At 73.4% G+C, this 57671-nt stretch carries 42 protein-coding genes, 1 tRNA gene and 1 rRNA gene (1 of these 44 running past the window's edge); 35 read left to right on the top strand and 9 right to left on the bottom strand.

Features of this window, described 5'->3' with window-relative positions; genetic code table 11:
* The first annotated feature begins 215 nt into the window (after positions 1 to 215).
* Positions 216 to 332 (top strand): 5S ribosomal RNA (gene rrf / locus H5V45_RS00005).
* Between the two features lie 207 nt (positions 333 to 539).
* A complete protein-coding gene (locus H5V45_RS00010) occupies positions 540 to 905 on the top strand; it encodes a single-stranded DNA-binding protein (RefSeq protein WP_185251038.1) in 366 nt (121 codons plus the stop codon).
* Here the strand turns inward: H5V45_RS00010 and H5V45_RS00015 are convergent.
* Positions 865 to 2004, bottom strand: a complete 1140-nt coding sequence (locus H5V45_RS00015) for a DUF1015 family protein (protein ID WP_185251039.1) — start codon at positions 2002 to 2004, stop codon at positions 865 to 867. The genes H5V45_RS00010 and H5V45_RS00015 overlap by 41 nt on opposite strands.
* Positions 2005 to 2067: 63 nt before the next feature.
* On the opposite strand from H5V45_RS00015, the gene H5V45_RS00020 reads away from it, so the two are divergent.
* The 5 genes from H5V45_RS00020 to recN are packed head-to-tail and all read left to right on the top strand — an operon-like array spanning position 2068 to position 6900.
* A complete protein-coding gene (locus tag H5V45_RS00020) occupies positions 2068 to 3066 on the top strand; it encodes an HAD-IIA family hydrolase (RefSeq protein WP_185251040.1) in 999 nt (332 codons plus the stop codon).
* A 29-nt stretch (positions 3067 to 3095) separates the two neighbouring features.
* Positions 3096 to 3311 carry a hypothetical protein gene (locus tag H5V45_RS00025; protein ID WP_185251041.1) on the top strand — a complete coding sequence of 72 codons (216 nt, stop codon included), beginning with the start codon at positions 3096 to 3098 and terminating at the stop codon, positions 3309 to 3311.
* 7 nt (positions 3312 to 3318) lie between these two features.
* The gene (locus H5V45_RS00030) at positions 3319 to 4158 is read left to right on the top strand and encodes a TlyA family rRNA (cytidine-2'-O)-methyltransferase (protein ID WP_185251042.1); all 840 of its coding nucleotides are present in this window, start codon (positions 3319 to 3321) and stop codon (positions 4156 to 4158) included.
* 26 nt (positions 4159 to 4184) lie between these two features.
* Complete coding sequence (locus tag H5V45_RS00035) at positions 4185 to 5147, top strand: NAD kinase (protein WP_185254377.1); 963 nt, start codon at positions 4185 to 4187, stop codon at positions 5145 to 5147.
* On the top strand, positions 5140 to 6900 hold the full coding sequence (gene recN, locus H5V45_RS00040) for a DNA repair protein RecN (protein ID WP_185251043.1): 1761 nt from the start codon (positions 5140 to 5142) through the stop codon (positions 6898 to 6900). Before H5V45_RS00035 ends, recN begins: the two co-directional genes overlap by 8 nt.
* On the opposite strand, the gene H5V45_RS00045 is transcribed toward recN, so the two are convergent.
* Positions 6884 to 8581, bottom strand: coding sequence for an alpha,alpha-phosphotrehalase (locus tag H5V45_RS00045; protein WP_185251044.1), 1698 nt, complete (start codon positions 8579 to 8581; stop codon positions 6884 to 6886). The two genes, recN and H5V45_RS00045, sit on opposite strands and share 17 nt — an antisense overlap.
* Positions 8582 to 8674: 93 nt before the next feature.
* Here H5V45_RS00045 and steA point away from each other — a divergent pair, with 93 nt between their 5' ends.
* The 3 genes from steA to pyrG are packed head-to-tail and all read left to right on the top strand — an operon-like array spanning position 8675 to position 12427.
* Positions 8675 to 9850, top strand: coding sequence for a putative cytokinetic ring protein SteA (gene steA, locus H5V45_RS00050; protein WP_185251045.1), 1176 nt, complete (start codon positions 8675 to 8677; stop codon positions 9848 to 9850).
* A gap of 10 nt (positions 9851 to 9860) precedes the next feature.
* A complete protein-coding gene (locus tag H5V45_RS00055) occupies positions 9861 to 10724 on the top strand; it encodes a copper transporter (RefSeq protein ID WP_185251046.1) in 864 nt (287 codons plus the stop codon).
* 11 nt (positions 10725 to 10735) lie between these two features.
* Positions 10736 to 12427 (top strand): CTP synthase, encoded by a 1692-nt coding sequence (gene pyrG, locus H5V45_RS00060; protein WP_185251047.1) that lies wholly within the window; start codon positions 10736 to 10738, stop codon positions 12425 to 12427.
* A gap of 597 nt (positions 12428 to 13024) precedes the next feature.
* On the opposite strand, the gene pepN is transcribed toward pyrG, so the two are convergent.
* The gene (gene pepN / locus H5V45_RS00065) at positions 13025 to 15475 is read right to left on the bottom strand and encodes an aminopeptidase N (RefSeq protein ID WP_185251048.1); all 2451 of its coding nucleotides are present in this window, start codon (positions 15473 to 15475) and stop codon (positions 13025 to 13027) included.
* A gap of 73 nt (positions 15476 to 15548) precedes the next feature.
* On the opposite strand from pepN, the gene H5V45_RS00070 reads away from it, so the two are divergent.
* The 6 genes from H5V45_RS00070 to H5V45_RS00095 all read left to right on the top strand — a co-directional run bounded on the left by H5V45_RS00070 (position 15549) and on the right by H5V45_RS00095 (position 25440).
* Complete coding sequence (locus H5V45_RS00070) at positions 15549 to 16169, top strand: NUDIX domain-containing protein (RefSeq protein ID WP_185251049.1); 621 nt, start codon at positions 15549 to 15551, stop codon at positions 16167 to 16169.
* Positions 16170 to 16245: 76 nt separating this feature from the next.
* On the top strand, positions 16246 to 17148 hold the full coding sequence (locus H5V45_RS00075; RefSeq protein WP_185251050.1) for an MBL fold metallo-hydrolase: 903 nt from the start codon (positions 16246 to 16248) through the stop codon (positions 17146 to 17148).
* On the top strand, positions 17123 to 20656 hold the full coding sequence (locus tag H5V45_RS00080) for an adenylate/guanylate cyclase domain-containing protein (RefSeq protein WP_185251051.1): 3534 nt from the start codon (positions 17123 to 17125) through the stop codon (positions 20654 to 20656). The genes H5V45_RS00075 and H5V45_RS00080 overlap by 26 nt, the downstream gene beginning before the upstream one ends.
* A 78-nt stretch (positions 20657 to 20734) precedes the next feature.
* The gene (gene ald / locus H5V45_RS00085; protein WP_185251052.1) at positions 20735 to 21859 is read left to right on the top strand and encodes an alanine dehydrogenase; all 1125 of its coding nucleotides are present in this window, start codon (positions 20735 to 20737) and stop codon (positions 21857 to 21859) included.
* A gap of 6 nt (positions 21860 to 21865) precedes the next feature.
* Positions 21866 to 22807, top strand: a complete 942-nt coding sequence (gene xerD / locus H5V45_RS00090) for a site-specific tyrosine recombinase XerD (protein WP_425491416.1) — start codon at positions 21866 to 21868, stop codon at positions 22805 to 22807.
* Positions 22807 to 25440, top strand: a complete 2634-nt coding sequence (locus tag H5V45_RS00095; protein WP_185251054.1) for a DEAD/DEAH box helicase — start codon at positions 22807 to 22809, stop codon at positions 25438 to 25440. Before xerD ends, H5V45_RS00095 begins: the two co-directional genes overlap by 1 nt.
* A gap of 93 nt (positions 25441 to 25533) precedes the next feature.
* Here H5V45_RS00095 and H5V45_RS00100 read toward each other — a convergent pair whose 3' ends face one another.
* Positions 25534 to 26661: a glycosyl hydrolase gene (locus H5V45_RS00100; RefSeq protein ID WP_246415931.1), complete on the bottom strand. Its 1128-nt coding sequence runs from the start codon at positions 26659 to 26661 to the stop codon at positions 25534 to 25536.
* Between the two features lie 128 nt (positions 26662 to 26789).
* Here H5V45_RS00100 and H5V45_RS00105 point away from each other — a divergent pair, with 128 nt between their 5' ends.
* The 11 genes from H5V45_RS00105 (at position 26790) to der (ending at position 35361) form a co-directional block, all read left to right on the top strand.
* Positions 26790 to 27092 carry a GNAT family N-acetyltransferase gene (locus H5V45_RS00105; RefSeq protein ID WP_185251056.1) on the top strand — a complete coding sequence of 101 codons (303 nt, stop codon included), beginning with the start codon at positions 26790 to 26792 and terminating at the stop codon, positions 27090 to 27092.
* Between the two features lie 257 nt (positions 27093 to 27349).
* On the top strand, positions 27350 to 28336 hold the full coding sequence (locus H5V45_RS00110; protein WP_185254378.1) for a ParA family protein: 987 nt from the start codon (positions 27350 to 27352) through the stop codon (positions 28334 to 28336).
* Entirely contained in the window at positions 28321 to 28677 is a 357-nt protein-coding gene (locus H5V45_RS00115; protein ID WP_185251057.1) for a hypothetical protein, read from the top strand. The genes H5V45_RS00110 and H5V45_RS00115 overlap by 16 nt, the downstream gene beginning before the upstream one ends.
* A gap of 4 nt (positions 28678 to 28681) precedes the next feature.
* A complete protein-coding gene (locus H5V45_RS00120; protein ID WP_185251058.1) occupies positions 28682 to 29569 on the top strand; it encodes a segregation and condensation protein A in 888 nt (295 codons plus the stop codon).
* A complete protein-coding gene (gene scpB / locus H5V45_RS00125) occupies positions 29566 to 30228 on the top strand; it encodes an SMC-Scp complex subunit ScpB (protein WP_185251059.1) in 663 nt (220 codons plus the stop codon). The genes H5V45_RS00120 and scpB overlap by 4 nt, the downstream gene beginning before the upstream one ends.
* Positions 30225 to 30980 (top strand): pseudouridine synthase, encoded by a 756-nt coding sequence (locus H5V45_RS00130; protein WP_185251060.1) that lies wholly within the window; start codon positions 30225 to 30227, stop codon positions 30978 to 30980. Before scpB ends, H5V45_RS00130 begins: the two co-directional genes overlap by 4 nt.
* 55 nt (positions 30981 to 31035) lie before the next feature.
* On the top strand, positions 31036 to 31431 hold the full coding sequence (gene aroH, locus H5V45_RS00135) for a chorismate mutase (RefSeq protein WP_185251061.1): 396 nt from the start codon (positions 31036 to 31038) through the stop codon (positions 31429 to 31431).
* Positions 31424 to 32485: a prephenate dehydrogenase gene (locus tag H5V45_RS00140; protein WP_185251062.1), complete on the top strand. Its 1062-nt coding sequence runs from the start codon at positions 31424 to 31426 to the stop codon at positions 32483 to 32485. The genes aroH and H5V45_RS00140 overlap by 8 nt, the downstream gene beginning before the upstream one ends.
* 40 nt (positions 32486 to 32525) lie before the next feature.
* Positions 32526 to 33236 carry a (d)CMP kinase gene (gene cmk / locus H5V45_RS00145; RefSeq protein WP_185251063.1) on the top strand — a complete coding sequence of 237 codons (711 nt, stop codon included), beginning with the start codon at positions 32526 to 32528 and terminating at the stop codon, positions 33234 to 33236.
* Positions 33233 to 33994, top strand: coding sequence for a 1-acyl-sn-glycerol-3-phosphate acyltransferase (locus H5V45_RS00150; protein WP_185251064.1), 762 nt, complete (start codon positions 33233 to 33235; stop codon positions 33992 to 33994). The genes cmk and H5V45_RS00150 overlap by 4 nt, the downstream gene beginning before the upstream one ends.
* Positions 33991 to 35361 (top strand): ribosome biogenesis GTPase Der, encoded by a 1371-nt coding sequence (der, locus tag H5V45_RS00155; RefSeq protein ID WP_185251065.1) that lies wholly within the window; start codon positions 33991 to 33993, stop codon positions 35359 to 35361. The genes H5V45_RS00150 and der overlap by 4 nt, the downstream gene beginning before the upstream one ends.
* Here the strand turns inward: der and H5V45_RS00160 are convergent.
* A complete protein-coding gene (locus tag H5V45_RS00160) occupies positions 35358 to 35885 on the bottom strand; it encodes a sigma-70 family RNA polymerase sigma factor (RefSeq protein WP_185251066.1) in 528 nt (175 codons plus the stop codon). The two genes, der and H5V45_RS00160, sit on opposite strands and share 4 nt — an antisense overlap.
* 1 nt (position 35886) lies before the next feature.
* Positions 35887 to 36672 (bottom strand): hypothetical protein, encoded by a 786-nt coding sequence (locus H5V45_RS00165; RefSeq protein WP_185251067.1) that lies wholly within the window; start codon positions 36670 to 36672, stop codon positions 35887 to 35889.
* 168 nt (positions 36673 to 36840) lie between these two features.
* On the opposite strand from H5V45_RS00165, the gene H5V45_RS00170 reads away from it, so the two are divergent.
* The 3 genes from H5V45_RS00170 (at position 36841) to H5V45_RS00180 (ending at position 38371) form a co-directional block, all read left to right on the top strand.
* Positions 36841 to 37851, top strand: a complete 1011-nt coding sequence (locus tag H5V45_RS00170) for a hypothetical protein (RefSeq protein WP_185251068.1) — start codon at positions 36841 to 36843, stop codon at positions 37849 to 37851.
* A 39-nt stretch (positions 37852 to 37890) separates the two neighbouring features.
* Positions 37891 to 37964: transfer RNA gene (locus H5V45_RS00175), tRNA-Pro, on the top strand.
* A gap of 92 nt (positions 37965 to 38056) precedes the next feature.
* Positions 38057 to 38371, top strand: coding sequence for a hypothetical protein (locus H5V45_RS00180; protein WP_185251069.1), 315 nt, complete (start codon positions 38057 to 38059; stop codon positions 38369 to 38371).
* Between the two features lie 16 nt (positions 38372 to 38387).
* On the opposite strand, the gene H5V45_RS00185 is transcribed toward H5V45_RS00180, so the two are convergent.
* Positions 38388 to 39635 (bottom strand): LicD family protein, encoded by a 1248-nt coding sequence (locus H5V45_RS00185; RefSeq protein WP_185251070.1) that lies wholly within the window; start codon positions 39633 to 39635, stop codon positions 38388 to 38390.
* A 9-nt stretch (positions 39636 to 39644) separates the two neighbouring features.
* The gene (locus H5V45_RS00190) at positions 39645 to 50462 is read right to left on the bottom strand and encodes a hypothetical protein (RefSeq protein WP_185251071.1); all 10818 of its coding nucleotides are present in this window, start codon (positions 50460 to 50462) and stop codon (positions 39645 to 39647) included.
* Between the two features lie 282 nt (positions 50463 to 50744).
* On the opposite strand from H5V45_RS00190, the gene H5V45_RS00195 reads away from it, so the two are divergent.
* Positions 50745 to 53027 carry a glycoside hydrolase family 31 protein gene (locus H5V45_RS00195; protein ID WP_185251072.1) on the top strand — a complete coding sequence of 761 codons (2283 nt, stop codon included), beginning with the start codon at positions 50745 to 50747 and terminating at the stop codon, positions 53025 to 53027.
* 30 nt (positions 53028 to 53057) lie between these two features.
* Here the strand turns inward: H5V45_RS00195 and H5V45_RS00200 are convergent, their stop codons facing one another.
* Complete coding sequence (locus H5V45_RS00200; RefSeq protein WP_185251073.1) at positions 53058 to 53231, bottom strand: CsbD family protein; 174 nt, start codon at positions 53229 to 53231, stop codon at positions 53058 to 53060.
* Between the two features lie 178 nt (positions 53232 to 53409).
* Here H5V45_RS00200 and H5V45_RS00205 point away from each other — a divergent pair, with 178 nt between their 5' ends.
* The 4 genes from H5V45_RS00205 to H5V45_RS00220 form a co-directional block, all read left to right on the top strand.
* Positions 53410 to 54027 (top strand): hypothetical protein, encoded by a 618-nt coding sequence (locus H5V45_RS00205; protein ID WP_185251074.1) that lies wholly within the window; start codon positions 53410 to 53412, stop codon positions 54025 to 54027.
* Positions 54028 to 54030: 3 nt separating this feature from the next.
* Positions 54031 to 54792 carry a TetR/AcrR family transcriptional regulator C-terminal domain-containing protein gene (locus H5V45_RS00210; protein WP_185251075.1) on the top strand — a complete coding sequence of 254 codons (762 nt, stop codon included), beginning with the start codon at positions 54031 to 54033 and terminating at the stop codon, positions 54790 to 54792.
* Positions 54779 to 55795 carry a YihY/virulence factor BrkB family protein gene (locus H5V45_RS00215; RefSeq protein ID WP_221633839.1) on the top strand — a complete coding sequence of 339 codons (1017 nt, stop codon included), beginning with the start codon at positions 54779 to 54781 and terminating at the stop codon, positions 55793 to 55795. Before H5V45_RS00210 ends, H5V45_RS00215 begins: the two co-directional genes overlap by 14 nt.
* 138 nt (positions 55796 to 55933) lie before the next feature.
* Positions 55934 to 57671 carry the 5' portion of a bifunctional metallophosphatase/5'-nucleotidase gene (locus H5V45_RS00220; protein WP_185251076.1) on the top strand. The gene runs 125 nt beyond the window's last position, so the window shows 1738 of its 1863 coding nt (coding positions 1-1738); the start codon lies at positions 55934 to 55936; its stop codon lies beyond the right edge, outside the window.

Below are 57671 nucleotides of genomic sequence, written 5' to 3' on the forward strand. Positions count from 1 at the left end.
CTAATAGGCCGAGGGCTTGTCTTACACTCACTTTACTGAAACCACAACGACAAGTTGCCCCGCGATGTTCGCGTCCACGAACCAGACCACACCAGAACACCAAGTGTGTGATCAACTGAATAATGTGCACCCATAGATTTGGTGCCACCCCGCACCCACCACACCCCAACAGGGGTTGTCGGTGGAAGACAGGCCGGGGTGGTGACCGCAAGAGTTACGGCGGCCATAGCGAAAGGGAAACACCCGGTCCCATCCCGAACCCGGAAGTTAAGCCTTTCAGCGCCGATGGTACTGCAACCGCAAGGTTGTGGGAGAGTAGGACGCCGCCGGACATTCTTTTGAACAGGGCCATCCCTTCGGGGATGGCCCTGTTTGCATTTCCCGGGCAATTCCGTCGGACGTGGCGACGCTGACGGCTGGATCGTCGGCCCGGAAGCCGTCCCGCGTGCAGCTCCGTGCCGCGTTGTCCCCAGGCACGGCCGTGCCGGCTGCGCGTTGTCCCCGCCCACCGGTTGCGTGGGCGTCGGAGGTGATGTGCCATGACAGCACAGAGAGAAGTGGGCGACGACGTCGTCGTCGCGGTGAACGAGGTGCGCCTGGTCGGGAGGATCTCGCAGGCGCCGGAGCAGCGGACGCTGCCCAGCGGGGACGTCGTCTGGACCTTCCGGGTGGTGGTCGCCCGGCCGGCCGCGCAGGTGCGGTCCCGTCAGAGCGTCGACACCCTCGAGTGCGCGGTGTGGGGCGGTCGAGTCCGTCGCTCCGTGGCCGGGTGGGGTGCGGGCGACGTGGTCGAGGTGTCGGGAGCCCTGCGACGGCGGTTCTTCCGTGCCGGTGGGGCCACGGCGTCCCGTGTCGAGGTCGACGTCAGTGCCGGTCGGGTGCTCCGTCGAGCAGCGACCGGATGAGCACGCCGACGCTGGGCTTCGGCTGGAAGGAGGTGGCCTTCTCCGGGAGCAGCCGCCCGGCCGCCACGATCCGCAGCACCAGGTCGAAGTCCGGTGCGGGCATCAGCAGCGCCGTGCCCTTGCTCCGGGACAGGTGCGCCATCGCCTCCTCGACCGCGTGGTGGTAGCCGATCCGGGCGGGCTCGTCGGTCAGGGCGGGCACCAGCTGCTCGTGCAGGACCTCGACCGCGGCCCGCCCGTGGGGCACGGGGAGCGCGAGGGTCGCCCACGTGGTGCCGTCGGTCGCGGCCAGGCACCCGGGCGCGAGGGCGCCCACGGCGGCGGTCTCGGTCGTGCGGTGGAAGGTTGCTCCGATGCGGTCGCAGGCGTCGCGGAGGTCGTCGAGGCCGGTGCCCACGAGCACCCGGTGGATCGCGCCGAGGAAGAGCGGGGTCTCGTCCTGGTCGACGAGCATCGCGAGACCGAGGTCGTGGCTCCCACCGGGGTCGTCGCGCTGCAGGCGCAGGTAGGCGGCGTAGCGGTGATGGCCGTCCGCGATCAGGGCGCGCGACCCGGCGAGCGCCGCCTCCAGCGCGCCGAGGTCGTCGGGATCGGTGATCGCCCAGACCCGGTGCTCCTGCTCGGCCCGGTCCGTGAACTCGTGCGTGGGAGGCGCGGCGGCGACGCGCGCCAGCAGGGTCCGCACGGCGGCCGGCCCGCGGTGGACGAGGAGGATGGGCGCGGGATTCATCTGCATCTCGGCCATCCGCTCGGCGAGCTCCTCCGCCTGGGCCGGGTGCACGCCCTCGTGCGGGTAGACCGCCCGGTCGGCGCGCGAGGTGGCCCGGCGGGAGATGTCCAGCGCGCCGACGAGGCCGCGTACGACGATGCCGGCCACGGTGTACTCGTGCAGGTAGACCGCGGGCTCGGTGTCGTGGTGCACCAGACCGCGGCGCTCCCACGAGGTCAACCGCGCCGCGACGTCGCGGTAGGGGCGTGCGAAGGCCCGCGCGGACGACGGGTCGCCGATCCGGCTCGGCGAGAGCATGAGGCCGCGGAACGGGTACAGACGCAGCGGACCGGCGACGTACGGAGGCGTGACCACCGCGCTGGAGTCCATCGGAGCATCGTAGGGTGCCCCGACGCCCGGACACCGGGACGCCACGACCCCGAGGAGCCCCGCATGCTCGGCACGACCACCGAACCGCTGATCGCGGCGTACGACCTGGCCATGCTCGACCTCGACGGTGTGGTCTACGTGGGCGGCGAGGCGGTCCCCGGTGCGCCGGAGCACCTCGGTGAGGTGCGTACGAGCGGGATGCGGGTCGCCTTTGTCACCAACAACGCCTCGCGGCCCCCCGAGACCGTGGCCGAGCACCTGCGCGATCTCGGCGTCGAGGCCGGGACCGACGACGTCGTCACCTCCGCCCAGGCGGCCGCCCGGGTGCTCGCGGAGCGCTTCGGCGAGGGGGCGCGGGTCGTGCTGCTGGGGGCCGTGGGTCTCGAGCAGGCGCTGCGTGCCGAGGGGCTCGAGCCCGTGGAGGTGGCCGACGACGCGGTGGCGGTGGTGACGGGGTACGGCCCGGACGTCCTCTGGCGCGACATCATGCGGGCCGCGGTGCGGGTGAAGGACGGGCTGCCGTGGGTGGCGAGCAACACCGACTACACGATCCCGACGGGGTACGGCGTCGCTCCTGGCCACGGGGTGCTCGTGGAGACGCTGCAGAACTTCACGGGCGTCGAGCCCGTGGTGGCCGGCAAGCCGCAGCGGCCGCTGCTCGACGAGACCGTGCGCCGGGTCGGCGGCGAGCGGCCGCTGATGGTCGGCGACCGGCTCGACACCGACATCGAGGGAGCGCGCAACGCGGAGGTGGACTCCCTGCTCGTGCTGACCGGGGTGACCGGGCTCAGCGAGCTGGTCGCCGCCACCCCGGCCGAGCGGCCGACGTACCTCGCGCCCGACCTCGCCGGGCTGCTCGAGGCCCACGAGGCTCCCGACAGCGGTGACGACGGCTGGACGCTCGGCGGCTGGACCGGCCGGGTGGACGACGGCCGGCTGGCGGTCGAGGGCGAGGGCTCGGCGGGGGACTGGTGGCGGGTCGTCGCCGAGGCGTCGTGGGAGCACCTCGACGCTGCGGGCGAGCCGGCCGACACCTCCGGCCTGAGCGTGCCCGACGCCTGAGGCGGCCGCGCGGGCGGTAGCCTCGGACCATGAGCGAGACCGACCACGCGGACGAGCAGTACGACGGCTCCGACCCGTCGCCCGCCCCGGAGCCGGTGCGCACCGGCGTGGACCGGGTCGACACCGTCATCGCCGCCGTCGAGGCGCTCGAGGAGCGCCCGATCGAGGAGCACGTCGGCGTCTTCGAGAGCGCCCACGACCACCTGCGTCGCGCGCTGGACCACCAGCCCGCCGACCCCGCCTGACCCGCCCGTGCCTCCCCGTCGCCTCCGGCTCGACGCCGAGCTGGTCCGCCGCGGCCTGGCCCGCTCGCGCGAGCACGCCAGCGAGCTGATCGCGAACGGCCGGGTGAAGGTCTCCGGCGCGGTCGCGACCAAGCCCGCGACCGCGATCACCACCGACGTCGCGCTCGTGGTGTCGGAGAGCCCGGACGGACCCGACTACGTCTCCCGCGGCGGCCACAAGCTGGCGGGTGCGCTGGCGGCGTTCGGCCCGGCCGGCCTCGAGGTGCGGGGCCGACGCTGCCTCGACGCGGGAGCCTCGACCGGCGGCTTCACCGACGTGCTGCTGCGCGCGGACGCCGGGCAGGTGGTCGCGGTCGACGTGGGCTACGGCCAGCTCGCGTGGAAGCTCCGCCAGGACGACCGGGTCGTCGTGCACGACCGGATGAACGTCCGGGAGCTGACGACCGAGGCGATCGGCGGCCCCGTCGACGTGGTGGTCGGCGACCTCAGCTTCATCTCGCTCGAGCTCGTGCTGGACGCCCTGCTCGGCGTGACCGCCCCGGACGGCGACCTCGCGCTGATGGTCAAGCCCCAGTTCGAGGTCGGCAAGGACCGGGTCGGCAAGGGCGGAGTGGTGCGCGACCTCGACCTGAGGGCCGAGGCCGTCAACGGTGTCGCCGCGGCGGCCGCCCGCCGGGGCTGGGGCGCGCGCATGGTCGTGACCAGCCCGTTGCCCGGCCCGTCCGGCAACGTGGAGTTCTTCCTGTGGCTGCGCCGGGGGGACCCGACCATCGACGCCGACCACATCCACAGCGTCGTGGTGGCAGCCGACCCGTTGGGGGTCCCGGGTGAGAAGGTGGACCCGTGACCGACACCGCGCCGCCCGCTGCCCCCATGACGGGCCGGCGGGTCCTCATGCTGGCGCACACCGGCCGCGACGACGCGCGTGAGGTCTCGCGGGCCTTCTGCAAGGCGCTGACCAGCAACGGCATCGTGGTCCGGCTGCTCGCCAAGGAGGCCGCCGACCTCGGGCTCGACCAGGACCAGCTGGGTGCGGCCCTCGAGATCGCCGACAGCGAGGACGAGGCCGACACGGGGTGCGAGCTCGCCCTGGTCATCGGCGGCGACGGCACGATCCTGCGCGCCGCCGAGATCACCCACGCCAGCGGCACCCCGGTCCTGGGCGTGAACCTCGGGCACGTGGGCTTCCTGGCCGAGGCGGAGTACGACGACGTCGAGTCGACCATCGACGCGATCGTGCACAAGCGCTACACCACCGAGGACCGGCTCACCCTCGACGTCACCGTGCACCGCGACGGCGAGGTCGTGATGAGCACGTTCGCGCTCAACGAGGCCAGCGTCGAGAAGGCCGCCCGCGAGCGGATGCTCGAGGTCGTCGTCGAGGTCGACGGGCGTCCCCTCTCGCGCTGGGGCTGCGACGGCGTGGTCTGCGCGACCCCGACCGGCTCCACGGCGTACAACTTCAGCGCCGGCGGCCCCATCGTCTGGCCCGACGTCGAGGCGCTCCTGCTGGTCCCGATCAGCGCGCACGCGCTCTTCGCCCGGCCGCTCGTGGTGTCCCCGCACTCCGTGCTCGCCGTCGAGGTGCTGGCCCGCACCGAAGGGGCCGGCGTGCTGTGGTGCGACGGCCGTCGCGCGGTGGACCTGCCCCCGGGCGCCCGCATCGAGGTCCGTCGCGGGCCTCGCCCGGTCCGGCTGGTCCGGCTGCACCAGGCCCCGTTCGGCGACCGGCTCGTCGCGAAGTTCGGCCTGCCCGTCGAGGGCTGGCGCGGGTCCAGCGAGCGGCGCCGGCGGCTCGCGGCCGAGGGTGCCCCGGAGGACGCGTCCCGTGCTTGAGGAGATCCGGATCGGCTCGCTCGGCGTCATCGAGTCGTCGACGCTGGAGCTCGGCCCCGGGCTGACCGTCATCACCGGTGAGACCGGTGCCGGCAAGACCATGATCGTCACCGCCCTGGGCCTGCTGCTGGGCGGTCGGTCCGACAGCGGCGCGGTCCGCACGGGCGCCCGCTCCGCCCGCGTCGAGGGCGTCGTCCGGGTGGACGGCCTGCCCGACTTCGCCCGCGCGGTCGAGGACGCCGGCGGCGAGGTCGAGGACGGCATCGTCGTGCTCGCCCGCAACGTGTCGGCCGAGGGTCGCAGCCGGGCCTTCGTCGGCGGGGCGTCGGTCCCGGTCTCGGCGCTCGCCGAGGTCGCCGAGCCTCTGGTCGCCGTGCACGGCCAGTCCGACCAGCACCGGCTGCTGCGGCCGCGAGCCCAGCGCGAGGCGCTCGACCGCTTCGGCGGCGAGCACACGGCCGCGCTGGCGGCGACGTACGCCAGCCTCTTCCACGACCTCGACGCCACCGAGCGCGAGCTCGAGGAGGTCGTGGCGACCGCCCGCGACCGGGCCCGCGAGGCGGACCTGCTGCGCTTCGGCCTGACCGAGATCGAGGCGGTCTCGCCGGAGCCGGGGGAGGACGCGACGCTCGCGGCCGAGGAGACCCGGCTGGGCTTCGCCGACACGCTGCGCACCGCGGCCGAGCAGGCGCGCGAGGCGCTCTCAAGCGAGCAGGGCGACCCCGACACGCTGGCGACCGCCTCGGCGGCGCGGACGCTGCTCGACGGGGTCCGTGAGCACGATCCGGAGGCGGGGGAGCTGGCCGACCGGCTGGCCGAGATCACCTACCTGCTCTCCGACCTCGCGGCCGACGTCGCGTCGTACGCCGCCCGCATCGACACCGACCCGGCCCGGCTGGCCGGGGTCTCGGAGCGGCGCGCCGCGCTGACGGCACTCACCCGGAAGTACGGCGACACCATCGACGAGGTGCTCGCGTGGTCGGAGCAGTCGGCCACGCGACTGCTCGACCTCGACAACACCGACGGGCGCATCGAGGAGCTCCGCTCCGAGCAGCAGCGGCTGCGCGGCGAGCTGGCCGAGGCCGGTGCCGCGCTCTCCACGGCTCGCACCGCCTCGGCCGTCCGGCTCGCCGAGGAGGTCACCGCCGAGCTGACCCTGCTGGCGATGCCGCACGCCCGGCTCGAGATCAGCGTCGTGCAGCACGAGGTCGACCGCGCGAGCGCCGAGGCGGCCACGAGCCGCGGGCCGCTGAAGGTCGGCAAGCGCTGGCTGAAGTACGCCCCCTCCGGGCTCGACGAGGTCGAGCTGCTGCTGGCGGCGAACACCGGCTCCGAGCCGCGACCGCTGAACAAGGGCGCGTCCGGGGGTGAGCTGTCGCGCGTGATGCTGGCCCTCGAGGTCGCCCTCGCCGGGACCAGCCCCGTCCCGACGTTCGTCTTCGACGAGGTCGACGCCGGGGTCGGCGGCACTGCCGCCGTCGAGGTCGGGCGCCGCCTCGCGCAGCTGGCGCAGAACGCCCAGGTCCTGGTCGTGACGCACCTGCCCCAGGTCGCGGCGTACGCCGACCGCCACGTGGTGGTCGAGAAGTCGCACGACGGCACCGTCACGAGCTCGGGGCTCACCGTCCTCGACGACGACCAGCGTGAGCGGGAGCTCTCCCGGATGCTCGCCGGGCTCACCGACTCCGACACGGCCCTCGCGCACGCCCGCGAGCTGCTCGAGGTCGCCCAGCCGGCTAGGGCGCTGGGCTGAGGTAGATCCGGGCCTCCCAGCCCGCCAGCGTGCTGGTCGCGGGGCCGAGGACCGGCTCGTTCAGCGGCAGGTTGCCCAGCAGCAGGCGCGCGCCGTGCCAGTCCGGCAGGTCCAGCGCCAGCGGCTCGCGGCCGCAGTTGGCCACCACGAGCATTCGCTCGTCGGTGGTGGACCGGGTGTAGGCCCACAGGACCGGGTGGTCGAGCCCGATCGACGTCACGTCGCCCTCGACGAGGATCGGCAGCCGGTGCCGGAGGTCGATGAGGCGCCGGTAGTGCGCGAACACCGACGCGGGGTCGTCGACCTGCGCCGCGGCGTTGAGCCAGGTGTGGTTGGGGTTGACCGCGAGCCAGGGCGTGCCGGTCGTGAAGCCGGCGTGCGGCGAGGCGTCCCACTGCACGGGCGTCCGCGCGTTGTCGCGGCTGATGTGCGCCAGCCCCGTGAGCGCGGCCTCCTGGTCGCGGCCCCGCGCGACCACCTCGGCCCAGTAGTTGACCGCCTCGGTGTCGCGGTGCTCGCCGGCGCCGGCGAACGGGTAGTTCGTCATGCCGAGCTCTTCGCCCTGGTAGACGTACGGCGTGCCGCGCAGGCCGTGCAGGACGGTTGCGAGCGCCGTGGCCGAGGCGCGCCAGTACGCCGGGTCGTCGTCGCCGAAGCGGGACACCACGCGCGGCTGGTCGTGGTTGTTCCAGTAGAGGCTGTTCCAGCCGACGTCGGCAAGGGCGTCCTGCCAGCGGTGCAGGGACCGCTTGAGGACCGGGAGGTCGAGACCGACGTAGTCGAACTTGTCGTCGGGCCCCTGGTCGACGGTGACGTGCTCGAACTGGAAGACCATGTCGACCTCGCGCCGGGCCGGGTCGGTGTAGTCCCGGGCCCGCTCGGGCGTGACACCCGGCATCTCGCCGACGGTGAGGAAGTGGCCCTCGCGGCCGCCGAACACCTCCCGGGTCATCTCGGCCAGGTGCTCGTGCACCCGCGGCCCGTCCGCGAAGAGGTCGAAGGCGTTGACGAACTCCTGACCGGGCACGGGCGGGGCGTCCGGGAGCCCGTCCGGCTTGGAGATGAAGTTGATGACGTCCATCCGGAAGCCGTCCACCCCGCGGTCGAGCCACCAGCGCATCATCGCGTGCACAGCCGCCCGGACCTCGGGGTTCTCCCAGTTCAGGTCGGGCTGCTTGCGGTGGAAGAGGTGGAGGTAGGCCTGTCCGGTGGCCTGGTGGACCGTCCACGCCGGTCCGCCGAAGAACGAGCCCCAGTTGTTGGGGAGCGCTCCGTCCGGGGCGTCGCGCCAGACGTACCAGTCGCGCTTCGGGTTGTCCGGCGACGACGCCGACTCCACGAACCACGGGTGCTCGTCGGAGGTGTGGTTCACGACGAGGTCCATCACCAGCTTCATGCCGCGCGCGTGCAGCCCGGCGACCAGCTCGTCGAGCTGCTCGAGGGTGCCGAACAGCGGGTCGATGTCGCAGTAGTCGCTGATGTCGTAGCCGTTGTCGGCCTGCGGGGAGCGGTGCACGGGGGAGAGCCAGACGACGTCGACCCCGAGGCTCTCGAGGTGGTCGAGCCGGGCGATGATGCCGCCGAGGTCACCGATCCCGTCGCCGTCGGAGTCGGCGAAGCTGCGGGGGTAGATCTGGTAGACCACGGCGGAGGCCCACCAGGCGCGCGTCTCGGTGCTCACCACCCGCACTCTTCCAGATGCCGGCCGCTCCCGACGCGCCCGGACCCGTGGGTTGCGGAGACGCCGTACGACCGGCTGAGACGATGGACGGTCATGAAATTCGCCCCTCGACAACGTCCCCCCGCCCCCCTGCCCGGACTCGTCGGCACCGCGCGCGTCGAGCGCCGGACGCACACCCTGCTGCCGCGCCTGCGGCCCGGCGACCTCGCGGTGCTCGACCACCTCGACATGGACCGGGCCACCGCCCAGGGCCTCGTCGACGCCGGCGTGAGCGCCGTGGTCAACGCCTCGCCGATGATCTCCGGGCGCTACGCGAACCTCGGCCCCGAGGTCCTCGCCGACGCCGGCATCCTGCTGCTCGACGGCGTCGGCGCCCCGGCGCTCGGCGCGATCAAGGACGGCAGCACGGTGCGCGTCCACGACGCCACGGTGTACGTCGACGACGAGCCGGTCGCCACCGGCCGGGTCGTCGACGCCGACCTGGTGCGCGCCGAGATGGCCGAGGCCCGCAGCGGCCTCGCGACCCAGCTCGCGACCTTCACGCACAACAGCGCGGCCTTCCTCCGTCGCGAGGAGGACCTGCTCCTGCACGGGCGGGGCCTGCCCCGCCCCGCCACCCGGATCGCCGGACGCGCCGCCGTGGTCGTGGTCCGCGGGCACGAGTGGGAGCGCGAGCTCGCCGCGATCCGGCCGTTCCTGCGCGAGCAGGAGCCGGTGCTGATCGGGGTCGGGCGCGGTGCCGACCTGCTGCGTGCGGCCGGGCACCGGCCCGACCTCGTGGTGCTGGACGCCCGGGCGGAGGAGGCGGACCGCCCCGACGCCGCGACCCTGCGGGCGGCCCGCGACGTCGTCGTCCGCGTCGACCGGGGGGCCGACCGCGCCGCGACCGACCAGCTCGAGCGGCTCGGCGTACGCCCCCTGCGCATCGAGACCGCGGCGACCTGCGAGGACGCGGCGCTGCTGCTGGCCGACGCCGGGCGCGCCTCGGTCATCGTCGGCGTGGGCATGCACGCCACGCTCGACGAGCTCCTCGACCGCCAGCGCTCCGGCCTGGCCAGCACCTACCTGACCCGGCTCAAGGTCGGGCCGCGGCTGGTCGACGCGACCGCCGTGCCGTACCTCTACTCCGGCCGGGTCCGCCCGCGCCACCTCTTCTCCGTGATGCTCGCCGGTCTGGTCGCCCTCGGCGCCGCCGTCGCCGTCACCCCGGTCGGGCACGAGTGGGCGACGACGCTCGCCGCCGCGCTGTCCGACCTCGTCAACTCGTGAGGACCCCGCTGTGATCACCTACCGCCACCACATCACCACCCTCGTGGCCGTCTTCCTGGCCCTCGCCGTCGGCGTCGTGCTCGGGGGCGGCCCCCTGACCGACCTCGGCCGGGAGCCGAGCGTCGCCCCGGCCCGGGCCGGGGCGACCCGGGACGCCCGTGAGCTCGCCGGCTTCGGCGACGACTTCGCCGCAGCCGGGGCGGCCACGCTCTACGACGACCGGCTGCGCGACCACGCCGTCGCCGTGCTGACGCTGCCCGGCGCCGACGACGACGTCGTCGGCGCGCTGACCCAGCAGGTCGAGGAGGCCGGCGGCACGGTGGCCGGGACGTACGCCGCCCGGCCGTCGCTCGTCGCGCCGGGGGAGAAGTCCCTCGTCGACACCCTCGGCAGCCAGCTGATGACGCAGCTGGGCGACGGTGCGGTGGCGAGCGACGCCTCGACGTACGTCCGCGCCGGTCAGCTGGCCGGTCTGGCGATGGCCACGGGCGACGTCCCCGCGGACGACGCGAGCTCGGTGCGGCAGAGCCTCGCCGGCGCCGAGCTGCTCACCTCGCCCGAGAAGCCGAAGGCGGCCGACCTGGTGCTCGTCGTCCTCGGCACCGCCACGGACGACGCGATCGTGTCCGGGCTGGTCGACGGGCTGGCCGCGAAGGCGACCGGCGTCGTCGTCGCCGGGGACACCGACTCTGCCGCCTCCGGCGACCTGGCCGGCGTACGCCGTGAGCCGGTCGGGCAGGACGTCGCGACCGTCGACGGGGTGGAGGCGCCGCTCGGCCAGGTCACCGCCGTGCTCGCCCTTGCCCGGTCGCTGACCGTGCAGGGCGGATCCTTCGGAGCGTCGGGTTCGGACGGAGCGGTTCCTCTGGGATAGCATGAAGTCCCGTGAAGAGCGCTGCGCAAACCAAGCATGTTTTCGTGACCGGAGGCGTCGCCTCGTCCCTCGGGAAGGGACTCACGGCCTCGAGCCTCGGCAGCCTCCTGAGGTCGCGCGGGCTCCGGGTGACCATGCAGAAGCTGGACCCCTACCTCAACGTCGACCCCGGGACGATGAACCCGTTCCAGCACGGCGAGGTCTTCGTGACCGACGACGGCGCCGAGACCGACCTCGACATCGGCCACTACGAGCGCTTCCTCGACACCAACCTGTCCCAGATCGCCAACGTCACGACCGGGCAGGTCTACTCGAGCGTGATCGCCAAGGAGCGCCGCGGCGACTACCTCGGTGACACCGTCCAGGTCATCCCGCACATCACGAACGAGATCAAGGACCGGATCCTCGCGATGGGCTCGGCCGACGTCGACGTCGTCATCACCGAGGTCGGCGGCACCGTCGGCGACATCGAGTCGCTGCCGTTCCTCGAGGCCGCGCGCCAGGTCCGCCACGACATCGGCCGCGACAACGTCTTCTTCCTGCACGTCTCCCTGGTGCCCTACATCGGCCCGTCCGGCGAGCTCAAGACCAAGCCCACGCAGCACTCCGTCGCCGCCCTGCGCCAGGTCGGCATCCAGCCCGACGCGGTGGTCTGCCGCGCGGACCGCGAGCTCCCGCAGTCGATCAAGCGCAAGATCTCGCTGATGTGCGACGTCGACGAGGAGGCCGTCGTCACCGCGGCCGACGCCCCGTCGATCTACGACATCCCCAAGGTCCTGCACCGCGAGGGGCTCGACGCCTACGTCGTACGCCGGCTCGACCTGCCCTTCCGCGACGTCGACTGGACGCTCTGGGACGACCTGCTCCGCCGGGTGCACCACCCCAAGGAGGAGGTGACGGTCGCGCTGGTCGGCAAGTACATCGACCTGCCCGACGCCTATCTCTCCGTCGGCGAGGCGCTCCGGGCCGGTGGGTTCGCCCACGAGGCGAAGGTGCAGATCCGCTGGATCCCGTCCGACGAGTGCGAGACGCCGGCCGGCGCCGCCCGCCAGCTCAGCGACGTCGACGCGATCTGCGTGCCCGGCGGCTTCGGCATCCGCGGCATCGAGGGCAAGCTCGGCGCCCTCACCTATGCCCGCACCCACGGCATCCCGACGCTCGGCCTGTGCCTGGGCCTGCAGTGCATGGTCATCGAGTACTCCCGCAGCGTCGCCGGCCTCGAGAAGGCCGCGTCCACCGAGTTCGACCCCGACTGCCCCGAGCCCGTCATCGCGACCATGGAGGAGCAGAAGTCGTTCGTCGAGGGCGCCGGGGACCTGGGCGGCACCATGCGGCTCGGGCTCTACCCGGCCCGGCTCAAGGAGGGCTCGGTGGTGCGCGCGGCGTACGGCGAGGCCGAGATCGAGGAGCGCCACCGGCACCGCTACGAGGTCAACAACTCCTACCGCGAGCAGCTCGAGGCCGCCGGGCTCGTCTTCTCAGGCACGTCCCCGGACAACAACCTCGTCGAGTTCGTCGAGCTGCCGAAGGACGTCCACCCGTACTACGTCTCCACCCAGGCGCACCCCGAGCTCCGCTCCCGCCCGACCCGCCCGCACCCGCTCTTCGCCGGGCTCGTCGGCGCCGCGATCGAGCGGCAGCGCGAGCTCCGCTTCCCGATCGACGAGTCGCTGCTGCGGCGCGCTGACGCGGACGAGGAGTGAGCCGCGGTCGCGGCTGATCGGACCAGCGGCTCGGTCGCGCTGACTCCGGTCGGTCGGGCCTGTTCATGGGGGCGAGGGGCCGCTGCGCGCCCCTGTGGGACCACGCAGGCTCGCCGTGTCGTCGCGCGATGTCGGCGGTCGCGTCACCGTGGGCGTTCAGCGCGACGCCACGCCTCGTTTTAGCGTGGCTCCCACAGGCCCGCGCAACCGCCCCGCGCCCCAGGGCAGGCCCGACCGCCCGCGGGTCCCGACCTCGCCGCTGCGCGGGTGGGTGGGATGAGGTGGGTGATCCACCACCCTTCACCTCCCCACAGGGGATGACCGACGGTGCGTGCTGCGCTGGTCGACGGCTGGATGGCGGCGCGGACCGGACGGCGCCGGACGGAGTCCGGGCGGCGGAGGGACACGGCGGACGGTGGCTGGGACTGGCCCCCCTGGAGCGACGAAGGAGCGGAAGGGGTGGTTCCCGGCCGCCGTGTCCCTCCGACGCACGGGCGGAGGCCGGTGCCGGGAGGTCCGGGTCGGCAGCCCCGGAGGGCCGACCGCCCGGAGCCCGGTCGACGGAGGGAGAGCAGCCGTTGCGCGCCGCCGCGCGCCTCAGCCGCGGGCGCGGAGGACTCGCCTGAGGGTGTCGGCGCTGGTGAGGAGCTCGCCGCGGATGGTGGGGTTCTGGCCGTCGCGGTGGGCGATCTCGAGGGCGCGGTCGAGGTAGGCCTGGTCGGCGGTGCTCGGGGCGGTGGCGCGGATGAGGGAGCCGACCGTGAGCATGCCGCCCTCGGCGGAGAGCTTCTCGATCTCGTCGAGGTAGCGGTGCGCCCACGGGACGAGGAGCTCGTGCTGGGCGGGGCGCCAGAAGCTCGTGGCGAGCCCGAAGAGGGGCATCCCGGAGGGGATGGCCTTCTCGTCGTAGATCTGGGCCCAGACCTCGGCCTTGGCCTCGTCGTCGGCGCGGGCCGCCAGGACGCCGAGCGCCCGGACGAAGGAGTCCGGGTCGGGGTCGCGCTCCTGGAGGGCCTCGACCGCGGCGGCGTCGTAGTCGCCGAGCGCGGAGCGCCGGGCCAGGACCCGCCAGGTAAGGTCGACGTCGTCGGCGGCGGCCGCGTCGAGGATCGCGAAGTGCTCCTCGGTGCTGGCCGAGGCCGCGAGGGTGCGCAGGGCGGGGGAGCGGTGGTCGGGCTCCTCGGCCAGCGCGGCGGCGACGTCGGCCAGGCGGGCCAGCTGGGCCGGGATGCTGACCGTGGGGCTCCACTGCTCGGCGGCCTTGAGCGCCATCTGGAGGAACGGCTCGACCACGCCGGCGCTGCGCTCGACCTCGAGCACGCCCAGGACGCAGGTGAGCAGCTCGTCGGTGGAGAGCTCGCCGTGCTGCAGCATGTTCCACGCCGTGGAGACCGCGACGGCGCGCGAGATCGGCTCGGGGAGCCCGCCGGCCGAGGCCAGCATCGTGCGCAGGGACTTCTCGTCGGTGCGGGTGGCCGCGAAGGTCAGGTCGGAGTCGTTGACGAGGTAGAGGTCCGCCTCGTCGGGCAGCCCCTCGACGGCGGTACGCGGGCCGTCGGTGTCGACGTACGCCGTGCCGACCTTCTCGAGGGCCTCGCCGGCCTGGCGGTAGACGCCGATCTCGAGGTGGTGCGGGCGGGCGTCGTCGCCGTCGGGGCCGGTCGCGAGGACCTCCCCGTCGGTGAGCGTCAGGGTGTCGGTGCCGGCGCGGTCGAACCACGCCGTCGTCCAGTCGGACAGGTCGCGACCGGCGGCGTCGCCCACCGCGGACATCAGGTCGGCGAGCACGGTGTTGCCCCAGGCGTGCTCGCGGAAGTAGGCGCGCAGGCCCTCGACGAACGCGTCCTCGCCGACCGTCGCGACGAGCTGCTTGAGGACGCTCTCGCCCTTGACGTAGGTGATCGCGTCGAAGTTCGCCATCGCCTGCGCCACGTTGGGGACGTCGCCGCGGATCGGGTGCGACGCGGGGCCCATGTCGGCGGCGTACCCGGTGAGCTTGGACTGCGCGAGGAAGGTCGACCAGCCGTCGATGAACGGCGTCGCGTTGACGCTGGCCCAGGTGGCCGCCCACGAGGCGAAGGCCTCATTGAGCCAGAGGTCGTCCCACCACTGCATGGTGACGAGGTCGCCGAACCACATGTGCGCCATCTCGTGCAGCAGCACCGAGGCGACGACGGCCTTCTGGCCGTGGGTGGGCTCGGAGCGGAAGAGCACGCTGTCGGTCCAGGTGACGCAGCCCCAGTTCTCCATCGCGCCGCCCATGTTGGGCACGAAGACCTGGTCGTAGCGGCGCTGCGGGAACGGCTGCGCGAAGCGCTCGCCGAAGAACGCGAGGCCGTTCGCGGTGTGGTCGAAGAGGTCCTGGGCGTCCCGCTCGAGGAAGGGCCGCAGCGACTGGCGGCAGTAGAGGCCGAGGCTGTGGTCGCCGCGCTCCTCGCGGATCTCGTGGAACGGCCCGGCGTTCACGACCACGACGTACGTCGACAGCGGGGGCGTGTCCGGGTAGGTCCAGACCCGGCCGCCGTCGGGCGCGTCCTCGACCGAGGTCGGGCCGTTGTTGCTGGTGACCGTCCAGGTCTCCGGGGCGGAGACGGTGAACGCGTGCGGGGCCTTGAGGTCGGGCTGGTCGAAGCAGGCCCAGGCGCGGCGGGCGTCGTCGGCCTCGAAGGACGTCCAGACGTAGACGAGCTTGTCCGAGGGGTCCACCGAGCGCAGGATGCCGTTGCCCGAGCCGGTGTCGGACTGGGCGGCGGCGACGACGAGGACGTTCTCGGCGGCCAGGTCGGGCAGCAGGATCCGGCCCCCGCTGACGGTGGCGAGGTCGAGCTCGCGGCCGTTGAGGGTGGCGGAGCGGACGTCGGCGACGCAGTCGACGAAGGTGCTGGCGCCCGGCGTGTGGCAGCGGAACGTGATCGTCGAGACGGACTCCAGGACCTCGCCCTCGAAGAGCCCGCGCAGGTCCACCGCGATGTCGTAGCGGTCGACGGCGAGCAGAGCGGTGCGCTCCTCGGCCTCGGTGCGGGTCAGGCTCAGCGTGGTGTCGCTCATCGGTGTCCCCTTCGTCCCGACGGGCCGTCCGATCGGTCCCGTCGCGTTCGGCGGCCACGGTAGCGTCACCGCCATGGCGACGCCCCCCGACACCTCGCGCGACGGCGCCACGCCGGTCCTCGCGGACAGCCCCGAGTCCTGGCCGGTCGTGTCGTCGACCGACCTGCACCGCGACGGGTGGGTGATGGCCCTCCGGGCCGATCTCGTACGTCGTCCCGGCTCGTCCGACGAGGAGCCGTTCCGCCGGCTGGTCCTGGAGCACCCGGGCGCCTGCATCGTGCTGGCGCTCGACGAGGACGACCGGGTGCTGTGCCTCGAGCAGTACCGCCACCCGGCGCAGCGTCGCTTCGTCGAGCTGCCCGCCGGGCTCATCGACCAGGAGGGCGAGGACCCGGTCGAGGTCGCCCGCCGGGAGCTGCGCGAGGAGGCGGGGCTCGAGGCCGGGCAGTGGACGCACCTGACCTCGACGTACTCCTCGCCCGGCATCATCGCCGAGCTCATGCACTTCTACCTGGCCCGGGACCTGACCCCGGTCGGGCGCGGCGACTTCGTGCTGGAGCACGAGGAGGCCGACATGGAGACCTTCTGGGTGCCGTTCGCCGACCTGCACGCCGCCGTGCTCGCCGGAGACGTGGGCGACGCGCCGGTGGTGCTCGCGGTGCTGCTGGCCGCGGCACGCGGTCTCGTGGGGTGACACTGGTCCCGATCGCGTGTGCGCGGGCGTCCGATGTGGCACCGTGAGCGCACTCAGGGAAACGGGGAGCACGGGGTTGAAGGTCACGTTCTGCGGCGTCCGGGGATCGACGCCCGCGCCGGGTTCGGCGTTCGTCCGCTACGGCGGCCAGACGTCCTGCGTCGCCGTCTCGCTGGGTGACGACGCCCCGCACCTGCTGCTCGACGCCGGCACCGGCCTGATCGCCGTCACCCCGCTGCTCGGCGGCGAGCCCTTCGACGGCTCGATCCTGCTGGGGCACCTGCACTGGGACCACACCCACGGCATGCCGTTCTTCGCCGGCGGCACCGCGCTGGGCAGCCGCGTCGCGATCCACATCCCCGAGCAGGGCGACTCGGCCGAGTCCGTCCTGGAGCGCGCCGTCTCGCCGCCGCACTTCCCGATCGTGCCGTCGCAGCTCGGGCCCGGCTGGTCGTTCACCGGGCTGCCGGAGGGCACGCACGCCCTCGAGGGGTACGACGTGCTGGCCCGCGAGATCCCGCACAAGGGCGGCCGCGCCTTCGGCTACCGCGTCGCGCACGGCGGCGCGTCGCTGGCCTACCTCTCCGACCACAGCCCGACCTCGGTCGGGCCCGGCCCGGACGACCTGGGGGAGCGGCACGAGTCCGCCCTCGCGCTGGCCGACGGCGTCGACGTGCTGATCCACGACTCGCAGCACCTGCAGGCGCAGTTCCCCGACGTGCAATTCCTCGGCCACGCGAGCGTCGAGTACGGCGTGCAGCTCGCCCGGGAGGCCGGCGCGAAGGCCTACGCGCTGTTCCACCACGACCCCCAGCGCACCGACGACGAGGTCGACGCGATCCTCGAGCACGCGCGGGGCCTCGCCGGCGACGACCTGGCCGTCGTGGCGGCGTACGAAGGCCTGGTGCTGGACCTCACCGTGCCGATCGACCAGCACACGGAGGGAGCGTCGGGTGCCCCTGCAGTGCGGTTCCTGTAACGCGCAGAGCCCGGACGGCGCCAAGTTCTGCCTCGAGTGCGGCTCGCCGCTCGCCCGCCGCTGCCCCTCGTGCGGCACCCCGGACGCCGGTGGCAAGTTCTGCATCGAGTGCGGGACGCCGATGGCCGCCGCTGCGACCGCCGCGGCCCCGGCCGCCACGTCGTCCCAGCCGGTCTCCGAACGGCGCACCACGACCGTCCTCTTCGGTGACCTGGTGTCGTTCACGACGCTGTCGGAGTCGCGCGACCCCGAGGAGGTCCGCGAGCTGCTGAGCGCCTACTTCGCCACGGCGCGCACCGTCGTGGGCCGCTACGGCGGGACGATCGAGAAGTTCATCGGCGACGCCGTGATGGCGGTCTGGGGCGTGCCGGTCTCCCACGAGGACGACGCCGAGCGGGCCGTGCGCGCCGGGCTCGACCTCGTCGCCGCGGTCGCCGAGCTCGGCGAGTCCGTCGGCGCCCCCGAGCTGGCGATGCGGGTCGGGATCGTGACCGGGTCGGTCGCGGTCACCCTCGGCGCGGTCAACGAGGGCATGGTGGCCGGCGACGCGGTGAACACCGCGGCCCGGGTGCAGACGGCCGCCGACCCCGGCACGGTCTGGGTCGACCAGGAGACCTACGGGCTCACGTCCGCGGCGGTGGCCTTCAGCGACCGGGGCGAGCACGCCCTCAAGGGCAAGGCCGAGCCGGTCCGCCTGTTCCGCGCCGACGCGGTCGTCGCGGCGGTCGGCGGCGCGCAGCGCGTCGACGGCCTCGAGGCGCCGATGGTCGGGCGGGACCGCGAGCTGCGCCGGGTCAAGGACCTCTTCCACGCCACCCAGGAGGACGGTCGCGCCCGGATCGCGCTCGTCACCGGCGAGGCCGGGCTCGGGAAGAGCCGGCTGGGCTGGGAGTTCGAGAAGTACGTCGACGGTCTCAACGACGAGTTCCGTTGGCACCGGGGCCGCTGCCTGTCCTACGGCGACGGCGTGGCCTTCTGGGCCTTCGCCGAGATGGTCCGCTCGCGCCTGGGGATCCTCGAGGGCGACGAGGCCGGCGAGGTCGACCGCAAGCTCCGCGCCGGCGTCGAGGCCGTCTGCGCCACCCCGAGCGAGGCGGCCTGGCTGACCCCGCGGATCGCGGCGCTGCTCGGCAGCGGCGCCGGCACCTTTGACCGGACCGACCTGTTCGCCTCGTGGACGACCTTCCTCGAGCGGGTCGGCGGCGACCTCCCGGTCGTGCTGCTCTTCGAGGACTTCCAGCACGCCGACACCGGCCTGCTCGACCTCGTCGAGCACCTGCTCGAGACGATCCGGGCGCGCCTCTACGTCCTCACCTTCACCCGCCCCGAGCTCCTCGAGCGCCGCCCCACCCTGGCCGCCAGCCGCCGCGCCACGCTCGTCGACCTGCCGCCGCTCGGCGATGAGGCGATGAGCGTGCTGCTCGACGGGCTGGTCGCCGACCTGCCGTCCCGGGCCCGCCAGGCCCTCGTGTCGCGCGCCGCCGGCGTCCCGTTGTACGCCGTGGAGACGGTGCGCTCGCTGATCGACCGTGACGCCGTGGTGGCGCGCGAGGGCCGCTACGTCTTCGTCGACCACGACCACGCCCGGGTCGACCTCGACCAGCTGCAGGCGCCGACGAGCCTGCAGACGCTGATCGCCGCCCGCCTGGACACGCTCACCCCGCAGGAGCGCCGGGTCGTCCAGGACGCCAGCGTCCTCGGCCTGACCTTCCGGCTGTCGGCCCTCGAGGCGCTGTCGGGCCTCGGCGCCCACGAGCTGGACGCACCGCTCGCCGGCCTGGTCCGCAAGGGCGTGCTCGGCACCCAGAACGACCCCCGCTCACCCGAGCTCGGGCAGTACCGCTTCGTCCAGGCGATCGTCCGCGAGGTCGCCTACAGCACCCTGGCCCGCAAGGACCGGCGGCTGCTGCACCTGGCCGCGGCCGACCACCTCGAGCAGGAGGAGGCGGCCGAGTCGCTGGCGGGCGTGATCGCCCAGCAGCTGCTGGACGCGCTCGAGGCCAGCAGCGCCGACGACCCCGACCGTCAGGTCGTCACCGACCGGGCGCGCGGGCTGCTGGTCGCGGCCGCGCAGCGCGCCCAGTCGCTCGGCTCGCAGGACGAGGCGCTGCGCCAGCTCCTCGCCGCGATCGCCCTGCACCCGCTGCCCGAGGAGGACGCCCGCCTCCACCTGCTGGCCTGCCAGGCCGCCTTCCACGCCGGCCTCCCCGGTCAGGCGGAGGAGCTCTCGACGCGCGCGGCCGTCCTCGGCCGTGAGGTGGGGGATGCGTCGGCCGCGGCCTCCGCGCTGGTCTACCTCGCCCGCACCCGGATCCAGCAGGGTCGCCCGCGCGAGGCCGGGCAGGCCGCCGACGAGGGGATCGAGCTGGTCGACGGCACCGAGGACCGCGCCGGCCGGGGGGTCGAGATCGAGCTGCTGATGGCGCGCGGTGCCAGCAGCCGGGCCCTGGGGGACTACGCCCAGCAGCAGGCGGCGACGCTCCGGCTGCTACCCCTCGCCGACGACTTCCGTGACCCCGCGCTGCGGGTCCGGGCGCTCAACGCGCTGGGCCTGATGCTGACCGACCTGCGCAGCCCCACGGCGTACCTCGCCGTGCTGGAGCGGGCGGTGAAGATCGCCCGCGAGGAGCGGCTGCTCGGCGAGCTGCTGCGCTCGCTCAACAACATGATCTCCGAGACCTACACCGAGGACCTGGCCGCCGCCGCCGAGATCGCCGCCGAGGCGGTGGTCGTCGCCCGGCAGGTCGGCGAGAGCCAGCAGACCGAGCACGGCCTGATCAACGCCGGCTTCACGTGGTGGCTGCGCGGCGACTGGGACGAGGCGCACGCACACCTCCGGGAGTGGCTGGACGGCCACGAGCCGACCGCGATGGCCAGCACCCTGCGGCTGATCCAGGCGTTCGTGCTGACGGCCCGCGGTGAGCCGCTGCCCGACGGGCGGCTCGCCGACTCCGAGGACGCCTACGAGCAGTACGGCGCCGACCTGGTCACCGCGCTGCGGGTCCGCGCCACCGGGGACGTCGCGACCGCGGCACGCCTGGCCGCTGAGGCCGGGCGCCGGCAGTACGGCTCGCTGGAGACCTACGAGGACATCGAGGTCCAGCTGCCGGTGGCCGTGGAGCTGCAGCTGGAGGCGGGCGACCTGACGACGGCCCGCGAGCTGCTCGGGATGTTCGAGCCGCTCGCCGGCGAGCGCGGCCGGGCGATCACCCGCGGCGAGCTCCCGCGGCTGCGGGCGCTGGTCGCCCTGGCCGCCGGCGAGGACCCCGAGACCGACCTGCGGGAGGCCGAGAGCGCCCACGCGGCCTACGGGGCGCCGTACCTCCTCGCGCGCACGCGCCTCGACCTCGGCCGGTGGCTCCTCGGGCGGGATCGTCGCGACGAGGCGCTGCCGCTGCTGGCCGCGGCCCGCGAGGTCTTCGCCCGGCTCGGTGCCCACCCGTCGCTCGCCGACGTGGACGCGCTCGACCCGGCTCCCGCCCTGACGACGACGGGCGTCGGGGCGTGACGCAGCCCACGGCCTGCTGGGAGTAGTGTCTCGGCGTCGTCTCAGAGTCGAGGCGGTCGGAGACATGGAGGAGCACAGGTGAAGGTCGGCGTCCCGAAGGAAGTCAAGAACCACGAGTACCGCGTCGCGATCACGCCCATCGGCGTGCACGAGCTGGTCGCCCACGGGCACGAGGTCTTCATCGAGACCGGGGCGGGCGTCGGCTCGTCCATCTCCGACGACGAGTACGTCGGCGCCGGGGCGCAGATCGTCCCCGACGCGGACGCCGCGTGGGGCACCGACGGCTCCATCGACCTGGTCCTCAAGGTCAAGGAGCCCGTGTCCGAGGAGTACCACCGGATGCGCGAGGGCCTGACCCTCTTCACCTACCTCCACCTCGCCGCGGACAAGCCGCTGACCGAGGAGCTGCTGAAGCGCAAGGTCACCGGCATCGCCTACGAGACCGTCCAGCTGCCCTCGGGCGGGCTGCCGCTGCTCTACCCGATGTCCGAGGTCGCGGGCTGCCTGGCGCCCCAGGTCGGCGCCTACTCGCTGCTCAAGGCCCAGGGCGGCCGCGGCACGCTGATGGGCGGCGTCGGCGGCGTCGCAAACGCCAAGGTCGTCATCATCGGTGCCGGTGTGTCCGGGCAGAACGCCGCGAACATCGCCCTCGGCATGGGCGCCGACGTCACGCTGCTCGACACCGACCTGGACAAGCTGCGGATGTCGTTCTGGCGCTACAACAACCAGGTTCACGGCCTGGCGTCCTCCAAGCTCGCGATCGAGCAGCAGGTGATGGAGGCCGACATGGTCATCGGCGCGGTCCTGATCCCGGGCGCCAAGGCCCCCAAGCTGGTCACCAATGACCTGGTCTCGCGGATGAAGCCGGGCTCCGTGCTCGTCGACATCGCCGTCGACCAGGGCGGGTGCTTCGAGGACACCCACGCGACCACGCACGCGGACCCGACCTACACCGTGCACAACTCGACGTTCTACTGCGTCGCGAACATGCCCGGCGCGGTCCCGAATACCTCGACGTACGCCCTGACCAACGCGACCATGCCGTACGCCGTCGCGCTGGCCAACAAGGGCTGGGCCCAGGCCTGCCGCGACGACCACTCGCTCGCCCTGGGCCTCAACACCCACGCCGGCCTGCTCACCAACGGACCCGTCGGCGAGGCCGTGGAGATCGACGCGGTGTCGCTGGACTCCGTGCTGGCGTAGGTGCCGGTGAGCGCGGCGGACGGGATCACGCGGGCGGTCCGCACCTACCTCGACCACCTGTCGGTCGAGCGGGGGCTCGCGGCGAACACCCTGTCGTCGTACCGCCGTGACCTGCGGCGCTACCAGCAGTACCTCGCCACCTCGGGCATCGAGGACCTCGGCGGCATCTCGGAGGCGACGGTGTCGGGCTTCCTGATGCGGCTGCGCGAGGGCGACGCCGACCACCCGCCGCTGAGCGCGACGTCGGCCGCGCGGACGGTGGTCGCGGTGCGGGGGTTCCACAAGTTCGCGGTCGCGGACGGCCTGGCGACCCTCGACCCGGCCAGCGCGGTGAAGCCGCCGTCGCCGGCCAAGCGGCTGCCCAAAGCGCTGCCGCTCGCGGACGTCGAGGCGATCCTCGAGGCGGCGGGTGCGTCCGGCACCACGCTCGCGCTGCGCGACCGGGCGCTGCTCGAGGTGCTCTACGGGACCGGGGCGCGGATCTCCGAGGCCGTGGGGCTCGACGTCGACGACCTCGACACCGTGGACGGGACCGTGCTGCTGCGCGGCAAGGGCAGCAAGGAGCGGATCGTGCCGGTCGGGTCGTTCGCCCGCGAGGCGGTCGACGCCTACCTCGTCCGGGGCCGGCCCGAGCTCGTCGCCGCCTCGACGGCGGCCAGCACCGGGGGAGCGATGTTCCTCAACGCCCGCGGCGGACGGCTGTCGCGCCAGTCCGCGTGGGCGGTGCTCGTGAAGGCGGCCGAGCGGGCCGGCGTCACCCGCGACGTCTCCCCGCACACGATGCGGCACTCGTTCGCCACGCACCTGCTCGACGGCGGCGCCGACGTGCGCGTCGTGCAGGAGCTGCTCGGCCACGCGTCGGTGACGACCACGCAGGTCTACACGCTGGTCACGGTCGACAACCTGCGCGAGGTCTTCGCGACCGCGCACCCACGGGCGAGGGACTGATGGCCCCGACCGGCGGGGGCTTCGCGTGGCCGCGCCCGGGAGCCGGCGTCGACGCGGTCTACGACGCCGTCACCGCGTGGTCCGAGCGGCAGGGGCTGGCTCTCTACCCGCACCAGGACGAGGCCGTCCTCGAGCTGCTGTCCGGCAACAACGTCATCCTCGCGACGCCCACCGGCTCCGGGAAGTCGCTCGTGGCCATGGCCGCGCACGCCGCGGCGCTGGCCGACGACCGGGTCAGCTTCTACACCGCCCCGATCAAGGCGCTCGTGAGCGAGAAGTTCTTCGCGCTGTGCGAGGTGTTCGGCGCCGAGAACGTCGGCATGCTCACCGGCGACGCCGCGGTCAACGCCGAGGCCCCGATCATCTGCTGCACCGCCGAGGTGCTGGCCAACATCGCGCTCCGCGAGGGCGACCAGGCCGACGTCGGGCTCGTCGTGATGGACGAGTTCCACTTCTACGCCGAGCCGGACCGCGGCTGGGCCTGGCAGGTGCCGCTGCTGACGCTGCCGCAGGCGCAGTTCCTGCTCATGTCCGCCACCCTCGGGGACGTCAGCCGCTTCGTCGAGGACCTCACCCGGCGCAACGGCCGCGAGACCTCGGTCGTCGACGACGCCGAACGCCCGGTGCCGCTCACCTTCACCTACGCGCTCACCCACCTGCAGGAGACCCTCGAGGAGCTGGTCACCACCCAGCAGGCGCCGGTGTACGTCGTGCACTTCACGCAGGTCGCCGCCATCGAGCACGCGACCTCGCTGCTGACGAGCATCGTCGGCCGCAGCGCGAGCCGGGAGACCCGCGACGCCATCGCCGAGCGGATCGCCGGCTTCCGCTTCGCCGCCGGCTTCGGCAAGACCCTGTCCAAGCTGCTGCGCAGCGGGATCGGCGTCCACCACGCGGGGATGCTGCCGCGCTACCGCCGCGTCGTCGAGCAGCTCGCCCAGGACGGCCTGCTGCAGGTCATCTGCGGCACCGACACCCTCGGCGTCGGCATCAACGTGCCGATCCGGACCGTGCTCTTCACCCGCCTCGCGAAGTTCGACGGCAACCGGCAGCGGGTGCTGCGGGCCCGCGAGTTCCTCCAGATCGCCGGCCGGGCTGGGCGCGCGGGCTTCGACACGGCGGGGTACGTCGTCGTGCAGGCGCCCGAGCACGTCATCGACAACGAGAAGGCCAAGGCGAAGGCGGACGCCAAGAACGCCGGCATGAGCGTCGAGAGGCAGGCCAAGCGCAAGAGCAAGGCCCAGCTCAAGAAGGCCCCCGACGGCGCCGTGGTCTGGAGCGAGCAGACCTTCGACAAGCTCGTGGCCGGGGTCCCCGAGCCGCTGGTGAGCCGGATGAAGGTCGACAACGCGCTGCTCATCAACGTGCTCGCCCGCGAGGAGGACGCCTTCCCGGTGCTCCGGCGGCTGCTGAACGACAACCACGAGGAGCGCCGCAACCAGCTCCGGCTGTCCCGGCGGGCGCTGCGGCTGAGCCGCAGCCTGCTGCGCTCGGGGGTGCTGACCCGGCTCGACGAGGTCGACGAGTACGGGCGCCGCTACATCCTGACCGTCGACCTCCCGGCCGACTTCGCGCTCAACCAGCCGCTCTCGCACTTCGCCCTGGCCGCCCTGGACGTGCTGGACCCCGAGTCCCCGTCGTACACGCTCGACATCGTGTCGGTGATCGAGGCGGTGCTGGAGGGGCCGCGCCAGATCCTGATGGCCCAGCAGCACGCCGCGCGCGGCGAGGCCGTGGCGGAGATGAAGGCTGACGGCATCGAGTACGAGGAGCGGATGGTCCTCCTCGACCAGATCACCTGGCCGCAGCCGCTCGCCGAGCTGCTCGGGGCGACGTACGAGATCTACCGCGAGCGGCACCCGTGGCTGCGCGAGGACGCGCTGTCGCCGAAGTCGATCGTGCGGGAGATGTACGAGCAGGGGATGAGCTTCACGGACTTCGTCGGCCGCTACCAGCTGGCGCGGTCCGAGGGCCTGGTGCTGCGGTACCTCACCGACGCCTACCGGACGCTGCGGCAGACCGTGCCCGAGGCGCACCGGACGCCCGAGCTCGAGGACCTCGTCGAGTGGCTGGGGGAGAGCGTGCGGCAGACCGACTCGTCGCTGCTCGACGAGTGGGAGGCGCTCACGGACCCCGAGGCCGTGCACCGGATCGCGCTCGCGCTGGCCGAGAACCGTCCCACCGCGTCGGCGCGGCCGATCTCGCAGCAGGAGCGGCCGTTCCGCGTCATGGTGCGCAACGCGATGTTCCGCCGCGTCGAGATGGTGGCCCGCGACGACCTCGACGGGCTGATGAAGCTCGAGCGCGCGGCCGCCGACCGCACCGAGCCGCCGCGCGAGGTCGAGATGGGCCGCTCCGCGTGGGACGCGGCGCTGGAGGAGTACTTCGCCGAGCACGACGAACTGCGCACCGACGCGAACGCCCGCGGGCCGAAGCTGCTCGTCGTCGAGCCGGCCTCCGGGCGGCCCGCAGGGGCCGACGAGGAGGCCGTGGCGCGCCTGTGGCGGGTCCGGCAGGTGCTCGACGACCCCGAGGGCCACCACGACTGGGTGATCGACGCGGTCGCCGACCTCGACGCCTCCGACGAGGCCGGCGAGCTGGTGCTGGCGACCGTGGCGATGCACCGGCTCTGACGTGGCGGACCTGCGGACGTCATCGGATCCGTGGGTGATAGCGCTCGGACCCGATGACGTCCGGGGGCTGCTGGGACCGACCTGCCCGGCCGGTCAGGGCCGGATCGAGCAGAGCCCGCCGGGGCAACCGTGCAGCCAGGCCCGCCCGCCGCGCAACGAGCTGATCTGCTTGCGGCCGGAGATGCCGTCGGCGCCGGTGCCGTCGTCGAACCACAGCATCGACCAGAGCGGTCGGACCCGGGCCTCGCGGACGGTCCGGGTGATCCGGGCCGGGCGCCAGGTGCCGTCGGCGCTGCCCTGCGGGCCGACCTCGGTGACGGCCATCCGGCGGACGCGCGACGCGACGTCCTCCCAGCCGGTCAGGTCGACCCGGTCGGCGGCGTTGCGGGTGCCGCGCTCGGGGTCGTAGGTGTCGATCCCGGCCACGTCCACGTGCGCCGGGACCAGGCGGCCGGGGTGCTGGATCCAGGAGCCGGCCCGGGCCGCGAACGCGTAGGACCACAGCAGGTTGTGCACACCCGCGTCGGCGGCCCGCTGCTGCATCAGCGCCCAGACGGCCCGGTAGGTCGCCGGCTTCGGGTGGCCCCACCAGAACCAGTCGCCGTTGGCCTCGTGCAGCGGGCGGAACACGACGGCGGCCGGGGGGAAGAGGCCGCCGTCGCCGGACTGCAGACGGGTGAGGAGCCCCAGCATCCGGTCGTAGTCGGCCCAGAAGGCCTGGGCCTCGGGCGTCGTGGGGTCGAGGAGGGCGCCGAGGTCGTGCCAGGTGCGGTCGAAGGAGGAGCCCGCCGTGTGCGGGTTGGGGCCGTGCCAGGACGCCGTCAGCACCGCGCCGTCCTCGGCCAGCTGGAGCAGCCGTTGCAGCGGCGGGTCGGTGAAGGCGTAGGTCTCGCCGTCCGCGAGCTCCCCGACGTCGAAGCCGACCACGGCGACCTCGTCGGGTGCGAGCCGGGTCAGGGGGTCGAGGTACGCCGCGTTGGAGACGTTCAGCTGCTGCCCGATCCCCATCCGACGGGTGGAGCGCCAGCCGTCGAGGCGGGCCGCCAGGCAGCGCGTCTCGAGGGTCGCCTGCGGGTCGACGGGGGCGACGACGGGGGAGCAGGCCAGCAGGCGCGGGTCGGGGGTCGCGGCGGCGGCCGGTGTCGCGGCGCCCGCGACCGGCGACAGCACCGCCGCGAGCAGGCCCGCCACGAGCACCCTCGGGGCCCACGGGCGACGCATCGACACCGACCCAGTGTCGCAGCGCTCGCGGCGTCCGGCAGGCGAACCGCGAGGCAGGCACGCCGACGTCCCCGGCGTACGGCCGGCGGCGTGCGCGGCCGGTGCGCCCCCACCCGTAGGCTCGGGACATGGCTGACACCGACACCGTCGAGACCACCCACAACGCCGACGAGCACCGCTACGAGGCCCGGATCGGCGGCGAGCTCGCCGGCGTCGCGGTCTACGAGCTCGAGGACCGGCACGCCGGCCCGGTGATCGTCTTCACCCACACCGAGGTCGACGACGCCTTCGAGGGCAAGGGCGTCGGCTCGGCCCTGGCCCGCTTCGCCCTCGACGACGTGCGCCGCACCGGCGAGCGCCGCGTCGTCCCGCAGTGCCCGTTCATCAAGGGCTGGATCGACAAGCACCCGGACTACGCCGACCTCGTCTGAGCGGCTCGGTTGTCCACAGGTGAGTGCACAGGCGAGGCCCTGCCTGTGCACCTGACCGGGGCCGATTCCACAATCCGTGCACAGATTGCCCCGCGGGGCTGGGGGTTTCGGGGATCGCCTTGTCGCCCGTCCGAGCCCGGGTCTAGTCTCGCCCGCGTGCTCGGCCACAAGTCGCCGAGTCGACAATCAGCACAGATGCGGGAGTGGCAATGAGCGGTGGCGGCACGTTCGGTCCGTACGGCAGCAGCGCCTCCGAGATGCCTCCCCTGGTGCGCACGCCCGTGCCCACCCCGACCCCCACAGAACAGGCAGCCCAGGCCACCGTGAGCGACCCCCTGCCCTTCGAGCGCCCCCCGGCCCCGCCGGCCGCGGCCTCCGCCCCCGACCAGGCCCCCGCCGAGGTCAAGCTCGGCCCCACCGGCCGGCCGATGATCGACATCCCCGAGCCCGGCCCCGTGCGCAGCACCGGCCACGCCCGGGTGATCTCGATGTGCAACCAGAAGGGCGGCGTCGGCAAGACGACGACGACCATCAATCTCGGTGCCGCGCTCGCGGAGTACGGCCGCAAGGTGCTGCTCGTCGACTTCGACCCGCAGGGCTCGCTGTCGGTCGGCCTCGGGCTGAACCCGCACGAGATGGACCTGACCATCTACAACCTGCTCATGCAGCGCGACGTGACCGTCGACGACGTGATCGTGCCGTCCGGGGTGCCGGGCATGGACCTGCTGCCCTCGAACATCGACCTGTCCGCCGCCGAGGTCCAGCTCGTCCACGAGGTCGCCCGCGAGCAGACCCTGCAGCGGGTGCTGGCCCCGGCCGTCGAGCGGTACGACGTCATCCTGATCGACTGCCAGCCGTCGCTCGGCCTGCTCACGGTCAACGCGCTCACCGCGTCGGACGGCGTCATCGTGCCGCTGGAGTGCGAGTACTTCGCCCTGCGCGGCGTCGCGCTGCTCAAGACGACCATCGACAAGGTCCGCGAGCGGCTCAACCCGAAGCTGGAGATCGACGGCGTCCTCGGCACGATGTTCGACGGCCGCACCCTGCACAGCCGCGAGGTCATGGACCGCCTGGTCCAGGCCTGGGGCGACAAGGTCTTCCACACCGTCATCCGGCGCACCGTGAAGTTCTCCGACGCCACGGTCGCGGGCGAGCCGATCACGTCGTACGCCTCGTCGTCGACCGGCGCGGACCACTACCGGATGCTGGCCAAGGAGGTGCTGGCCCGGTGCCTCGACGGGTGAGCCTGCCGGCCGCCGACGACCTCTTCCGCCCGACCGCGCCCGGGGACAAGGCCGTCCGGGCCGTCCCGGACGCCCCCGAGGAGGCCGCAGCCGAGCCGGCGGCGGGGGAGAAGGCCCCGAAGAAGCCGAGTGGCCGGGTCCGGCACGACGAGAAGATGACCGTCTACGTCACCTCCGACGAGCTGCTCGACCTCGAGCATGCCCGGCTGGCGCTGCGCCGCTCGCACGGGATGGCCGTCGACCGGGGTCGGCTGGTCCGCGAGGCCGTCGCGCTGGTCCTGGCCGACTTCGAGACGCACGGCGACGACAGCGCTCTGGTCCGACGGCTGAGCGCGGAATGACCCGATGACGGCCGCCACCGGAGCGCTGGAGACGCCGGCGGACGGTGCGGCCCCGTCGTTCGAGCTGCACCTCGCCAACTTCGAGGGCCCCTTCGACCTGCTGCTGAGCCTGATCTCCAAGCACAAGCTCGACATCACCGAGGTGTCGCTGTCGCAGGTGACCGACGACTTCATCGCCTTCGTGAAGATCGGCGGCAAGGCCTGGGACCTCGAGCAGACCACGTCGTTCCTGCTCGTCGCCTCCACGCTGCTCGACCTCAAGGCCGCGCGGCTGCTGCCGCAGGGCGACGTCGAGGACGAGGAGGACCTCGCGCTGCTCGAGGCTCGTGACCTCCTCTTCGCCCGGCTCCTGCAGTACCGCGCGTTCAAGCAGGTCGCCGGCGTCCTCGAGACCCGCCTCAGCGACGAGTCGCGGCGCCACGCCCGCTCGGTCGGCCTCGAGGAGCGCTTCGCCTCGCTGCTGCCGGAGGTGCTGATCGGCATCGGGCTCGACCAGTTCGCCGCGCTGGCCGCGAAGGCGCTCGAGCCCAAGCCGCTCCCCGAGGTCTCCCTGCACCACATCCACGCCAACCGGGTCAGCGTCCGCGAGCAGGCCGGGATCGTCGTCGACCGGCTCAAGCGCAGCGGCACGATGACCTTCCGCGCCCTGTGCGGAGACTCCCCGGACACCCTCACGACGGTGGCGCGCTTCCTCTCGCTGCTCGAGCTCTTCCGCGAGGGGGCCGTGGCCTTCGACCAGGTCACCCCGCTCGGCGAGCTCACCGTTCGCTGGACCGGTGACGAGGACGCCGACATCGAGATCACCGACGAGTTCGACGGCGCCCCGCCCGAGGACCCGCCCGCCGAGGACGCGCCCACCGAGGCCCCCGCCGCACCAGGAGAAGACGCATGACCGAGGTCCCGACCGGTTCGACCACCGACGGCGCCGGCGAGGGCGAGCACCTCGACGTCCCGGTCGCCGAGCTGCGGCCGTCGCTCGAGGCTGTGCTGATGATCGCCGACCAGCCGCTGGACTCGATGACGCTGGCCTCCGCGGTCGGGCACCCGGTCGTCGAGGTCGAGGCGGCGCTGGCCGCCCTCGCCGACGAGTACACCCAGCAGGGCCGCGGCTTCGAGCTGCGCAACGTCGCGGGCGGCTGGCGCTTCTACTCCCGCGAGGAGTACGCCGTCGTGGTCGAGGGCTTCGTGCTCGACGGCCAGCAGGCACGGCTCACGCAGGCGGCGCTCGAGACGCTGGCCGTGGTGGCCTACAAGCAGCCCGTCTCGCGGGCCCGGGTCTCCGCGATCCGCGGGGTCAGCGTCGACGGCGTGATGCGCACCCTGCTCACCCGCGGGCTGGTCGAGGAGGCCGGCCAGGACCACGAGACCGGCGCCAACCTGTACCGCACCACGACGTACTTCCTCGAGCGGATCGGGGTGACCTCGATCGACGAGCTGCCCGAGCTGGCGCCGTACCTCCCCGACATGGATGACTTCGAGGACGAGCTGGAGCGGGTGGCTGCCTCCGGGATGCCCGCGCCGACGCCGGCCGGCGATACGGTCGGGGAGTGATCGCCACCGACGACGAAGGCCTCGTCCGCCTCCAGAAGCTGCTCGCCCAGTCGGGCGTCGCCTCGCGCCGCAAGTGCGAGGAGCTGATGCTGGACGGCCTGGTCGAGGTCGACGGCGAGATCGTCACCCGGCTCGGCACCAAGGTCGACCCCACGACGGCGGTGATCCGCGTGGACGGCAAGCGCCTGCCGCCGATCTCGCCGCACGTCTACCTGGTGCTGAACAAGCCGCGCGGCGTCGTCTCGACGATGGCCGACCCCGAGGGGCGCCGGAACCTCAGCGACGTGGTCGCCGACCGTCCCGAGCGGCTCTTCCACGTCGGCCGGCTCGACACCGACACCTCGGGCCTGCTGCTGATGACCAACGACGGCGACTTCGCCCAGCGGATGGCGCACCCGTCGTACGAGGTCGACAAGACGTACGTCGCCGAGGTGGACGGCGAGGTCACCAAGGAGACCGTGGCGACCCTCCTGGCCGGTGTCACGCTCGAGGACGGGCCGGTCACGGTCTCGCAGGCGCGGATCATCAGCGTCTCGGGGCGCGGGCGCGGCGCGAAGTCGATCGTCGAGCTGGTCATCCACGAGGGGCGCAACCGGATCGTGCGCCGGCTGCTCGAGGAGCTCGAGCACCCCGTCCGCCGGCTGACCCGCACCGCGATCGGCCCGGTGAAGCTCGAGGGCATCGAGTCCGGGGCGCTGCGCGACCTCACGCTCGCCGAGCTCGGCGAGCTGCTGGACGCCGCGCAGCTCTGAGCGCGCGGCCCACTAGCCTTGACGCGGTCAGTGGACACCGAGACGAGGAGCAGACGTGGCAGTGCGAGCGGTCCGGGGCGCGACGCAGCTCGAGGAGGACGTGCGCGACCACATGCTCGAGCGCGTCGCCGAGATGGTGACGGACGTGATGACGTCGAACGGCCTCGAGGTCGACGACTTCATCTCGGTGATCTTCACCGCCACCTCCGACCTGGTCTCGGAGTTCCCGGCCTACGCCGCCCGGCGCCTCGGCTTCGGTGACGTCCCGCTGATCTGCGCGCGCGAGCTCGAGATCGCGGGCTCGATGCCGCGCGTCGTGCGGATGATGGCCCACGTCGAGACCGACCTGCCGCGCGCCGACATCACCCACGTCTACCTCCACGGGGCCGCCGCCCTCCGCAGCGACCTGACCCGGGTCCGCTCGGTGCCCGACGAGAGCGCCGATGCCTGACCTGGTCGGCCCCGTCGAGGTCGTCGGCGCCGGCCTGCTGGGCACCTCGATCGGTCTGGCCTGCCGCCGGGCCGGGCTCGAGGTGCTGCTGAGCGACCTGTCGGCGGAGAACGTCCGCACCGCCTCCGGGCTCGGTGCCGGTCGTGCCCGCCGCGCGGACGACGTGCCGCAGCTGGTCGTCGTGGCCGTGCCGCCGGACCACCTCGGTGCCGAGATCGCCCGGGCCCTGGCCGCCTCGGACGCCGTGGTGACCGACGTCGGCAGCATCAAGACCGAGCCGCTGCGGGCCGTGGCGCACGAGCCCGGGGTGGAGCGGTACGTCGGCAGCCACCCGATGGCGGGCAGCGAGCGCTCCGGGCCGCTCGCGGGGAGCGCCGCGCTGTTCGACGGTCGCCCGTGGGCGGTGACGCCGCACCGGGGCTCGACGCCCGGCGCCGTACGCCTCGTCGAGGAGCTGGCCGTGCTGTGCGGAGCCGTCCCGGTCACGCTGACCCCCGACGAGCACGACCTGGCGGTCGCCCGCACCTCGCACCTGCCGCACCTGGTCGCGGTGCTGATGGCGGGACGGCTGGCCGACGCGCCGCCCGAGCACCTCGCGCTGTCCGGGCAGGGCGTCCGCGACGTCACCCGCGTCGCCGGGGGAGACCCCGCGCTGTGGGAGCAGATCGTGACCGGCAACGCGGACGCGGTGCTCGGCCTGCTCGGTGAGGTCCGCGGCCAGCTCGACGTGCTCATCGACGCGGTCGCCAGCGGCACCCGCGACCGGCTCGGGGAGCTCCTGGCCCTGGGCGTCGCCGGCACCCGGGCGATCCCCGGCAAGCACGGTGGGCCGACCCGTCCGATGCGCTCGGTCTTCGTCTCCGTGCCCGACCACCCGGGCGAGCTGGCCCGCCTGTTCGCCGACGCGGGCGCGAGCGGCACCAACATCGAGGACGTGCACATCGACCACGACCCGGGACGCCCGGTCGGGCTCGTCGAGCTGCTCGTCGAGGAGGACGGCGCGGAGCAGCTTCTCGGCTCTCTCGAATCTCGCGGATGGGTGACCCACCGGTAGGCTGCGGGCTGCCCAGCACGCCGTCCGAAAGCAGTTTCCCGTGTCCGACCGCGCCTCCCGCCCCGCCGCCGACCCGCACGCCCTGGTGGTGGCCATCGACGGTCCCTCCGGGTCCGGCAAGTCGAGCACCTCGCGGGGCGTCGCCGCACGGCTGGGGCTGCGCTACCTCGACACGGGCGCGATGTACCGCGCGATGACGTGGTGGATGCTGCGCGCCGGGATCGACGTCCACGACGCCGGCGCGGTCGCGCACCGCGTGGACGAGGCCCGGATCGAGTCCGGCACCGACCCGCTCGGCCCCACGATCACGGTCGACGGCGTCGACGTGGCCGAGGCGATCCGCGGCGAGGACGTCACCGGCTCGGTCTCGCCGGTCAGCGCCGTCCCCGAGGTCCGGGCCCGCCTGCTGCAGCTGCAGCGCGACATCATCGCCGACGGCGTGCGCCACGGCGGGATCGTCGTCGAGGGCCGCGACATCGGCTCGGTCGTCGTGCCCGACGCCCCGGTCAAGGTGTACCTGACCGCCGACGCCAACGCCCGCGCGCTGCGCCGGGCCGCCGAGGAGGGCGGGTCCGACGTGACCGCCACCGAGGCCTCGCTCCTGGCCCGCGACAAGATCGACTCCGGGCGCGCCGTGTCGCCCCTCGTGATGGCCGAGGGCGCCGTCCACATCGACACCACGCCGTACTCCCTGGTCGAGGTCGTCGACCAGGTGGTCGCGCTCGTGGAGGCGGTGGAGGCACCCGCGTGACCGCCTCCCACCACCACGAGCTGCCGCGCACGGACCGCACCCGCCACCCGGTCCGGCTGTTCCTCTACTCCCCGCTGCGGCCGCTGGCCCGTGCCCTCGTCCGGCGACGCTTCGCGGTGCGCCTGCACGGCACCGAGCACGTCCCCGCGCACGGCCCGGTCGTCTTCGCGAGCAACCACATCGGCGTGGCCGACGGGCCGCTGCTCGGGATCTTCGCGCCGCGGCCGGTGCACGCGCTGACCAAGTCCGAGATGTTCCGGGGGCCGATGAGCGGCTTCCTGCGCGCCTCGGGCCAGATCCCGCTGGACCGCTTCCACACCGACCCGGCCGCGGTGAAGTCGTGCCTGCGGGTGCTGCGCGACGGTCGCGCCGTGGGCATCTTCCCCGAGGGCACCCGCGGTGCCGGCGACCTCGCGCGCTTCCACCGCGGCGCGGCGTACGTCGCCCTCGTGTCCGGCGCCCCCGTGGTGCCCGTCGCGATGCTCGGCACCCGCGAGCCCGGCGCCGGCACGAACGCCCTGCCGCCCCGCGGCGGCACCGTCGACATCGTCTTCGGCGCCCCCCGGAGCGTCCCGGCGGTGCCCTGGCCCCGCACGAAGGAACAAGTCGAGCGGGTCTCGCTGTTGCTCCGAGAGCACCTGCTGGTCCACGTGGACCACGCCGTGGCGTCGACCGGCCGCCCGCTGCCCGGTCCGCTGCCCCCCACCGACGTAGAACGCGACCCCAACACCGGGGTCACCGAGCAAGGAGCATCATGAGCCAGGGCCACCCCGAGCCCCCCGACACCGACGCGACCGGCGAGAGCCTGGGACCCGTCCCGATCCTCGCGGTCGTGGGACGGCCGAACGTCGGCAAGTCCACCCTGGTGAACCGCATCATCGGCCGCCGTGAGGCGGTCGTGGAGGACGTCCCCGGCGTCACCCGGGACCGCGTGTCGTACGACGCCAACTGGAACGGCCGCGCCTTCACGGTCGTCGACACCGGTGGCTGGAACCCCGACGCCCGCGGCCTCGCCGAGCAGATCGCGGCCCAGGCCGAGATCGCGATCGGGCTCGCCGACGCCGTCCTCTTCGTCGTCGACGCGACCGTCGGCATCACCGACACCGACGCCGCGGTCGTCAAGATCCTGCGCGCCTCGAAGAAGAACGTCGTCCTCGCGGCCAACAAGGTCGACGACCAGCGCACCGAGGCCGAGGCCTACGGTCTGTGGAACCTCGGGCTGGGCGAGCCGTACTGCGTCTCCGCGCTGCACGGCCGCGGCTCCGGCGACATGCTGGACGCGATCCTGGCCGCGCTGCCCGAGCCCCCGCCGGAGCGCATCGGCGAGGTCGGCGGCCCGCGCCGGATCGCCATCGTCGGCAAGCCCAACGTCGGCAAGTCCTCGCTGCTCAACCAGCTCGCCCAGGAGCAGCGCGTCGTCGTCGACAACGTCGCCGGCACCACCGTCGACCCCGTCGACGAGCTGATCGAGCTCGGCGGCCAGACCTGGCGCTTCATCGACACCGCGGGCATCCGCAAGCGGGTCAAGGAGGCCTCGGGCCACGAGTACTACGCCTCGCTGCGCACCAGCACCGCCATCGACCGTGCCGAGGTGGCCGTCCTGGTCATCGACGGCGGCGAGTCGATCTCGGAGCAGGACCTGCGGATCATCCAGACGATCCGCGACGCCGGCCGGGCGCTGGTCATCGCGTTCAACAAGTGGGACCTCGTCGACGAGGAGCGCCGCTACTACCTCGAGCGCGAGATCGAGCGTGAGCTCGTGCAGGTCCAGTGGGCGCCGCGCATCAACGTGACCGCCCGCACCGGCTGGCACGTCGACCGCCTCGTCCCCGCGCTGGAGAAGGCGCTCGCCGGCTGGGAGACCCGGATCTCGACCGGGCAGCTCAACGCCTTCCTCGGGCGGCTCGTCGCCGAGCACCCGCACCCGGTCCGCAGCGGCAAGCAGCCCAAGATCCTCTTCGGCACCCAGGCGGCCACCGCGCCGCCGACGTTCGTGCTGTTCACCAGCGGCAAGCTGGACCAGGGCTACGAGCGCTACATCGAGCGCCGCCTGCGCGAGGAGTTCGGCTTCGTCGGCACGCCGATCGTGCTCCAGCAGCGCCCCCGCGAGAAGCGCAAGCGCTAGCAGCCGGCCCCGACCTGCTCGACGAGCCGGGCGACCTCGGGGTCGTCGGCCAGGCGGCGCCGGGCCCGGTGCAGCCGGACCCGGGCCGTCCCGGGACGCAGGTCGAGGCTGACGGCCGCCTCCGCGACCGTGAGCCCCTCCCAGACCGTCAGCATCAGCAGCTCGCGGTCCTGCTCGGGCAGGGCGGCCAGCGCGCGGTGGACGACCGCGTCGCGGTCGTCCGGGCTCGGGGCGTGCTCGGCGGCGCCGCTCGCCTCGTCGCGCCGGGCCAGGTCGCGGGTGGCGTGCCGGACGGCCGCCTGCCGGCGTACCTGCGCGAGGACGAGGCGGCGGGCCACCCCGAAGAGCCAGGCCCGGTGCAGCTCGGGTGCCGGGAGGTCGCCGCGGCGCTGCCAGGCGATGACGAACACCTCGCCGAGCAGGTCGTCGGCCTCCACCCCGACGCGGCGGCGCAGGTAGCGCAGCACCTCGGGCGCCGTCGCCCGGAAGAGCTCCTCGAACGCCTCGGGCGTCACGTCGGGCACGTCACGAACCGCCGCGGAGGTCTGCCCGCCGGGGATCGCCCGGAGGCAGCGCCTCGGGCAGGTCCGGGATGAGCGCGAGCGGGCAGTAGACCTCGGCTGCGAGGGAGGCACCCATCGCCCGGACGCTGGTGCCGCGGGCGGCCTGCGCGACGCCCGCCAGCCAGTCGAAGCGCTCCGGCTCGAGGCGCTGCAGGACGACGACGGCGTCCCAGTCGGTCGCGCCCACCAGGGCGTCGGTGGCCTGCTGGACACCTGGCCGGTCGCCGGCGCGGGTGGCGCGTGCCCAGGTGCTCGCCCAGGAGCAGACGGCGTCGTTGGCCACGAAGCCCGCCATCGCACTGGTGCTGACCCGGACCGGCTCACCCTCGATGCCGCGGCGCTGGTCGGCCACCTGGGCGTCGAGGGAGAGCTGCCGGGCCTCGTCGGACGGGAACGGGATGCCGGTGGTCTCGTCGGCCACGACCTGGCGGAAGTCCTCGCCCCGCGGGTCGAGCTCCTCGCCGGGCCCGCCCGCCTGCCAGTCCTCGCGGTCGACGTACTGACCCGTGCGGCTGGAGAGCACGTCCGCCGCCGCCGTACCGCCCAGCCCGAGCAGCGCGGCGGCCGCGAGGCCCGCGACGACGGTGCGGCCGGGTCGCCGCCGTGGGCCGGACGACGGCATCGAGGTGACGACCTGCTGCCAGGCACGGTCGAGCGCGGCGCGGTCGAGCGTTTCGTCGGCGTCCCGCGAGCGCGCCGGGTCGGCGCCGCGGAGCAACGTCTCGTGCCGGTCGGTCCAGTCGTTCATCGGGCAACCCCCTGCGGGTGAGTATCGGTTCCTGCAGGGAAGTGCGGGGGCGTTACAGGCCAGGACGCGGGAAGCACCCGACACGCCGCGGTCACGGTGCTTCCTGCGTCGTGACGTACGCCGTGACGGTGTCGTGACGGGCGCCCGCGCAGGCGCTACCGTCGGCAGGTGCGCCGACTCGTCGTCCCGCTGGTCGCCCTCCTGGCCCCGTCCCTGCTCGGCCCGGTGGCGCCGTCGGGAGCGTCGGAGGCCCGGGAAGCGGGGGAGAGGCCGGTGGCCCACACCTCCTGCCGGGTCTTCCCGGCCGACAACTACTGGCACGCCGACGTCAGCGCGCTGCCCCGGCACCCGCGCAGCCGGCAGTGGCTGCGGCACATGTCGCCGGAGGTGGCTCTGCACCCGGACTTCGGCCCGTCGTACGGCGACGGCCCCGGCTACGGCATCCCGGTGACCGTCGTCCGACCGGGACACCGCCGGGTGCGGGTGCGCTTCGACTACGCCGACGAGAGCGACCGGGTGCGCTACCCCCTGGGCCGGGACACCCGCATCGAGGGCGGCCGCGGCTCCGGCGGTGACCGGCACGCGATCGTGGTCGACCGGGGAGCCTGCCGGCTGTACGAGACCTACGCGACGCGGGCGACCGCCTCGGGCTGGCGCGCGGGGTCGGGCGCGGTGTGGTCGCTGGACAGCAACGACCTGCGCCCGGACGGCTGGACCTCGGCGGACGCGGCCGGGCTCCCGATCCTGCCCGGGCTGCTGCGGTGGAACGAGGTCAGGGCGCGGCACGTCGACCACGCGATCCGCTTCACCACCGACGTCACGAGCCGGCACCACCTCTGGCCGGCCCGCCACGACGCGGGGTCCCGCGACTCGCTGGCCTATCCGCCGATGGGCGCCCGCTTCCGGCTCAGGGCGGGCTTCCGCCCGGAGGGGTTCTCCGCCGGCGCCCGGGCGGTGGTCGCCGCGATGAAGACCTACGGCCTGGTGCTCGCCGACAACGGGTCCCCGTGGTTCTTCCAGGGCGAGCGGAACGCCCACTGGCCGACCCGGCTGGTGGAGGACCTGAAGCGGATCCCCGCCTCGGCGTTCGTCGCCGTCGACACCTCGGGCCTGCAGGTCTCGGCGGACAGCGCCGCCACGCAGCAGCCCGATTCCGAGTTGGGCACCGGCCTGCGATAGTGTTCACTCGCTCGTGCGAGGCCCGTCCTCGCGAGCACTCGGGCTGTAGCGCAGCTTGGTAGCGCACTTGACTGGGGGTCAAGGGGTCGCAGGTTCAAATCCTGTCAGCCCGACCGAGAAGCAGCAGGTCAGAGGCCGTTTCCGCCGGTGGCGGGGACGGCCTCTGCTGCGTTCCGCGTTCGGACGCCGGGGCTAGGCTCGGGACATGACCGCGACGCTGGAGCCCTGCTCGGCCGACGAGGTCTACTCCCGGCACCTCGAGCCCCGGGTCCGGGGCCGGGTGCACCGGGCGGTCGACGTGGTGCTGGACCTGTGGTGCGCGACCACGGGCGGCACCTTCGAGCTCACCAGCACCGGGGACGTCGTCGTACGACGTCGGCACGACGGCACCGAGGAGCTCCGGGTGTTCGGGGGCACCCCGCAGGCGGCGGCGCCGCTGCTCGACCAGCTCGACGAGGACCTCGCGACGCTGAGCCCGGACCACTTCCGCGTGGTGTGGGGCCTCGACCCGACCGGCTGAGCCGGCCCGGCGCGCATCACGCCTGGCGCGGGTCCTGCCGGTCGATCTCGGCGACGAAGTCGGCGAACCGCTCCCGGGCGCGCGCCCAGTCGAAGCGGAACGACGGGTCGCTGGTGCTCCAGCCGGGGCCGTAGTTCCGCTCCAGGAACGGCACGGGGTGCCGCGGCAGGCGGACGGTCGAGCCGTGCACCAAGCGCTCGGCGAGCGGCAGCAGGTCGGTGGCGGCGACGTCGCCCGGCGTGTGCGGCCACACGTGCGCGCGACCCCCGATCACCCAGGCGGGGAACACGTCGACCCCCAGGCCGTCGCTGGAGACGAGCTTGCAGTGGGTGCGTGAGCCGCCGGTGGGATCGGTGCGCAACAATCCGGCGTCCGCGAGCTGGGCCTTGAGGTCGTTCCACGCGCGGACGACCTCGGGCAGGCTGTCGCCGCGCAGCACCACGGCGAGGTCGACGTCGTCGTCGTGCGCGATCAGGCGCCCGTCGCGGACCAGCCCGAGCAGGGTGCCGGAGTTCACGAAGGTGGGGTGGCCCAGCGCCGCCAGCCGGTCACCGAGCCGGGCGACCTCGGCCCACACCTCGTCGGCGTCCCGGGCGGAGAGCGGGAAGCGGTAGCCGTGCCGGACCAGGACGTGCGGACGGGTCGCGCGTCCCAGGTCGGCCCAGAGGTCGTCGAAGGCGGTCTCGGTGCCGGCCGCCGCGTGCGCCGCCCGCAGCTGCTCGAGCCGTCGGTGGGTCGCCTTCGGGTGACGGCGGAAGAGCCCGTCGACGAGGACCCGGGCCTCGACCCAGCGGACGTCGCGGTCCGGGTCGGGGACCTTGCTGAGCGTGCGGCGGAGGGTGGCGTACGTCGTCGCGTCCCGTGCCTGCTCGTCCTCGTCCGCCAGCCGCGCGACCCGGGCGCGCACCCGCTCGACCCGGGGGTCGCCCACGACCCGGGTCGCCAGGACGGTGCGCCGGCCGGCGGCGTCCACGACGGCGAGCTCGACGCGGCCCCGGACCTCCAGCCCGGCCGAGCGGAAGCGGGCCCGCTCGCTGGTGCCGGCCCCCTCGAACCGCTCGGCCACTGCGGGGGAGCGCAGGCCCCAGGCCGCGGTCACCGGGTTGCCGTCCACCAGGAGCTGGGGCGTGAGCGCCGCGGACCAGCGCCCGTCGAGGACGAGCACACCCTCCACGACCACCCGCCCGGCCTCGTCGGGCGGGGGGAGGCGGCGGAGCGCCGCGTGCTCGACCCCGCGCGGGCGTGGTCCTGCCGCCCGCGTCATGGCTGCATCCTAGAACCCGCTGCAGGCCTCCGCGTCGAAGTGTCCCGGGCTCGAGGGGTACGGCCCACCCGTGGCGTGGTCCTTGTTGTCGCTGTTGTAGACCAGCGCCAGCTCGTCGTACCCCGAGGTCCCTGGCGTCGCCGTGTCCGCGGTGGTGCCGGTGCCCGCGGGCCGGCCGGCGCCGTTGCCGGTGGCCCACTGGCGGAAGAAGTCCTCCACCTGGGGCGAGGAGTTCCGGACGTCGGTGAAGCCGCCGTACGCCGCGTTGCAGTGGCTGTAGAGGTTGTAGACGCCCGACCAGTCCATCAGCCGGTCGCCCGGGTGGGGACCGTTCTCGGACAGGTCGGCCTGCAGCACGTCACGGTCCCAGCCGCCGTACGCCCAGTCCACGCCCTGGTGGTGCTGGTTGTCGGCGAAGCTGGCCGTCGACGAGGCGACGTCGTTGGCCCGGTCCGTCATCTCGAACCACGAGCACGGGTCCGTGGTCCCGTCCTTCTGGGTGGTGACCGGCGCAGGACCGGTCGTGCAGGTCCGGCCCGCGTAGTCCGGCGCGGTGCCGTAGACGCCGCGCGGCCGCCAGTCGATGACGTCGCCGTCCTTGCCGCCGAACAGCGCGTCGATGAACTCGCCGTTGGCGCCCGGCTCGGCCTGGCACGCGGTGTCGGCCATCGTGCAGACCTGACCGACGCCGCCCCAGAGCACGTCCGCGCCGCGGCCCCCGAAGACCGCGTCGCCACCGGCGTCGCCGTTGGCGAGGTCGTCACCGGCACCGCCGTGGATCGAGTCCCGGCCCGCGCCACCGCGGATCCGGTCCGCGCCGCCGTAGGTGATGCCGTCCAGCGGCATCGCCGTGGCCGTCGCGGACCCGACGAAGTCGGTGCCGTTGACGTCGTGGAGCAGGTCGGCCTCGCGGCTCACCGAGCCGCTGCGGCGCGACGTGTAGGTCAGCGCCGGCGGCATCTTGAGCGAGGTCGTCGTCGAGCGTGCTCCCGTCTCGTAGCGGTCCTGGACGCCGCCACGGTCGCCGAGGATCGCGTCCTCGCCGTCCTCGCCGAAGAGGCGGTCCGCCCCGAGCTCGCCGTAGAGGTCGTCGTCGTCCGCGCCGCCGTAGACCTCGTCGTCGCCGTCCTGGCCGTAGAGCACGTCCTGTCCGCCGTCGCCGTAGACCTTGTCGGCCCCGGAGGCGCCGGCCAGGTCGCAGGTCGCGGCCGCGCCGGTCCCGACGACCGGGCAGAAGCGGGTCGACTTGTCGGTCCCGCCCGCGACCCGGACCTTGGCCGCACCGACGGGCAGGGTGCCGTAGCGCGGGGTGTAGACCCGGTCCTTGCCGGCGTCGACGACCCGGGTGACCGAGCCGTTGTCGGCCAGCACGAAGTCGGCGCCGCCGTCGCCGCGGATGACGTCGGCCCCGTCGCGGTAGCCCGCGAGGTTCCAGCCACCCACGAGGTCGTCCTGGCCCTCCGCGAGGGTCGCGTCGTCCTTGACGGGCGTGGTCCAGGCCGACCCGGCCGGTGCGAGCACGATCTCCGCGGTGGTCAGGGCGACGTCGCCGTGGAGTGCGTCGGCGGCGCCGCCGCCCTCCGCGTAGTCGTCGTTGCTGCCGCCGCTGATCGCGTCGGTGCCGTCCTGGCCCACCAGCACGTCCGAGCCGGTCTGGCCCGAGATCGCGTCGGCGCCGAAGTGGCCGACGGTCCCGGCGGTCGTGCTGGTCGCCGTGCCCACCAGGTCGTAGAGGGCGATGCCCCGGCCCGGCACGAGGGCCGTCTGGGTGGCGTCCGCACGGTTGGTGCGCGGGTCGCGGCCGACCGTGACCCGGGTCAGCAGGCCGTTGTCGCCGAGGGCCAGGTCGGACCCGCTGCCGCCGTACACGTCGTCCGCGCCGTCGGGCTGGCCGACCGCGCCGGCCGTGCTCGACGCCGTCGTCGCCGACGAGCCGCCGGCGAGGTCGTCGTCCTCGGAGCCGCCCTGCACGAGGTCGGAGCCCTGACCGCCCTCGGCGTAGTCGGCCTCCGAGCCACCGTCGACGCTGTCGTCGCCCCCCTGGGCCAGCAGCACGTCGTTGCCGCCGCTGCCGGTGATGGTGTCGGCACCCGAGGTCGCGGCACCCGTGGGGTCGAGCGTGGACCCGTCGCCGAGGTCGTACGTCGTGATCGTGCGCTGCGCGACCACGCGGTTCACCGTGAGGGGGCTGAAGAGCAGGCTCGTGACGAGGTTGCTCGCGGCCGGGCGGACCACGGCCCCGTTGTCGCCGAGCACCACGTCCTCGCCGGCGTCGCCGTAGAGCCGGTCGTCGGCGTCCGGCTGTCCGGACAGGGACGGCGCGGTGCCGCCGATCGCGGTGGACGAGCCACCGACGACGTCGTCGTCACCGGCGTCGCCGTGCACCGAGTCGGCGCCCGGCCCGCCCTCGCCGTAGTCCGCGCCGTCCCCGAGGGAGACGTCGTCCGGACCACGCTGGGCGAAGACGACGTCGGTGTCGTCACCACCCTGGATCAGGTCGCCGCCCGAGATGCCCGTGGGCGTGCCGCTCGACTCGTCGGCCAGGTCGACCGTCCGGGGCGTCACGAGCCCGCGACCGGTCGTCGCGGGGTGCGCCGTGCCGCCCCGCGTGATCCGGGCGTTGTCGCCGGCGACGACGTCCTGACCGCTGCCGCCGTAGACGTAGTCGGTGCCGTCCGGGCGACCCGGCTCGGAGCCGGAGAACAGCCCGCTCGCCAGCTCCGACGAGCCGCCGACGAGGTCGTCGTCGCCGCTCTCGCCGTACAGCCGGTCGGTGCCGGGGTTGCCCTCGGTGTAGTCGTCGCCCGTGCCGCCGTAGACGGTGTCGTTGCCGAGCCCGCCGAAGGTGCGGTCGGCGTCGTCGCCGCCGACCAGGTAGTCGCCCGCCCCGAGGGTGGCGTCGGACGAGGCCAGGTCGGTGGGGTACGGCGCGCCGGTGGCCAGGTCGGTCTGCGCGTCGTCGCCGACGAGCACGTCGGACCCGGACGAGCCGAGCAGGACGTCCGCCCCGTCGGCCCGGCCGGCCTCGGAGGTCCCGCCGAGGACGACGTCGGCCTCGCTGCCGCCGTCGAGCCAGTCGGCGCCGTTGTTGCCCTGGAGCCGGTCCGTGCCCGCGCCGCCGTAGAGGGCGTCGGCCCCGTCGTTGCCGTAGACCTGGTCGGCCCCGGCCTCACCGTAGCCCTGGTCGGCACCGCTGCCGCCCTGGACCAGGTCGTCGGCGTCGCCGCCGTAGAGGTGGTCGTCGCCGGCGTTGCCACAGACGCGGTCCGCGGCACCGGAGGCGTAGACCCAGTCGGCCCCGCCACCGGCGTTGACGACGTCGACGCCGTTCCCGCCGAGCACCAGGTCGGCGGCGTCGAGGGCGTTGGCCGTCTCGGCCGGCTGCTTGCTCACCGGGGAGGTCTGCACGGCGCACGCGTCGACGGTGGTGTCTCCGAAGATCGTCGACGCACCGTCCGCACCGTAGATGCGGTCGCTGCCGGTGCCGCCGACGAGCTTCTTCGGGCTGCTGCCCGCGCCCGGGAGCACGCCGACGTCGCGGGCCGAGCCCAGGGCGTCCGTCGCCGAGCCGGGCTCGCCGACCGTGGCGGGTGCGGCCACGACGTAGTCGTCGCCCGGACCGCCGTAGATCTCGTCCGAGCCGAGCCCGCCGGTGAGCACGTCGGCGCCGCCGGCGCCGTACACGACCGTCTTCTGGCTCGCGCTGGACGACGTGGTCACGAAGTCGGCGCCGTTGGCGCCGTAGACCGTGTCGGACCCGGTGCCGGTGTCGACGGTGTTCACGTCGTTCGCGCCGTCGCCGGCGCCCGTGGCGCTCTCGCCCACGACGTCGTGGCTGCCGGTGTAGACCTCGTCGTCCGCCGACCCGCTCTTGAGCACGTCGCTGCCGGCGCCGCCGACCAGGACGGAGGGACGGGCGCGGTAGAGCGCCTCCTCGGCGGCGGAGCCGCCCGTGGTGCCCGCCTTGATGCCGGCGGAGTCCGCGAGGGTGCTGTCGTTGGCCGTGCCGATCGTGTCGGCGCCGCCGTTGCCGGACAGCCGGGACTGGCCGAGCCCGGCCGCGATCTGGTCGGCGCCGTCGCCCGTGCCGACGGTGGACGACCACAGGCCGGCCGGGTCGGAGAGCTTGCCGGCCGCCGGGTCGACCATGCCGGCCAGGACGACCGTGCTGGTGTTGGGCGCGGAGCGGGTCACCGTCGGCGAGATGTTCGCCGAGGTCCCCAGGCTGCCGTCCCCGGACACGGTGTCCTTGCCGTTGCCGACGGTGATGACGTCCGCCCCGGGGCCACCGGCGACGTGCGCCTCCACCGAGTCGGCGGCGGTGCCGAGCTCGGTGCGGTCCAGCGTGGTGACGCTGTCGGCGCCCGCGCCGGCGTCGACCCAGGACTCGCCCTCGCCCGTGCGGATGACGTCGTCGCCGGAGCCGGTGAAGACCACGGCCTTCTTGCTGAACGGGACCGGCTTGGAGCCGTCGACCGGGCCGGAGCCGCCGGTGAAGGTCACGGTCAGGGCGCCGCCCCAGCCACGGCCGTCGAGCACGACGGTGTCGATCGGGTTGGCCGCGGTGTCCGGGAACGACTCGGTCAGGCCGAGGCCGCGGATCTCGACGGCGGCCGGCTGGTCGACGCCGTCGGCGTCCTTGTACGCCGGCACCTGGCGCACCACCCAGGTCTCGCTCTTGGTGGCGTCGGCGGCCCAGGCCTTGTCGCCGCGTGGTCCGGCGCCCCCGAAGTTGCCGGCGAAGACGTAGAGCACCTTGCCGCTGGTGCCGCCGAGCCTGGGCGGCGGTGGGGTGCAGTTCGGCTTCAGGTTGAAGTCGAGCAGCTTGATGTTGACCAGCGTGAAGTCGAAGCTCACCGAGAAGGGGCTGAAGCCGATCTCGACGAAGATCTTGATGTAGAGGGAGAGCTCTCCTCCTACGTTGAACAGGCAGATCGGGTTGGTCGCGACGGCCCCGGCGAACTCGAACAGCCGGAACTTGCCGTCGTTGTTGGGGTCGTTCCAGTAGAACCCGACGGTCAGCTTGATGCCGCCGACGACGCCGACCTCGAGGATCCCGAGCGAGACCGACGCACCCGCCTCCAGGTACCCCGTGAACTGCACGACCGGGATGGGGGAGCCGTCGTCGTCGACGGTCTTGAAGTAGAGGCTGTCCAGCACCTGCGCGCCGTCGCCGGTCTCCATCGCCCGGCGGATGCCGTAGGTGTCGAACCCGGCCGCGATCCGGAGCGTCACCGAGGCGCCGCCGCCGATGACCATCATGACCGGCGGGGGAGCGTAGATCGGGCCGAAGGACTTCTGGAACTGGAAGCCCAGGCTGAGCGGGCCGCTGTCGAACTCGACCAGCGGGATGTCGCCGCCGGAGATCAGGCCGAACAGCAGGGTCGGGTCCTTGAGCACCGGGATCGAGATGCCGGGCAGGGCCTTGCCGACCTTGTCCTTCATCGACCTGCCCAGCTCACCGGAGGAGTCCTTGGCGACGAGAGCGGCGCCGGCGCCCGTCTTGGGCTGGGGGTTCTCGATCAGCGTCTTGGCGTTGCCGGGGCTGGCGTTGGTGGTGGCGACCCGGGCCGCGGTGAGGTTGAAGCTGCCGATGTTGACGCCGCAGTCGGTGCTGGTGCAGCTGACCTTCTTGGAGAGCTTGCGCACGGTGTCGATCGCGTTGAGGAACGGCTTGATCTTGGCGCCGCCCGGCAGGGTGTTGAACTTGTCGGCGAGCGTCGCGATCGTGACCGCCTCACCACCGGCCGCCTTGGAGAGGTCGGAGATGACCGGCATCGGGGTGAAGATCGTGTCGATGATCGGCTGCAGCGGCTTGGTGGCGTCGACGACCTGGTCCAGGTAGGGCTTGAGGGCCTTGCCGAAGAACTCGCCCGCGTTGAGGGTGACGTTGTCGAACTTCACGACCAGACCGCTCGTGTTGGTCGCCGGGGTGCCGGCGGGCTGGCCGCTGGCCGCGCCCCAGCCCCACGTCAGGCGGAAGTCGGTGGCGACGCCCGGGAGCGCCGCGTCCGCGGTCGCCTTGAGGTGCCAGTCGATGTCGACCTTCGCGTCGACGCTGACCTTGATCGATTTCGCGATCGAGGTGCGGGCGATCTCCGCGAGGGTGAGGGCGCCGTCGGGGTCGGTGATGTCGATGCCGAAGTGGCCGACGAACTCGGGCTTGTCGGCGTTCTTCGTGACGTCCACGTTGATGATCGCCAGCTGCGCCTTGAGGTCGGGACCGGCCGTGGCCTTGTCCAGCTTGAGGGCCGCGCCGACCTCGAACTCGTCCTGGTCCTCGGTGTCGATGTAGAAGCCGCGGCTGCGACTCATCCCGACCTTCACGTCGAGCGCCCAGCCGACCTTGCCGCTGACCGAGCCGGAGTCGCCCGTCTGCAGCGACAGGCCGGGGAGGCCGAGGTCGACCGGCAGCTTGCCGCCGACGCACGTGTTGTCGTCGTCCGTGCCGGCTCCGCCGAGGTCGTCCTCGCAGCCCTTGTCGGCGGAGACGACGCCCTGGCCCATCTCGAGGCCCAGGGTCACGCCCTCCACGTCGGTCACGCTCTGGTCGTCGGTGCAGACGGTCCCGGCCGGGATCTGCGGGGCCGTGGTCTTCGGGACGTACGGCGAGGGCGGGGTGGGCACGACCGCCACGCCCTTGTCGCGGAACGAGGCGGAGAACGACTTGACGAGGCCGACGACCTGGAGGGGACCCCAAGCGGCGGTGGAGCTGGCGCGCTGCTCGCGGAGCACCTTGTAGCCGGTGGCGCCGCGCACGCTCTTCCACGTGACGGTGTTGAACTTCGTGGCCGTGAGGGTGGCGGCGTTCTTGACGCCCGGCAGCGTGGCCGCGGGGGTGACCGCCGAGGGGACGGAGTCCTGGACCGTGCCGGTGCCGTTGTACGTCGCCACGACCCGGTAGCGGTACTCCGCCGTGTCGGCCGCGACCGCGCCGGTCGCCTTCACGACGGGGGCGGCGGACGGCGGGTTGAGCGGGGTCGTCGGGCCGGTGCCGGTGCTCTTGCAGGTGAAGTCGAGCTGGATGCCGTTGCTGCCGTCGACGACGATGCCGAGCGCCGAGGCGAGCTTGGTCGTCAGCATCGTCCGCGCGACGCCCACCGTGCTCGGGTCGCCGTTGGCCTCGATGAACGTGTCGATCTTCGTGCGGGTCTTGCCCATGAAGTCGGCGCCGGCCTGGAGGTCCTTGCCGATGACCGGCATCTCGCCGTTGTTCGAGGCGGTGCGCAGCGAGGACTCGGCGTAGAAGAGGTACTGCTGCAGCCCCTCCGACAGCGTGTCGAACTTGAAGGGCGTGCCGGCCAGGACGTTGGCGAGGCTGGTCGGCGGGCTGACCTTCGTGCTGGCGCCGGTGAACACGTCGGCGAGGTCGTCGCCCGAGCCGAGCGTGCTGGTCACGGTGAAGTTGCCGCCGGAGGCCTTGGCGTTGCTGATGTAGACCGGGAAGTCGGCGCAGAGGACGTCCTTGGTCCCCGTCGGGGTCGGGCCGTCGGTCGTGCAGGCGCCCCCGTTCGTGACCCCCACGTCGAAGCCGCTGGAGAAGAAGTCGGCCAGCGAGGGGTTCGTCCCGCTCGCGGCGCTGCTGGCCTCCACGCCGAAGCCGGCCCGGAGGCTGCCGAGGTCGTCGTCGGCGATGCCGTGGTCGGGATCGGCGAGCGCGCCGAGCTTGACGCTGACCGGGCCGATGTTGGCGCCGAGGTGCGCGTCCTCCGCCGCGACCGCGACGCCGAAGTCCAGCGACGTCTCGGACGTGTCGATCCGCGTGTTCGCGAGCGGGGCCAGCATCGCGGCCTTGCTGAGCGGCAGCAGCAGGCGGAGCTTGACGGTGCCGCTGGCCTCGACGCTGAGCTCGCCGCCGGCGTCGACACCGACGAGCTGCTGGCCGCCCCCGCTGCCGAAGGTCAGGCTGACCGGGCGCGACACGGCGTACTCCCGCTGCCAGGTGAGGTCGAGCCGCAGCTGCGCCGCGCCGGCGCTGTCGGCGACCAGCCCGAAGTCGATGGTGGAGTCGTTGCCCAGCGAGGTCTGGGCGGTGCTCAGGGCCTCCTGCAGGGTCGCCGGGGTGGCGGCGGTCAGCACGTGCACGGCGCCGAGCAGCTCGTTCTCGACGAGGTACGGCGTGTCGTCGGCCGGCTCCAGCGTGAGCTGCGGCGCCACGACGAGCGTCGTGCCGCTCGCGTCGACGATCGTCGCCGAGGTCGAGCCGATCACGACCTGGCGCCCGATGAACGCCGCGTCGAAGTGGGTGCCGGGGTCGGTCAGCCAGGTGGTGGCCGGCAGCGCAGGGGTGTCACCCGCGGCGGGGATGCCCGCGTGCTGGGCGTAGGTGACGCCGCCGGCGCCGCTGGCGCCGGCTCCGACCAGCTGGCTGATCGACGAGCCGACGAACGGGATCGGGGTCTCGAGGCCGCCTCCGGTCATGGTCGTGAGGTCGCTGCCGGCGCCCTCGAAGGCCGCCTGGACGCCGCCGAAGAGGGACGTCGGGTTGTCGGGCTCGAAGTTGAGCGCCTTGAGCAGCGCCGCGCGCCCGGGCTCGGTCGCGGTGACGTTGACCTCGCCGGCCCCGATGCCGTCGGCCAGCTTGTCGACGTCGCCGGTCACGGTCAGGCTCGTGGAGTCCACGCCGTCGGCGAACGCGTCGGGGGCGTCGTCCACCTGGACGGCGAGGCGGGCGGTCACCGTGCCTCCGAGGGTCTGCGAGAAGACCTCGGGTGCGCCGGCGTCCTTGGCGGCCTGGGCGCGGACCTTCTCGACGAACGCCGGCAGCGGGATGTCGCCGGTGCCGGTCAGCGCGAGGACCTGCAGGTGCTTGCCCGACGGGACGGCGACCTTGACGTCGCCGGAGATCGAGAGCCCGAGGAAGCCGCTGGAGGTGCTGATCTGGACGGGTGAGGTGATGGCGACGTCGGCGACCAGCACGTTGCGGGCCGACTGCCGCAGCAGGACCCGGTCGCTCGCGAGGGGGAGCGAGGTGATGACGCGCCCGAGGCCGCTGGCGTCGACCTGCTGGAACGGGCACGGCGCCGTCCCGCTGCTCGGGTCGCAGTCGGGCACCGTCGCGCCGCTGCTGTTCGTGTAGGTCAGCGGGGCGCTCAGGTCCAGGGCGAGCGGCAGGGTGACGTCGACCGTCGGCGTCGCCGTCGCGGTGGAGACGTCCGCGTTGGCCGCGCCGATGCCGGTGGTGGCGGCCAGGGTGTCCGCGAGCTCCGGCGCGCCCGTCTTCGGGTCGGCGGCCTCGATCGAGAAGACCGTCCCGTCGGTGGGCTCGCCGGCCGACCACCCGTCCGCGGTGATCGTCAGGGCGGAGGGGCCCGTGACCGACGCGACGGTGGCGTACGACGTCCCGGCCGTCACCTTGCGACCGACCAGCTGTGCCCCCGAGGTCCCGTCGGGGCCGTCGAAGTCGACGCCGGTGGCGGTCAGGCCCGTCGGGCTGTAGGTGCCGGTGCCGGTCGTGGGGGCGCCGAGGATGTTGAGCTCCACGTCGCTCGCGCCCCGACGTGCGGCGTGCACGGTGAAGTTGACGGTCTTCGTGGCCGGGACGAACGTCGGCGCCTCGCCGCCTCCGGCGACGTCGATGCTCCAGCCGGAGTCGGCGTACTGCGCACCGTTCAGGGCGACGAGCATGTCCTGGAGCGAGGCGAACTTCGGCTGGCCCGGGGTCTGGTCGGAGGGGTCGGCGTCGGGCACCTGGTCGGCGAGGAACTCCTTGATCCCGCCGACCGCGTCCACGGCGTTGCCGATGGAGCCGCGCATCAGCGGCAGGTTGCCGTCGCGGGCGTCCTGCATGCCGATGATCGCCGAGGCCGCCTGGGACAGGCCGGCGGCCAGGTCCCGCGGCGTCATCGTCAGGAACGGCTTGGCGGCGTCAGGGACGACCGCGGTCACCGACGGCGCGTCGAAGGTCGCGGGCGCGGCGGTCGAGAGGGTGACGGTCGCCCCGACGCTCGGCAGCCCGGCCACCGAGCCGTTCGGCCGCGGCTTGGCGACCAGCTGCCCGCTGAGCGAGCCGGTGCGGACGGCGGTCACGATGCCGGTGCCCGCGCCGGCCGCCGCGAGCTCGCCGTCGTTCGCCGCGGGCGTGCCCGGGTTGTCGAAGGCCAGCGCGCCGGCCGCGTCGTTGTCCGGGTTGGCCCACGTGGTCGTGACGGAGCTGGTGAGGCCGTAGTCCGCGGTGCCGTCGACCCCGGTGACGGTCACGCCGAGGATGCCGAGGCCCGCGTCGAGCTCCTCCCCGGCGGGCAGGTCGGCCGTGGTCGTGATGCCCAGGGCGGGCTTCGTGAGGCTCGCCGACCCGGTCGTGGCGTCGTAGACGAACGTGAAGTAGCCGGTGAGGGTGCCCGTGACGTCGATGCCGCTGCCCGACGAGAGGCTCAGCGTGCCCGCCTGGTCGCGGACGTCGAGGCCGGCCTCCTTCTTCTCGAGGCGCGTGAAGCCCACGGTCACCGAACGGGAGTCGGGCTGGATCGCCGAGAAGTCCCAGCCCTTGCCGTCGGCGCCGGCGACGTAGGTCGTCAGGGCGGCCAGCGTCGGCTGGGTGCCGAGGTCCTGCAGCTGCCCGCCCGGGGCGAGGGCCTGGGAGAACGCGGTCCTGAGGTCGACCGACTCCGCGGGCGTCACCGCGAGGGTCGGGAGCTGGCGCGCGAGCGCGGTGCCCGAGGCCACCTGGGGGAGGAAGTCGGTGGCGAGCCGGCCGAACAGCGAGGCGACCGCGGTCGAGGCCGCGTCCGGGGCCGCGGCGCTCGGCAGCGCCTGCGCGGCGGGTGCCTGGGCCAGACCGAGCGTCGCGAGCATCGCGAGCGAGACGGTGGTCGAGAGTGCGGACATCAGCCGTGACGACACGAGGGTTCCCCGGAACTGCTGGCCCGGGCCGACCGACGCTGGCCCGGGGGACGGCGGAGCGCCACGGTCGGCGTCCGTTTCCTGCAGATCCCGTCTGAGGGGATCGTGATCGGCGGCCCCAGTGCCCGAGGCTCATCATGGAACTCCGCCGCGAGAATTCAGTCATACGTTCGGTTGTCCAGACAATGGCCCACTCGGGCCACCCGGGGTGGTCATTTCCGGCCCGCCGGGTCGGGGCGGGGTTACGCTCCCGCGCGGAGGTACGCCGTGAACCGATCCCGTCGCTCGACCACCCTGACCGCCCTGACCGCGGCAGGGGTGCTGGCGCTCGGGCTGCTGGCCGTCGCACCGCCCGCCCCGGCGACTCCGGCCTCCTCTGAAGCGTCGGTGCGCGCCGACGAGCCGGTGGTCGTCACGGGCCGGGGCGTCCGCGCGGTGATCGAGCGGCACCCGTTCCGCCTCACCGTCCAGGACGGCGCCGGGCGCACGGTGCTGAGCGAGGTGCCGCACGCCGACGTCGACGTCCAGACCGAGCCGCCGACCACCGACCCGCTGCCGCCCGGGGTCGACAACCAGGAGACGACGACGCTCTACTCGCCGCTGTCGTTCCTCGTCGGCACCGAGCAGCTGCGGCAGCAGCCCGCCGACGAGTGGATCGCCAACCTCGCGGGCGGCAGCCGCTCGGGCGTGCAGTACGCCGCTCGCGACGTGCTCAGCGCGGAGCCCGAGGGCGCCGGCGTACGCCTCGTGCTGTCGACCAGCGACCCGACCGGCCGGACCCTGCTCGTCCAGGTGCGGCCGCAGCGCTCCGGTGCCCTGCGCGTGACCGCGCGGCCCGACCCGGCCGACGGGGTCGCGATGCTGGGCGACTCGTTCACGGCGCGCGCCCGCGAGGGCTTCTTCGGCTTCGGGGGCCGTCACGACCTGCTCGACCAGCGGGGCCGGGTGCTCTCGAGCTTCGTCAACCAGGAGAACCTGGCGGCCCAGGCCGAGAACACCGGTGCCGGCCTGCCCGGCGACTACGGCATGTTCCCGAACGGGCCGAGCGCCGCCTACTACCCGCAGGCGGAGTTCTTCACGCGGCGCTACGGCTTCCTGCTGGCGCAGCCCGAGCTCGCCCGCTTCAAGCTGGCCGCCGACCGCGAGGACGCCTGGAACGTCACCGCGTCGACCGCGGCGCTGGACTACCTGGTCGCGCCCGGGGGGCCGCGGCGCTCGGTGCGCACCGTGACCGCGCTCAGCGGGCGCCAGCCGGTGCCGCCGCGGTGGGCGCTCGGCACGATGCTCGACCGGCTCGTCAAGAACCAGGGCGAGACGTACGCCGACTACCAGGCCATGCTGCGCCGGGACGTCCGCGACATCGACCGGTACCGCCTGCCGCTCACCGGCTACCGGATCGAGGGCTGGGGCTTCCCCGGCGCCGACAACCACGGCCTGGCGCTGCACACCTGGGTGCACGCGAAGCCGCAGCACCGGATGATCCAGCGGCTCGCCCGTCGTGGCATCCACGCGCTGGCCTACCTGCGCCCCTGGCTGGAGCCGGACTCCGCCCCCGTCGCGCGGGGGTACGCCGTCACGGACGCCGACGGCGCGCCGTACTACGTCGTGGGCTCGGGGGAGCGCCGCTTCGCGCTCGTCGACTTCACGAACCCGGCCGCGGTCGCGTGGTGGCAGCGGCAGGTCCGGCAGGTGCTGGACCTCGGCTTCGACGGGTTCATGCAGGACTACGGCGAGCAGGTGCTCTTCGACATGCACTTCCACGACGGGTCCACCGGCTACGAGCAGCACAACAGCTACCTCACGGCGTACGCCCGGGCCACGCGCGAGGAGGTGACCCGCTACGAGCGGGCGCACCCGCGGCGGCACCCGTGGTTCTTCACGCGTGCCGGCTACACGGGCCTGCCCGGCACCACGGCGTACGACGGGGGCAACTTCCCCGGCGACGAGACCACCGACTGGGGGCACGCCTCGGGCCTGAAGTCGCTCGCGACGGACATGCTGAACCGCTCCGTGGGCGGTGCCTACGGCTACGGGACGGACATCGGCGGCTACCTCGACTACACGACACCGGCCACCAGCAAGGAGCTGTTCCTCCGCTGGGCCGCCTGGGCGGCGCTGAGCCCCGTCTTCCGCCTGCACGGGACCGGGCTGGCCGGCACGCACACGCCCTGGTCCTACGACCGCCAGACCGTGCGGATCTACCGCCACCTCTCGCAGCTGCACCTGCGCGCGCGGCCGCTGCTGCTGCGCCTGTGGCGGCGCGCGGCCCGCACGGGCGCGCCGGTAGTGCGCCCGCTGTGGTGGCAGCGCCCCGGCGACCACCGCGGGTGGCACGAGGACCAGGAGTGGCTGGTCGGGCCGCACCTGCTGGTGGCCCCCGTCGTCGACGAGGGGGCGACCTCGCGACGGGTCTACCTGCCCCGCGGCTGCTGGCAGGAGCACGGCCGCGGCGAGCGGCTGCGCGGGCACCGGACGGTGCGGGTGCACGCCGGGCTGGGGACGCTGCCGTGGTTCAGCACCTGCGGGACCTCGCCGCTCGGTCGCGCCTGACGAGCGCGCGACCTCGCGGCGAGGGGTGACTCAGGACTTGAAGACGTCCTTGACGTCCTCGCCGGTCTTCTTGACGCTGGCCTCGGCCTGGTCGGCCTTGCCCTCGGCCTTCAGCTTGTCGTTGTTGGTCAGGTCGCCCGCGGCTTCCTTGACCTTGCCGGTCGCGTCCTGGGCGGCGTTCTTGGCCTTGTCGCTGAGACTCATGTCGCACTCCTTGCTGTCGCCCGCCGGCGGCTGCCGGCGGGTCCGGTGCGGGAGAACGGCCGTCCCCCCGGGCGTACTGGAACTTTCAACGAGATTCGTGATTACGTTGTAAGCCCGTGGGTACCTTACGTCGTAAGACCAAGAACCCCGAGCGTCACCGACCTCCTCAGGAGTCCTCATGAGCACCACCCAGCCCACCCCCGCCGATCCCGCGGGCACCCCCGTCGTCGACCGCCGCGAGGTCCTCCACCGCGAGAAGGAGGCCTTCGGCGGGGTCAAGATCTTCTGTGCCTTCTTCGGCTGGCTCACCGCCACCGGCATGACCGTGCTGCTCACCGCCCTCCTGGCCGCCGTCGGCGCCGGCGTCGGGCTCGCCTCGAGCGCCTCCGAGGTGGCGGGGGCCGCCGCCGACCAGGGCGTCTCGGCCGCGGAGATCGGCTGGGCCGGTGTCGTGCTGGTCCTCGTCGTGGTGTTCGTCGCCTACTACAGCGGCGGGTACGTCGCCGGCCGGATGGCCCGCTTCGACGGGATCCGCCAGGGCATCGCGGTGTTCGCCTGGGCCGTCGTCGTGGCGATCCTGGTGGCGATCCTCGGCGCGGTCGCCGGCGCGAAGTACGACGTGCTGGACAACCTCAACAGCTTCCCCCGCCTGCCCGGCAGCTTCTCCGACCTCAGCATCCAGGCCGTCGTGGCCCTGGTCGGCGTCGTCGCCGCCGCCCTGGTCGGCGCGATGGCGGGTGGCCTGGCCGGCATGCACTTCCACCGCAAGGTCGACCGCACCGGTCTCGGTCGCTGACCCATGACCCCCCACGAGCGTGAGCTGACCACGACGGACGCGGACGGGCACCCCGACGCGGACGCGGCCATCGTCCTGGGCGAGGACCCGCCCTCGGCGCGGGTCCCGCTGGACCGCCGCCGCATCGTCGACGCGGCCCTCGAGCACATCGAGGAGTCGGGCCTGGCCACGCTCACCATGCGTCGCCTCGGCGCCCGGCTGGACGTCGAGGCGATGTCGCTCTACCGCTACGTCCCCGGCAAGGAGGACCTGTTGGACGCGATCGTCGAGATCCTCATCGGCGACATGCACGAGGACCCGGAGGTCCTGGCCGCGCCCGAGTGCGGGTGGCAGGACTTCCTGCAACGGCTCGCCCACGGCGTACGCCGGGTGGCGCTGGCGCACCCGAAGTCGTTCCCGCTGGTGGCCTCCCGGCCGCCCGAGGCGCCCTGGCTGCGCCCGCCGCTGCGCAGCCTGGACTGGGTCGAGACCTTCCTGTCCGGGCTGTGCAGCGACGGCTTCAGCGACGAGGCGGCCGTGGCCGGCTACCGCGCCTTCACGAGCTTCCTGCTGGGCCACCTGCTCCTCGAGGTGTCCTCGCTGGGGGCGGACATCGGGCCGCTCGACGTGCTCGAGGACGGCGACGACGAGGACCCGCGGCTGCGCGACCACCCCACGGTCCGGCGGCTGCGCCGCGGCCTGGGGGAGGACCACGCCGCCGCGGAGTTCGAGGAGGCGCTGGAGGAGCTGCTGAACCGGATCGCGGTGATCCGTGTCGAGCTCTGAGACCGGCACCGTCGCCCGCCTCGACGCCTTCCAGCAGCGTCATCCCGTGGTCGGCATGCCGATCTCGATCCTCTACAAGTACGTCGACGACGGCGGCGGCAACCTGGCGGCGCAGATCACCTACTACGCCTTCGTCTCCCTCTTCCCGCTGCTCCTGCTGGCCTCCACGATCCTCGGGCTGGTCCTCACCGGGCACCCGGAGCTGCAGGCCCGGGTGCTCGACTCGGCGCTGACCCAGCTCCCGGTGGTCGGCGACGACCTGCAGCGCCCGCGCAGCATCGGTGGCGGGCTGGCCGGCATCGTCATCGGCGTGCTGGGCGCCGTCTACGGCGCCATGGGGGTCGGGCTCGCCGTGCAGAACGCCTGCAACACCGCCTGGACGATGCCGCGCAACCAGCGGCCCAACCCGATCAAGTCCCGCGGCCGGAGCATCGTGCTGCTCGGCGTGATCGGCGCCGACGTCCTCGGGACCAGCCTGGTCGCCGGCGTCGTGGGCGCGGCGACCTTCCTGGGCCCGCTGTCGAGCGTCCTGGCCCTGCTGGGCTGCTGGGCCGTGCACGCTGCGACGTTCGGATTCGTCTTCCGCTTCGCCACCACGCGCGAGCTGACCTGGCGCGACGTGGCCCCGGGGGCGGCGCTCGCGGCGTCGGCCTGGCTGGGCCTGCAGTTCGTCGGCGTCGCCTACGTCAGCGGCACCGTGGGCAGCTCGAGCGCGACCAACGGGGTCTTCGCCGTGGTGCTCGGCCTGCTCGCCTTCCTCTACCTCACCAGCGTGGTGCTGATGGTCAGCATCGAGCTCAACGTCGTGCTCGTCGACCGGCTGCACCCGCGCACGCTGCTGACGCCGTTCACCGACAACGTCATCCTCACCGAGGCCGACAAGCGGTCGTACTCCGACCTCGCCAAGTCCCAGCAGCTGAAGGGCTTCCAGCACGTCGCGGTGGACTTCTCCGCCAGCCCGGCCGAGCAGCGGCTCGACGCGGACGGGACGAGCGGCGGCTGACGGGTCGCGACCCGGTGCCGTCGACGCTGTCGTCGGCAGATGTTGACATCGACCCGTCGCAGAATCGTTGCCTCCGGGTGGTCCCTTCTGGTCTGGACCGGGTTACCGTGCCCGCGATCCCACCCACAAGGAGCCCACATGCATCTGAATGGTCGCCGTGTCAGCGCACTCTCGGTCGTTGCGCTGACCTCACTGACGCTCGGACTCGGCAACATCGCCGCGTCCGACGCCACGGCAGCCAGGCCGTCGTCCACCCAGGCCAAGAGCGTCTACCACCAGCTGACGCAGCCCAAGGCGAAGAAGAAGTACATCAAGCTCGACCTGCTCGCGCTCAACGACTTCCACGGCAACCTCGAGACGGTCCCGTCGACCAGCTCGAGCGGCCGGATCAACAACACGCCCGCCGGCGGCGCCGCCTACCTCGCGCGGCTGATCCGGCACGAGCGCACGGTCTCGCGGGACAACGGCGCCAAGCCGATCACCGTGGCCGCCGGGGACCTGATCGGTGCCTCGCCGCTGCTGTCCGCCGCGTTCCACGACGAGCCGACCATCAAGTTCATGAACCAGATCGGCCTCCAGGTCGCCTCCGTGGGCAACCACGAGTTCGACGAGGGCTACCGCGAGCTGCGCCGCATGCAGCGCGGCGGCTGCCTGGCCGACGGCCCCGACGGCGCCAACGGGCAGAACTCCTGCCCCGGTGACCAGGGCTTCGACGGCGCGGACTTCCAGTACCTCAGCGCCAACGTCAAGTGGGCCGACCGGGCCGGCCACTCCCGCGACACGCTCTTCCCGTCGACCAAGATCATGAAGGTCCGCGGCGTGAAGGTGGCCTTCATCGGCATGACGCTGGAGGGCACGCCCGCCATCGTCAGCCAGGCCGGCATCCAGGGCCTGGACTTCACCGACGAGGTCGAGACCGCGAACGCCCTGGTGCCGAAGCTGCGCAAGAAGGGCGTCAAGTCGATCGTCGTCCTGCTGCACGAGGGCGTCACGCCCGCCGACACCACGGCGTACAACGACTGCACGGGCCCGGCCGGTCCGGCCCTGGAGATCGCGCAGAAGCTCAGCCCCGCGATCGACGCGATCGTCTCGGGCCACACCCACCAGCCCTACAACTGCGTGGTGGCGGACCCGAAGGGCCAGCCCCGCCTGCTCACCAGCGCCGCGTCCTTCGGACGCATGGTGACCAAGCTGCACCTGCTCATCGACCCGGCCACCCGCGACATCGTGCGGCCGGCCGAGTACGCCCACAACATGATCGTCGAGAACGACGCGTCGGTGGCCCCGAGCCAGGACGTGCTGGACCTCATCGGCGTCTACAAGACGCTGGTCGAGCCCATCGCGAACAAGGTCATCGGCCACATCGACCCCGGCTCCCAGATCGTGAAGACGGCCGACAGCAACGGTGGTGACTCGCCGCTGGGCAACCTGATCGCCGACGGCCAGAAGGCCGACGACTCGGTCGTCACGGCCGGTGGGGTCAAGCCCGTCATCGCCCTGATGAACCCGGGCGGCATCCGCGCCGACCTCGTCGAGAACTCCAACGGTGACGTGACCTACGGCGGCGCGTTCTCGGTGCAGCCGTTCAACAACTTCGTGGTCTCCATGGACCTGACGGGCGCCCAGATCCGGGCCCTGCTCAACCAGCAGTGGAACGGCCCGAACGAGGGCACCGGCCAGAAGATCCTGCAGGTCTCGGGGCTGTCCTACACCTGGGACGTCTCGGAGGCCGGCGCGCCGTCCACCGACGCCCTGGTCGGCACGGTCCTCGTCGACGCCGACGGGGACCCGGCCACGGCCCAGGTCCCGCTCGACGACGCGGCGACCTACCGCGTGGTGGCGAACAACTTCCTCTCCGACGGTGGCGACAACTTCA

Origin of the sequence: Nocardioides luti, from assembly GCF_014212315.1 — a bacterium.
Classification (GTDB): domain Bacteria; phylum Actinomycetota; class Actinomycetes; order Propionibacteriales; family Nocardioidaceae; genus Nocardioides; species Nocardioides luti.

Excerpts from the sequence above, each read along its gene's own strand:
- H5V45_RS00025 (WP_185251041.1), top strand. The coding sequence starts at position 3,096 with ATGAGCGAGACCGACCACGCGGACGAGCAGTACGACGGCTCCGACCCG.
- H5V45_RS00105 (WP_185251056.1), top strand. The coding sequence starts at position 26,790 with ATGGCTGACACCGACACCGTCGAGACCACCCACAACGCCGACGAGCAC.
- H5V45_RS00120 (WP_185251058.1), top strand. The coding sequence starts at position 28,682 with ATGACGGCCGCCACCGGAGCGCTGGAGACGCCGGCGGACGGTGCGGCC.
- H5V45_RS00100 (WP_246415931.1), bottom strand. The coding sequence starts at position 26,661 with ATGCGTCGCCCGTGGGCCCCGAGGGTGCTCGTGGCGGGCCTGCTCGCG.
- H5V45_RS00095 (WP_185251054.1), top strand. The coding sequence starts at position 22,807 with ATGGCCCCGACCGGCGGGGGCTTCGCGTGGCCGCGCCCGGGAGCCGGC.
- H5V45_RS00205 (WP_185251074.1), top strand. The coding sequence starts at position 53,410 with ATGAGCACCACCCAGCCCACCCCCGCCGATCCCGCGGGCACCCCCGTC.
- H5V45_RS00010 (WP_185251038.1), top strand. The coding sequence starts at position 540 with ATGACAGCACAGAGAGAAGTGGGCGACGACGTCGTCGTCGCGGTGAAC.
- H5V45_RS00190 (WP_185251071.1), bottom strand. The coding sequence starts at position 50,462 with ATGTCCGCACTCTCGACCACCGTCTCGCTCGCGATGCTCGCGACGCTC.
- H5V45_RS00140 (WP_185251062.1), top strand. The coding sequence starts at position 31,424 with ATGCCTGACCTGGTCGGCCCCGTCGAGGTCGTCGGCGCCGGCCTGCTG.
- H5V45_RS00015 (WP_185251039.1), bottom strand. The coding sequence starts at position 2,004 with ATGGACTCCAGCGCGGTGGTCACGCCTCCGTACGTCGCCGGTCCGCTG.
- H5V45_RS00180 (WP_185251069.1), top strand. The coding sequence starts at position 38,057 with ATGACCGCGACGCTGGAGCCCTGCTCGGCCGACGAGGTCTACTCCCGG.
- H5V45_RS00165 (WP_185251067.1), bottom strand. The coding sequence starts at position 36,672 with ATGAACGACTGGACCGACCGGCACGAGACGTTGCTCCGCGGCGCCGAC.
- H5V45_RS00035 (WP_185254377.1), top strand. The coding sequence starts at position 4,185 with ATGACGGGCCGGCGGGTCCTCATGCTGGCGCACACCGGCCGCGACGAC.
- der (WP_185251065.1), top strand. The coding sequence starts at position 33,991 with ATGAGCCAGGGCCACCCCGAGCCCCCCGACACCGACGCGACCGGCGAG.
- scpB (WP_185251059.1), top strand. The coding sequence starts at position 29,566 with ATGACCGAGGTCCCGACCGGTTCGACCACCGACGGCGCCGGCGAGGGC.
- H5V45_RS00070 (WP_185251049.1), top strand. The coding sequence starts at position 15,549 with ATGGCGACGCCCCCCGACACCTCGCGCGACGGCGCCACGCCGGTCCTC.
- H5V45_RS00210 (WP_185251075.1), top strand. The coding sequence starts at position 54,031 with ATGACCCCCCACGAGCGTGAGCTGACCACGACGGACGCGGACGGGCAC.
- H5V45_RS00185 (WP_185251070.1), bottom strand. The coding sequence starts at position 39,635 with ATGACGCGGGCGGCAGGACCACGCCCGCGCGGGGTCGAGCACGCGGCG.
- H5V45_RS00200 (WP_185251073.1), bottom strand. The coding sequence starts at position 53,231 with ATGAGTCTCAGCGACAAGGCCAAGAACGCCGCCCAGGACGCGACCGGC.
- pepN (WP_185251048.1), bottom strand. The coding sequence starts at position 15,475 with ATGAGCGACACCACGCTGAGCCTGACCCGCACCGAGGCCGAGGAGCGC.
- H5V45_RS00020 (WP_185251040.1), top strand. The coding sequence starts at position 2,068 with ATGCTCGGCACGACCACCGAACCGCTGATCGCGGCGTACGACCTGGCC.
- H5V45_RS00110 (WP_185254378.1), top strand. The coding sequence starts at position 27,350 with ATGCCTCCCCTGGTGCGCACGCCCGTGCCCACCCCGACCCCCACAGAA.
- steA (WP_185251045.1), top strand. The coding sequence starts at position 8,675 with ATGAAATTCGCCCCTCGACAACGTCCCCCCGCCCCCCTGCCCGGACTC.